This window comes from Azospirillum halopraeferens DSM 3675, assembly GCF_000429625.1.
GTDB lineage: Bacteria > Pseudomonadota > Alphaproteobacteria > Azospirillales > Azospirillaceae > Azospirillum > Azospirillum halopraeferens.
This window is the reverse complement of the sequence record NZ_KE386927.1, coordinates 1-50,706: the sequence shown is the minus strand read 5'-3', so window position 1 is coordinate 50,706 and position 50,706 is coordinate 1. Positions and strand designations below refer to the sequence as shown.

Here is a 50,706-nt window from a genome sequence, read left to right as displayed (position 1 = left end):
CTGGACCCCGGTTTCCCATCGGCTACACTCGGACAGGCCCTGCACCCAATAGGCATTGTGTTGCGGCTGGACCCCGGTTTCCCATCGGCTACACTCCCTGACGGGATAAGGCTCTGAGAAATAAGCCTTATCCCGCCATTTTTTTGCGCGGATTCCGGCGTGGCGGGGTCAGAACAGGACGTATTGCTCCGGATTTTTCCGGGAAGGCTGGCGGATTCGGCCGTCGAAGCACACGATGGTTTCATACTGTTTGTCCGTGATCAGCACGATGTGGACCTTGCCGGTGGCGGGCACCGCCTTTTCGATTCGGCGGCTGAGGGTCTCCGTCTGCTCCCGGCCGACGCAGTGGCGCAGGTAGACGGAGAACTGCGACATCTCGAATCCCTGATCCAGCAGGAACATGCGGAACGCCGTCGCGGCCTTGCGTTCGCGTTTGGTCAGGACGGGGAGGTCGAACAGCACCATCATCCACATGATCCGGTATCCGCTCAGCATGGGCGCCTCCGATCAGGCCGTTTCAGGGCTCCGGGGGTGCCGGCCATTCCAGCGGCATGGGCGCCCACGCCCGGCCGGGGTCGCCGCCGGGCACATCGAGCAGCGCCGTGCCCGATTCGTAGGATTGCGCCAGCGACGTGGCCGCGCGCATCACCACCGTGGAAAGCGGCGTCGTGCCCTCCGCGGTGGGCAGGTCGAGGGACGGCACCAGGGCCAGGAAACGCTTCGTCTGCGGAGTGACCGCCATGTGGCCGGCGTCGGCCAGCCGCGCCACCGCGAGATCCACGAAGGGGCGGAACGGCTCCATCAGGTCGTCCACCAGGCACAGGGGGTTCGACCGGTTGTGGTGGAACACGCCGGGCGTGGCGTGCAGCCCCGCCCCCATGACGCCGCGCGCGACGGTGGAGCGCAGGATGGCGTAGCCGTAGTTCAGCAGCCCGTTCATCCCGCCGGCCTCGGGGTCGCGCCGGAACTCCTCGCCGAACAGCAGCGGCCAATAGCGGCGGGCGGCCTGCGCCTCGACGTTGCCGGGGTCGCCGGAGCGCACCTGGCGCGCCAGCGACTCGAAGGCGCCGGGCGTCACGCCGCGCGCCTCCAGCACCGCGCCTTGCTGGCGGATCTTGGCGCGCACCAGTGTCTGCCACAGCCGCTTTTCCAGCGGTGCCGGCACGTTCAGTTGCGCGCGCATGCGCCGGGCCTGCACGTGGTGGCCGTCCACCGGCCACAGGAAGGCGGCGGGCGAGTGGTTGGGGCCGCACAGCACCACCACGGCTCCCCGCTCGACCAGGGCCAGCAGGACGTTGTTGGTGTAGGTGATACGGCCGGAAAAAGATCCGTTCCATTGGTTTCCGGCCGTGAAACCCGACAGATCAATGCGTTGCATTGATCGATAGGGTCATACCGTCGGCATCATTCAGATGCCGACGGTATGAGGCCGTGGGCGTTCGCCACCACCGCGGCGATGTCGTCCAGCGGCACCCGGCCGATCTCCCGCCCGCCGCTCTCCACCACCAGGAAACCGCGGGACAGGGACAGGTGGCGCCCGTCCCCGTCGATCTCGACGATGCGGCCGGTCACGCCACCGCCTCCCCGTCCGGCCCCGGCTCCACCGCCCACTTGGGGAATCCGGGGTCGCGCACCCGGCCCAGCGGGTCCGCCGTCACCCGCCGCGCCCGGCGCCGGCGCAGCACGTCGAACGATATGATCAGCCAGCGGAACGGGTCGTCGGGATCGGCGTGGCGCTTGTCCAGTTCACCGGCCTCGCTGTGCTCGGCCATGCGCAGGCGGTTGTTGGCGGGCTCCAGACGGGCCACGCGCATGATGCGCTCGCGCCCGTCGTGCTCCAGCTTCATCAGATCCCCCTTGTGCAGGCGCATGACGAAGCGCTCGCCCGGCGCGGGAACACAGGGGGCGGCGCGTCCGTCGGGCAGGGCGGTGCGTCGTGCATCGAACAGCGTCACGGCGCGCCCGGCCCAGCGCCCATCGGGCAGGGCCACGACGTCGATGTGATGCACGTCGCCGGCGATCAGCCCCTTGTAGGGTTCGCCGTCCGGCCCGGCCAGCCAGATGGGCGCCGCCTCCTTGGTCAGCAGGCGGACGTGCCGCACCCCCACCCACGGCTCCGTCGCCGCCAGATCCTCGGCCGCCCGGATCACCGCCTGCTTGACGTCAAGACGCTCGGGGCCGGCCCTGTGAAAGGCGACGCGGTCCTGCATCGCCCGGCGCAGCAGCGGGTCGCGGATGCGCGCCACCTCCCGCTCGCTCAGGCCGTCCAGCGGCTTGCGGAAGACGAGATTGAACCCCTCGGCCCGTTCCGATTCGGTGGTCGGGCCGTAGGCGGTGTCCTCGTGCAGCCGGCCGCCGGTGCCGTGTTCGGGCTTGTGGGAGACGGTGACGGCGCGCACGCGCGCCGCCAGTTCGTCGCGGAAGCCCGGCCAGGGCGGGTCGAGATCGTCCATCAGCCGGTCCAGCCCCTGGTCCTCCGCGCGCTGCGCCGCCTGCGCCACCCGCTGCACCAGGCCCTGGTCGATGCAGCCGATCACCGCGGCGTCCAAAGCATGGTGCAGGTGGTTGTTGCGGTTCTTGATCACCGCGCCGTCCGCCGGCGCCTCGCCGCCGTCCCGGTTGTGGTCGCGCAGGATCGAATCGATGCCCCAGCGCCGGCGCAGCAGCGCCGTCAGCCGTCCCGGCGACACGCGCACCCGGTCGGGGTGGCAGACGTGGCGCAGGTACTCGCGCGCCAGCCGCGCCAGATACTGCGTGTCGGTGATCTGGCGGGCCAGGAAGCCGCCGTCGGCGTCCCACCGCTGCATGGCGTCGGCGGCGAAACGCCAGCGCTTGTTGGGCGGCAGGTCCTCCACGCAGCCGAGAATCACCGCCCAGCGCGCCGGATCGTGGTGGAAGGCATCATAGGGGGTGCGGTTGCGCTTTTCCCGGTTGGCCTCCGTCAGGCACACCACCTTGTTGGCGGCGCTGTCGTCCAGGCTCTGCGAGAAGGGCAGGATGTGGTCGATGTCCACCTTTTCCGACAGCAGCAGCTCCAGCCCGATGGTCCGGCCGGTGTAGGGGCAGCGGCGGGCGACGCCGCTTCCCTGCTCCTCCCACAGGCGCAGCTTCATCAGGTTGCGGCCGTTGACGGAGGCGCCGGCGCGGCGCAGCAGCTCCTTGCGCGCCTCGTTCTTCTTCTGGTTGTCGGCCTGCTCCTTGTCCGCCTTGCGGCGGGCCTCGGCGGTCTGCTTCAGGGGGCGGGCCAGCTCCACCACGATCTCCTGCGGGCGGCCGTAGCGGTCGATCAGGGCGTTGACCACCGTGCGCACCTGGTTCAGCCCGATGTGCACCGTGGGGTTGGCGAGACGGCCCAGGCGCTTTTCCACCGGGTCCTTGGGGTCGCCGGTGCCAAAGGCCACGTGGCGGTCCAGCACCGCGCCGTAATAGGGCAGGGCGTTCAGGCGCCCGCCCGGGCGGCGGTCGGAATGGTGCAGGCCGGGGAAGGCCACCGGCACCGCCTCGTCATAGCGGATCGGCCGCCCGTCGACGGCGTGCGTCTCCATCACCGGCAGCAGGGCGGCCAGCGCCCGCCGGCCGATGCTCATGTGGAAATCGGGCAGCGGCGCATCGGCGACGCGGGCCGCCGCCTCCGGCTCCAGCCCCGGGCGGGCGATCAGCCAGTCGATCAGCGCGCCCTCCTCGGGCTCGGACAGCAGGCGCTCGACGATCTCGTCCTGCTCCGCCGGGGTCAGGCGGGCCCAGCGGGGGCCGAAGCGCCGCTTGTCCGACAGCACCGCCGCCGTCTCGTCGGTCGCCAGCTCCGGCCGGCGCGCCGATTCGTGGGAGAACTCCACCTCCGAGCCGAGCTTCAGCACCTTGCGGATGTCCTTGAAGCTGATGGCCTTCTTCGCGGGCTTGGCGCGCGCGGCGCGCAGGATGGCGTCGCGCTCCTCCATGCTGAGCGGCCGCTCGCTGCGGTCCGGGGCGATGATCCTGAGGTTGGCCAGCTCGCTCAGCAGCCGGAAGCGCTGCGCCGACGGCAGGGCGCGCGGCGCCCGCCGATCCTCGGGGATCAGGGAGCATTTGCCGACCGGCGGCGGCTTCAGCGGTCGCTGGTGGAAGATGCGCCGGCGCAGCGTGGCGCGAGCCTCCTCGGTCAGCAGGCCGGGGTGGTGGGGCGCCTGGGCCGCCCACAGCGCGTCGAACTCCGCCTCCAGCATGGGGCGGGCGGGGTAGAAGGGGAACTCGGCCCGGGCGCCGCGGCCCACCGGGCGGGCGCGCACGCTGTGGCCGTTGGCGCGCAGCCAGGCGAAGAAGGCGCCGAGCGTCGGCGCGCCGGTGTCCGCCATGCGCGCCTCCAGCCGGCCGATGGCGGGACGGATCTTGCCCGCCTCCTCCGGGTCGCCGGTGCCGCGCACCGACTTGAAGCCGCGGCGCCGGTTGATGTGGAACAGCGCCCGGCCGATCTCGTGGGGGTCCAGCCGCTCGTCCACGCCGCGGGCGCGCAGCGCCAGCGGGTCCAGCCGTTCCAGCGCCTTGCGCGCGGCGCGGTCGGCCGGCATCAGGCCGAAGCGGATCAGCGCCGCCATCAGCCGGGTGCGCCGCACCACCGTGCGGTCGCGCCGCCGCCGCATCTGCCGCGCCAGCCGCCGCGCCACCGCCAGGGAGCTTTTGTCCTGCGGGTTGCGCCCGTCGGTGAAGATGCGCACGCCGAGGCGCCGCACCCCCCGGGGCTGTCCGTCATGATCCAGATCGAGAACGCACCAGCCGAGCGAGTTGGTGCCGAGGTCGAGCGACAGGCGGTAGGGCTGCATGGGGTCGGTCCGCTCCACGAGAAAGAGTGCACACGTGTTCGGACGCAAAGCCGGCGCCGAACTCCATCCACGGGGGAGCGTATCACGACGCTTGACCGCGTGAAGAGTTCTGCTAATCTTTCCCCTGCCGGAACCGATACCTGTTTAGCCGATGGGAAACCGGGGTCTGGCCGTTAACAAGCCTGCTTCGGCGGGCACAAGATGCGGGGCAGGCTACGGCCTGCCCCTTTTTGTTGGTGTCCGTCCGGACGCCCCTGAACCGGCCCGCGTGTTGCGCCCGGCCGGCGGCAAAGCAAAAGGCCCGGCTCATCGCTGAGCCGGGCTTTCGTCTGTTTTGGTGGAGCCAAGGAGGATCGAACTCCTGACCTCTACAATGCCATTGTAGCGCTCTCCCAGCTGAGCTATGGCCCCGAAACTCGCCGGCGGCTCTGGGTGCCGCGCGGGACCGGATAAATAGGGCCTTCCGGGCGGCCGTGCAAGCGGAAAAAGCGTGGTGCCGCAGGTTCTTCGGGAGGGGGCGCGGACCGTCCGCGCCGCGGAAAATCAGCCCCATAGTAGCGGGCTGTTACCATCGCCCCGGACGGTGGTGGCACCATGCGGGCCGCGCAACCGAAACCAGGGAGAGACGACCATGGGCGCCAAGAGGATCCTGCTGCTGGCCGGCGACTTCGCCGAGGACTACGAGACCATGGTGCCGTTCCAGACGCTGCTGGCCGTCGGCCACCGCGTCGACGCCGTGTGCCCCGGCAAGCGGGCGGGCGAGCGCATCGCCACCGCCATCCACGATTTCGAAGGGGACCAGACCTATTCCGAAAAGCGCGGGCACAACTTCACCCTCAACGCCGACTTCGAGACCGCGCGGGCCGAGGATTACGACGCCCTGCTCATCCCCGGCGGCCGCGCGCCGGAATACCTGCGCCTGGACGAGCGGGTGATCGCCCTCGTCCGCGCCTTCGACGCCGCCGGCAAGCCCATCGCCGCGGTGTGCCACGGAGCCCAGCTCCTGGCCGCCGCCGGGGTGACCAAGGGGCGGCGCGTGTCCGCCTATCCCGCCTGCCGGCCGGACGTGGAGATGTCCGGCGGCACCTACGCCGACATCCCCATCGACGGCGCCGTCACCGACGGCACCCTGGTCACCGCCCCGGCCTGGCCGGCCCACCCCGCGTGGCTCGGCCAGTTCCTGGCTGTGCTGGGAACGCGGATCGAGCTATAATCCGCACTCCGGACGATCAGCCGCCGACGGCGGGCGCGAGCGGGGAGGGTGGACGCCATGTGCGAAATCTACGTCAAGGCCGATCCGGCCCTCTATGAATGCCGCTCGCGCTCGCTGCGCATCCACGGGGTGGTCACCAGCATCCGCCTGGAAGCCCTGTTCTGGGACGTGCTGGGCGAGATCGCGGCGCGCGACGGCATGACCACCAACCAGCTCATCGCCAAGCTCTATGACGAGATCGTGGAGTACCGCGGCGACGTGCCCAACCTCGCCTCCTTCCTGCGGGTGAGCTGCCTGCGCTACCTGACTCTGGTGGCCGGGCAGGAGGAACGGGCGGACGCCCGCGCGGCGGGGGCACTGGGTCACCCCCGCCGCTCCGCCGCCGTCGTGCCGCACTCGGGCGCCGGACTCGCCGCCGGCCGCTGACGGAACGGCGACGGGCGTTCGGGGCGACCCGCCATGTGGCGTCGCGCCGCCGCCGCCGCAACGGGCGCCGGCCAATGGCCGCCATTGGGAAAACCGATGGGGGCCGGGGCGGGCGCTCAGCCCGCCGCGGCGTCGGTGCGCGGGCTCTCCAGCGAGCGCACGATGTGCTCGGCCAGCAGCTCCGCCGCCTTGGGCAGGGCGCCGGCGGCGCGGTAGAGCGCCACCTCCGTGTCGGCCAGGGCGGGCAGGCCGCGCTCCTCCCCCACGATGTGGAACCCGGCGGCCAGCATCGCCTTGGGCAGGATGGTGATGCCCAGCCCGGCGCGCACCGCCGCCTGAACCCCCGCCAGGCTGGGGCTGGTGTAGACGATGCGCCACGGCAGCCCGCGCGCCTCCAGCGCCTCCAGCGCCCGCTTGCGGTAGATGTCGGGGTAGGGGGCCAGCACCAGCGGCACCGGGCCGTTGCCCGAATCCTCGTCCAGCAGCCGTTCCGTGGCGGCCCACACCAGCGGTTCCCGCCACACGCCGATGCCGCCCGACGCCCCCTGAGGCTCGCGCTTGCACAGCACCAGGTCGTATTCCCCCCGGGAGAAGCCGTCCAGCAGGTTGGCGGTGAAGTCGCAGTTGACCTCCAGGCGCACCTGCGGGTGGGCGCGGGCGAACCGCCACAGCACGTCGGGCAGGTGGACGGTGGCGAAATCCTCCGGCGTGCCCAGCCGCACCACCCCGCCCACGTCGGGCTCCATCAGGCGGGCCATGGCCTCGCCGGCGGTCGCCAGCAGGCGCCGGGCGTAGGCCAGCAGCAGCTCCCCCTCCGGCGTCAGGGCCAGGGTGCGGCCGGTGCGCTCGAACAGGCGCCGCCCCAGCCCGTCCTCCAGCCGTTTGATCTGCAGGCTGATGGTGGACTGGGTGCGCCCCAGCCGCTCGGCGGCCCGGGTGAAGCCGCCGCTGTCGGCGATGGTGACGAAGGTGCGCAGGAGATCGAGGTCGAACGGCGGCAACGGTGTCGGCATGGCCCCTCCCCGGGCCAGCTTACCCGCCCGCCACCGCCCGCGCGAGCATCAGGTACAGCGGCACGCCCAGCAGGATGTTGAAGGGGAAGGTGATGCCCAGCGCCAGCGGCAGCGACACGCCGGGATCGGCACCGGGCAGGGCGTGGCGCAGGGCCGCCGGCACCGCGATGTAGGAGGCGCTGCCGCACAGCGTCGCCAGCAGGGCGGTGTCGCCCACGCCCAGCCCCAGCGCCATGGCGGCGGCCAGCCCGATCAGGCCGCCCAGCAGCGGCATGCCGATGCCGAAGGCCAGCAGCCGGGGACCCAGCGCCAGGGCGCTGCGCAGCCGCGACGCCGCCAGGTAGCCCATCTCCAGCAGGAACAGGCAGAGCACCCCGTCCCACGGCGCCACGAACAGGCCGTGCATCCGCTCCAGCCCCGGCGCGCCGATCACCAGACCCACCAGGATGGCGCCGGCCAGCAGCAGGACCGAGCCGTTCAGCGCCGCCTCGCGCACCGCCTCGCGCACCCGGCCGCCCCCGAAACCGCCGCCGAAGCCACCCCCCGACACGGTGACCGTGCCGCCGCCGGCCCCCGCGCCCAGCGCCGCCGCGCCGCCGGCCGCCCCGGCCAGCACCAGCCCGGTGACGATGGCCGGCGCCTCCATCACCGCCAGCGCCGCCACCATGTGGCCGCCGAAGCCGATCCCCTGGCTTTCCAGCAGCTTGGTGGCGGCGACGAAGGTGACCAGGCTGACCGATCCGTAATGGGCCGCCACCGCCGCCGCGTTCACCCGGTCCAGCCGCACGGCCGAGCGCAGCAGGCCGAACGCCAGAACCGGCATGGTCAGGCTGAGCGCCGCCGCCGTCAGCAGCACCGGCATCACCGACGCCGCGTCGGCCCCGGCCAGCGCCACGCCGCCCTTCAGGCCGATCGCCACCAGCAGATAGGCGGCCAGCGCCTTGCCGAACCCCTCGGGAATGGGAATGTGCGACCCCGCCAGAGCGATGGCAGCCCCCAGCATGAAGAACAGGATGGGGGCGGACAGCAGTGTATCCAGGGTCGCGGCGGGCAGAATGGCGTCCATTCCCGGTCTCTCCAGGGGTGTCTCAGGATGGCCGGGACTATGGAGTGCACTGCGGCATTGTGGAAGCCGATCCTTTCAATGAGTTGCATTGAAATCGTCAATGGGTGTGGCGGTCAGCTCGCCCGCACCCCCGCGACGAAGCGGTCGGACCGGTCGTGCAGGTCGCGGGCCCGTCCGGCCAGCCCGGCGGCCAGATCCTCCAGCAGGCCGGCGGCAGCCCGCGAGCGCTCGACGCCGGTGCGGAAGGTGCGGATGGCGGCAACCACGCCGCCCACCTGGTCGTTGGCCCCGGCGGTGGCGCGGGCGATGTCGGCGGCGGCATCGGCCTGCTGCGCCGTCGCGGTGCCGATCACGCCGGTGACCGCGTCGGCCTCGTCGACGACGCGGCGGAAGTCGGCGACCACCGCGGCGGTGCGCGCGGAGCCTCCCTGGACCGCCGCCACCAGATCGCGGATGTCGCCGGTCATCTGCATGGTCCGGGTGGCCAGCGTCTTGACCTCCCCGGCCACCACGGAGAAGCCGCGCCCGGCCTCGCCGGCGCGGGCCGCCTCGATGGTGGCGTTCAGGGCCAGCACCTGGATCTCGGTCGCCACCTTTTCGATCATGCCGACCACGGCGTCGATGCGGCCGGTGGACTCCTCCAGGTCGCGGCTGATGCCGGCGGCGGCCTCCACCGACACCGCCGCGGTGCGCTGGATGGCCAGCGACCGGTCCACCTGCCGGCGGATCTCGGTGGCGGTGACCGACGTCTCGTGGACGGCGGCGGTGATGGCCGACAGGTTGGCGGTGGCGGTGCCGCTGGCGGCGTCGATGGCGCCCGCCTCCGCCTCGATGGCGGCGGCCAGGGTGCGGATGGCCCCCACCTGGTCGAACAGGGTGCGGACATCGGCCTCCACCGCCGCCACCGCGTCGGCCATGCCGGTGGAAAAGCCGTCGCTGAGGCGCAGCATCGCCTGGCGCCGCTCCACCACCTGGTGGCGGTGTTCGTCGACGGTGGCCGACAGCTCGCCCGACAGGTCGGCCACGGTCAGCCGCAGCCGCTCCACCGACCAGCCGAGCCGGCCGGGAACGGCACCGGGCGGCGGCTCCCCGCCGCCGGCCAGGGCGTCCAGGGCCGCGGTGGCCGCGGCCAGCGGCCGGCCGCGCCGCAGCCGGTACCAGACGGCCAGACCCGCCAGCCCGGCGAGCTGGCACAGGGCCGCCGCCGCCGGGGCGCCGCCGTGCAGGGCGAACGCCAGCGCCGGCACCGCCACGGCGAGGATGCCCGCCGCCACCGTCAGCCGGTCGGCAGCACCGCCGGCACCGGAGGTTGCCGCGGCGGCGTCGGCGGCGTCGCGGGCGGCCATGGCGTCGCGCGCGCCCGGGCCGTACGCCGTCCAGGCGGCCCGCACCTCGGCGAAGGCGGTGCCCTGTTCCGCCACCATCAGGGGCTGCATGGCCTCCAGCCGCGCCATGGCCTCGGCGGCGCGGCCGTGGAAGCGGGCGAACAGGCGCCGGCCGGCGGGGTCGCCGTCCAGCAGATAGTCGCGCAGGTGCGACGACGCGATGCCCACCGGCCCCCGCACGTCGACGATCTGGGCCAGCAGCTCCTTGCGCTCCGGCGTGGCCGGCAGGGTGCGTTCGCGGTCGAGCATGGCGGTGAGCGCACCGGTCAGCCGGTCCGACAGGCGGGCGCACGCCTCGCCGGCGGCCCCGGCGGCGGTGGCGACGCTGCGGCGCGGCGGCTCCGCGGCCAGCAGGGTGGCGACCACGCCGTCCAGCTCCTCCGCCAGGCGGGCGATGGTGTCGGCCACCACCGCCTGGGTGGCGGTCAGCAGCGGCGCGCTGTCGGCGATGCGCCGGCGCGCCGCCGCGGCCTTGCCGTAGGCGGCGTCGAAGGCCCGGCGCAGGGCGGGGTCGCCGGTGGACAGGAAGCCGCGCAGATGGCCCATGGCCAGGCCCAGCGGCGCCCGGAAATCGGCGAAGTCGGCGAGCAGCGCCTTGCGGGCGTCGGTCGCCTCCAGCACGCGCTCCTCGTCGATCAGCGTCGTCGCCAGGGCGCCGAGCTGCACGCCCAGTTGCGTGCAGCGCCGGCGCGGGTCCCCGGCGGCGGCGCTCAAAGGCCCAGCTCGCTCAGGCCGGGATGGTCGGCGGGACGCGGGCCGGGCTCCCACAGGAACAGGCGGTCGGCGGCGGCGATGGGCACGTCGTTGATGCTGGCCTCGCGCCGGCGCATCAAACCGTCGGCGTCGAACTCCCACTGCTCGTTGCCGTGGGCGCGGAACCACTGCCCGGCGGCGTCGTGCCATTCATAGCAGAACCGCACGGCGATGCGGTTGTCCAGGCACGCCCACAGCTCCTTGATCAGGCGGTAGTCGTGCTCCTTTTCCCATTTGCGGGTCAGGAAGGCGACGATGGCGGGGCGGCCGGTGAAGAACTCCGACCGGTTGCGCCAGCGGCTGTCCTCGGTGTAGGCCAGGGCCACCCGCTGCGGATCGCGGGTGTTCCAGGCGTCTTCCGCCATGCGGACCTTCTGCGCGGCGGTCTCCGCCGTGAACGGCGGCAGGGGCGGGCGTTGGGCCATGGGGCCGGACCTTTCTCGGGGAACGGGTCTCGCGGTGGGAAGGCGCGGGGGCGGGACCGGACGGCCCGGCCCCCGGATCGGGCATCAGGGATTGCCGTAGCCGTAGTCGGGCAGGCCGTCCTCGGCGCCGTAGTACTTGTAGGGCAGGAACTTGCCGGTCAGCGTCAGCTTCACCCGGTCGCCCTTGGGGTTGGGCTGGCGCTCCATCTCCATGTCGAAGTCGATGGCGGACATGATGCCGTCGCCGTACTGCTCCTGGATCAGCTCCTTCAGGGTGGTGCCGTAGACCTGGACCACCTCGTACAGGCGGTAGATCAGCGGGTCGGTGGGCGGCAGCGTCGGCAGCGAGCCGCGGTAGGGCACCTCGTTCAGCAGCTTCGTCTCCGCCTCGGTCAGGCCGAACAGGGCGGCCGCCTTCTGCGCCTGCGGCATCGGCAGCTTCATCTGGCCCATCAGCGCGGCGGTGATGAAGATCGGGGAATAGCCGCCGATGGTCTCGGCGATGGCGGCCCAGGTCAGGCCCTTCTCCCGCTTCATGTCGAGGATCTTCTCGGTCAGGTCTTCGCGCTTCATGGATGTCTCCGGTTGGCAAACTGGGCGAGGGGGAGGGTGTCGCCGGTCTCGGGCACCGGCACCGGCTGCGGTGCGGCGCCGGGGCGGACGACGGGCGGGTGGCGCCGGTCGTAGCCGGGCGGGGGGGAGTCGCGGAAGGTGCGGCTGCGCGTCACCAGGAAGTCCAGCAGGTGGTTGCGCAGGGTGTAGTAGTGGGGGTGGCGGTGCAGGTCGGTGCGGTCGCGCTCGCGCGGCAGCGGGTTCTCGACGATCTCGGCGATGCAGGCGCCGGGGCCGTTGGTCATCAGCACGATGCGGTCGGCCAGGTACATGGCCTCGTCCACGTCGTGGGTGATCATGAAGGTGGTCTGGCCGGTGTCCAGGCAGATGCGCCGCACCTCGTCCTGCAGGGTGCCGCGGGTCAGCGCGTCCAGGGCCGAGAACGGCTCGTCCATCAGCAGGATCTTGGGCTCGATGGACAGGGCGCGGGCGATGCCGACGCGCTGCTTCATACCGCCCGACAGCTCCGCCGGGCGCTTGCGCTCGGCCCCGGCCAGGCCGACCAGGGCGATGAAGCGGCGGGCCTGCGCCTCCACCCACTCGCGCGGCTTGTCCGGCCAGCGCGAGCGCACGGCGAAGGTGACGTTGCCCAGCACGCTGCGCCACGGCAGCAGGGCGTGGCCCTGGAAGATGACGGCGCGGTCCAGGCTGGGCCCGGAGATGGCCTGCCCGTCGACGATCACCGTGCCCTCGCTGGGGCTGTCGAGGCCGGCGAGGATGTTCAGCACCGTGGTCTTGCCGCAGCCGGAATGGCCGATGACGCAGACGAACTCACCGCGCTGCACCGGCAGCCAGAGGTCCTCGAAGATGGTGGTCCGGCCGCCGCCCGGCGCCGGGTAGCGCCGCGCGATGCCTTCCATGGAGATGAAGCGTGGTGTGGTCATCGGGTCACTCCGGGAAGGTCACGAGGCGGGCAAGGCGCGCCAGCATCTGGTCGAGGATCATCCCGATCACGCCGATCACCAGGATCGCGGTGATCACGTTGGTGATGGACAGGTTGTTCCACTCGTTCCACACGAAGTAGCCGATGCCGGTGCCGCCCACGAGCATCTCGGCGGCGACGATCACCAGCCATGCGATGCCGATGGAAATGCGCATGCCCGTGAGGATGGTGGGGGCCGCGGCCGGCAGGATCACCAGGAAGGCGCGGCGCAGCGGCCCGACCTCCAGCGTGCGGGCTACGTTCAGCCACTCCTTGCGCACGCTCGCCACGCCGAAGGCGGTGTTCACCAGCATCGGCCACAGGGAGCAGATGAAGATGACGAAGATGGCCGACAGCCCGCTGTCCTTGATGGTGTAGAGGGCGAGCGGCATCCAGGCGAGCGGCGAGATGGGCTTCATCACCTGGATGAAGGGGTCCAGTGCCCGCGACATCAGCGGCGACATGCCGATGAGGAAGCCGACGGGCACCGCCACCGCCACCGCCAGCAGATAGCCGATGCCGACCCGGGCGATCGAGTAGGCGATCTGGATGCCCACCCCCATGTCGTTGGTGCCGTTGACGTAGAAGGGGTCGCGCAGGTGCCGCCACAGGGTGGCGCCGACCTCCAGCGGGCCCGGCATGGCCGAGACGCCCTGGGTGGCGGTGGCGCCCATCAGCGCGGCGTATTCCGGGTCCATCTCGACGGCGACCCCGGCGCCGCGGGTCGCCAGGTGCCAGACCACCAGGAAGGCGGTCAGCAGGATGCACGAGAGAAGCCCGGCGCGCAGGGTGAGGGAACCGGTCATGATCACTCCCTCCCGTCAGGTGCGCTTGATGGCGAAGGAGGCGATGTAGCCCTCCGGGTCGGCCGGGTCGAACGGCTTGCCCATGACGGAGAAGCTCTTGCTCGTGGCCTGCGGCGGGGTCAGCCCGGCCTCCTGCATCAGGCGGGCGGCGTCGGTGGCGAGGAAGACCTTGCGCGCCACCCCGGCGTAGTCCACGTCGCCCTTGATCTGGCCCCAGCGCTTCATCTGCGTGAGGATCCACACCGCGAAGGACTCCCACGGGAACGGGTCGAAGTCGATGCGGTCGGGCACCCGCTTCACGTTGCCCAGCCCGTCGGCGAAGGTGCCGGTCAGCACCTGCTCCACCACCGTCACCGGCTGGTTCAGGTAGTTGGCGGGGGCGATGGCGGCGGCGATCTCCTTGCGGTTCTCCGGCCGGGTGGCGTAGGCGGTGGATTCCATGATCGCCCGCAGCAGGGCGGCGTAGGTGTTGGGCATCTCCGTCACGAACTTTTCCGACGCCGCGAAGGCGCAGCAGGGGTGACGGTCCCAGATTTCCTTGGACAGGGTGTGGATGAAGCCGACGCCGTCGTACACCGCGCGCTGGTTCACCGGGTCGGGCGCCAGGAAGCCGTCGAGGTTGTCGGCGCGCAGATTGGCGACCATCTCGGGCGGCGGCACGGCGCGGATCTGGACATCGGTGTCGGGGTCGAGCCCGGCTTCCGCCAGATAATAGCGCAGCAGGTAGTTGTGCATGGAGTAGTCGAACGGGACGGCGAACTTGAAGCCCTTCCAGTCCTTGGGATCGCGCCGGTCCTTGTGCTTCATGGCCAGGGTGATGGCCTGGCCGTTGACGTTCTCCACCGCCGGCATGGTGTAGGGGATGGGATTGGAGCCGGCCCCCAGGGTGATCGCCAGCGGCATCGGCGACAGCATGTGGGCGGCGTCGTATTCGGCGTTCAGCGTCTTGTCGCGGATCACCGCCCAGCCCGCCGTCTTCACCACCTCCACGTTCAGCTTCTGCTTGGCGTAGAAGCCCATGGGGTGGGCCATGATGATCGGCGTGGCGCAGGTGATGGGGATGAAGCCCACCTTCAGGTCGGTCTTCTCCAGCGGCCCGGTGGCGGCGAAGGCTTCCGTCACCAGGCCCAGCGGCAGCACCGAGGCGACCGCCGCGGCGGCCGTCGAGGTGCCGACCGCGCGCAGGAAGGCGCGCCGCGTCGCGTCGTTGGGGAAGAGGGCGCGCATGACCGCCCCTTCCACCACGCGGGTCAGCCGCGCCTCCTCGCCGGCCGCCGCCGCGTCGTGGTCCGCCTGTGACGCGTGACGGCCGCAGGAGCAGCCGCGGCGGGTCAGCGTGCGCGAGGAATCGAACGGATCGTCAAACGTGGCCATGCTGTCTGTCCCCTCTCCACTGGCGACGCGGGCGCTCGCGTCCGGCATACCTCGGTAGGAGCAAGAGGCATGCCAGCGCCGCGGTGGCGGATTTCCGGGCGTCCCGGCCGATCTTCCATTGACGAAAAATCGTCAATGACGAAAGATCGTCAGTGGATTGACGAAAACTCGTGAGTGTGGGTCATGGAGGGGAGCGCGGCGGTGGCCGACTACGGTCCGGCGTTCGAGCGCAACGCCGACGCCTGCCTGGTGGTGGAGCTGGCGAGCGGGCGCATCCGCGACGCCAACCCGGCGGCCTGCCGGCTGCTGGGCTATGACCGCGACCATCTGCGCCGCACCACGGTGACCGAGCTGCACCGCGGGCAGGAGCCGGCGCTGCTGGTCTTCACCGAGGCGGTGCTGACCAAGGGCACCTACTGGACCCGCCGCCTGACCCCCGCCCACGCGGGCGGGCGGACCCTGCGGCTGGAGTACGCGGGCACGCTGCTGCCCGGCGACCGGCTGATGCTGCTGGCGCTGGGCGATCTGGACGCCCGCCGCCGCCGCGACATCGAGGAGGAGGGGGAGCTGTACCTGCGCGACGGCATCGCCGAGTGGCGGCGGGTCGAGCGGGTCTTCCAGGACATCGAGCGGGAGAACCAGCTCATCCTCCAGGCCGCCGGCGAGGGGATCTACGGCGTCAACGCCGAGGGCCGGGCCACCTTCGTCAACCCCGCGGCCGAGCGCATCCTCGGCTGGCCGGCCGAGGAGCTGCTGGGGCGCGAGATCCACGCGGTGATGCACCACCACCGCCACGACGGCTCCGTCTACCCCGCCCACGAGTGCCCCATCTACGCCGCCTTCCGCGACGGCCAGGTGCACCGGGTGTCGGACGAGGTGTTCTGGCGCCGCGACGGCACGCCGATCTGGGTGGAGTACACCTCCACGCCCATCCGTGTCGGCGACACGGTGGCGGGGGCGGTGGTCATCTTCCGCGACGTCTCGCAGCGCCGCGAGGCGGACGACCGGCTGCGCGCCGCCCTGGCCGAGGTGGGCCGCCTGCGCGAGCGGCTGGAGCTGGAGAACGCCTATCTGCAGGAGGAGGTGCGCATCTCGCGCAACCACCGCGGCATCATCGGCGACAGCGCGGCGGTGCGCATGATCCTCCAGCAGGTGGAGCTGGTGGCGCCGACCGACGCCTCGGTCCTCATCACCGGCGAGTCCGGTACGGGCAAGGAGCTGATCGCCCGCGCCATCCACGAGGCGAGCCAGCGCAGCGAACGGCCGCTGATCCGCGTCAACTGCGCCGCCATCCCGCGCGAGCTGTTCGAGAGCGAGTTCTTCGGCCACACCCGCGGCGCCTTCTCCGGCGCCCTGCGCGACCGGGTCGGCCGCTTCGAGCTGGCCGACGGCGGCACCCTGTTCCTGGACGAGGTGGGCGAGATCCCCGCCGATCTGCAAAGCAAGCTGCTGCGCGTGCTTCAGGACGGCCAGTTCGAGCGGGTGGGGGAGGAGCGCACGCGCAAGGTGGACGTGCGCATCGTCGCCGCCACCAACCGCGACCTGCGCGCCGAGGTGGAGCGCGGTCGCTTCCGCCGCGACCTTTATTTTCGCCTGAACGTCTTCCCCATCGAATCCCCGGCCCTGCGCGACCGGCCGGAAGACATCCCGCTGCTGGCCGCCCATTTCCTGCGCGACGCGGCGCGCAAGCTGAACACCGGCGACCTCACCCTGACGGAGGGCGACGTGCGGGCGCTGACCGCCTACCGCTGGCCGGGCAACGTGCGCGAATTGCAGAACGTCATCGAGCGCGCCGCCATCCTCGCCCGCCAGGGCCGCATCCGCCTGGACCTGCCCACCCCGGAGCCGGAGACGCCCGGGGCGCCCGCCGTGTCCGACCCCGCCGCCGCCGCCCCGGCCGCGGCCTTCGAGACCGAACGGGACCGCCGCGCCCGCGAACGCGCCAACCTGCTGGCCGCCCTGGAAGCGGCCGGCGGCAAGGTGTCCGGCGCCGGCGGCGCCGCCGCCCTGCTGGGCCTGCCCCCGACCACCGTCACCTCCCGCGCCAAAACGCTGGGCATCGACCTGCGCTCCGTCCGGGAACGGGCGCGGGGGGGTGCGTAGAGCGGACCGGCAGCGCAGGGCCCGAAGCGACCACTCTCCCGCCCGCCGCCTCAGAAGCGCCAGCGCAGCCCCGCCGTGACCCAGTTGGAGCCGCCGCCGTCGCCCAGCAGGTCGAAGCCGGTGGAGCGGTGGTGCAGGCGGGCCAGGACGCTCCAGTCTTGGTCGGCCGGACCGACCTCCAGTTCCGCCATCCAATAGACCAGCAGCCGTTCCGTGGTGCCGCTGCGGGCCAGTTCGGCGGCGGGCTTCTGCGTAGCGTAGGACGGGCCGATGCCCCAGGCGACGCTGGTGTGCAGGGTGTCGCTCCACGGGAAACGGTGCCAGCGGCCGGTGACCAGGGCGTTGAACTCCCAATGGGTCTGGTCGCCGAAATGGCGTACCACCTGCGCCTCCGCCTCCAGGCGGGCGCCGCCGATGTCGTACAGGCGGTGCGAGCCGGCAATGCCCACCAGGGTGGCGTCGATCCAGCCGATGTTCCGGCCGGTCAGCACCTCGTCGAAGGTGTTGTCGGTCATGCGCGCGCCGAACAGGGTCAGGGCGTTGGGCGGCAGGGCGGCGTCGCGCGCGGCCGCCGGGCCGGCGGCGCAGACCAGCAGCAGCGCAAGCAGCGCGGCGCGGGCGTCGATCATGGCGGTCGGTCCTTCCGTCCGGTTGGGGGCTCCGTCACAGGTCGGGGCGTGGAGCCGCCCTGCCAACCGGACGGAGGGCCTATGCCCCGCGGTCCGCTTGGCCCTTGCACCCGCCGCCGCGGCGTGGCAGAGATCCGCCCAAAGACGTAACGATATAACATTACGAACGAGGGTGAGATGCGGTTCCTGATGGCCTTGTGCCTGTTGCTCCTTGCCGCCGCACCGGCCGGTGCGGCGGACGGCGGCCGCCCGGTGCGGGTGGTGGCGCCGTGGGAGATCACCGGCGTCGATCCGGCCCGCGCCGGCTACATCTTCGGCCGCATGGGGGTGGCCGAGACCCTGGTGACGGTGGACACGGCCGGGCACCTCGTCCCGGCGCTGGCGCAACGGTGGTCGCAATCGGACGACCGGCTGACGTGGCGCTTCGCCCTGCGGCCGGAGGCGCGCTTCCACGATGGCACCGCGGTGACGGCCGGAGCCGTGGCGGCAGCGCTGGAGCGGTCGCGGGCGGCCGGCGTGCTGGGCCGAGCACCGCTGGAATCGATCGCCGCGGACGGCGATGACGTGGTGATCCGCACCCGCACGCCCTTCGCGCCGTTGCCGGCCTTCCTGGCCAACCACACGGCCATGGTGCTGGCCCCCGCCGCCTACGACGCGGAGGGTCGGGTGAACGCGGTGATCGGCACCGGGCCGTTCCGGGTGTCCTCGCTGACCCCGCCCCTGCGCCTGGAGGTGGAGCGCTTCGACGGCTGGTGGGGGCCGGCCCCGGCGGTCGCCCGCGCCTCGTACCTGGCGGTGCCGCAGGGTGAAACGCGGGCGCTGATGGCCGAGAGCGGCGAGGCCGACCTGGCGTTCGGCCTGCTGCCCGTCACCGTCGACCGGCTGCGCCGCAACCCGCGGGTCGCGGTGCACGCGGTGCCGGTGCCGCGCACCCGTCTGCTGAAGGTGAACGCCGGCGCGCCGTTCTTCGACGACGTGCGGGAACGGCGCGCGCTCAGCCTCGCCATCGACCGCGCCGGCATCGCCGCGGCCATCCTGCGCAGCCCCGGCAGCGCCGCCGGCCAACTCATGTCGCCGGGGCAGGCGGCCTGGCACGTCGCCGACCTGACGCCGCTGCGCCACGACCCGGAGGAGGCGAAACGCCTGCTGGCCGAGGCGGGCTGGCGGCCGGGCGCCGACGGCATCCTGGAACAGGACGGCCGGCCCTTCCGGGTGCAGGTGCGCACCTACAGCAACTGGCCGGAACTGCCGGCCATCGCCACCGTGCTGCAGGCCCAGTTCCGCGCCGTCGGGATCGACCTGACGGTGTCGGTCGCCAACAGCTCCGACATTCCCGCCGGGCACCGGGACGGCTCGCTGCACCTGGGGCTGGTCGCCCGCAACTTCTCCCTGGTGCCCGACCCTCTGGGCACGCTGATGGAGGACTACGGGCCCGAGGGCGGCGACTGGGGCGCCATGAACTGGTCGAGCCCGGAGCTGACGGACATCCTCGCCACCCTGGGTGCCGGCGTCGACGACGCAGAGGCGGCGGCCCTGCGCCGGCGCGCCATGACCATCCTGCAGGACGCGCTGCCGGTGATCCCCGTGGCCTGGTTCGACCTGATGGTCGCGGCGAACGAGCGCCTGGGCCCCGTCACCGTCGACCCGTTCGAGATCAGCTACGGGCTGGCCACCCTGAAGCCGGTGCGCTGACCATGGCGGGGATCCTGCGCCCCCTGGCCGGCCGCGCCGTCCAGGCGCTGACCGTCGCCCTGCTGGTGGGGCTGGTCAGCTTCGCCCTGATGCACGCCCTGCCGGGAGACCCGGCGATGCGCATCGCCGCCTCGCGCTACGGCCCCGACCTGATGACCGCCGAGGCGGCGGAGCGGGTGCGGGCCGAGCTGGGGCTCGACCGGCCGATGCCGGTGCAACTGGCGGAGTGGGTGGGGCGGCTCGCCACGTTCGACCTCGGCCGCTCCCTGGTCACCGGCGCGCCGGTGGCGGAGGAGCTGGAGATCCAGCTCGGCGCCTCCCTCTGGCTGGCCGGCGCGGCCCTGGCCCTGTCCATGGCGCTGGGGCTGCCGGCCGGGCTCCTGGCGGGGATGCGGGCCGGACGGCTGCCCGATCACCTGGCGCTGGCCGCGGCGGTGCTGCTGCGCGCCCTGCCGGTCTTCGTCACCGGGCTGGTGCTGATCATCGTCTTCGCCGTCTGGCTCGGCTGGCTGCCGGCGGCGGGGTTCGGCGGCTGGCGCGACCTGCTGCTGCCGGGGCTGACGCTGGCCTTCGGCCTCGCCGCCCTGTCCAGCCGGGTGACCCGCGACGCCACGGCGGCGGTCCTGGCCGCCCCCTACGTCGCCTTCGCCCGCACCAAGGGGCTGCCGGAGCGGCTGGTGGTGCTGCGCCACGGGGTGCGCAACGCCGCCATCCCCGTGGTGGCGGTGCTGGGCCTGCAACTCGTCTATCTGGTGGAGGGGATGGTGGTGGTGGAGAGCCTGTTCGCCTATCCCGGCATCGGCCACGCGCTGGTCCACGCGATCATCGCGCGCGACGTGCCGATGGTCCAGGGCACGGCGCTGGCCATGGGGCTGACCTTCGTGCTGGTGAACGCGGTGGTGGACCTGCTGTGCGCCGCCCTCGACCCGCGGCAGGTGGCGCGATGACGGCCGTGACCCTTGCCGCCGCCCCGCCGCCCCGCGCCCGTTTCGGGCGCCGCGGCGCCGGCGCCGTGATCGTCGCCGCCCTGATCGCCTTCGGGACGCTGGGGCCGCTGCTCATCACCGCCGACCCGGCGCGGCAGGACCTGGGCAACGCCCTTGCCCCCATGTTCGGGGATTACTGGCTGGGCACCGATCATTACGGGCGCAGCCTGCTGGCCCGCCTGGCCCACGCCACCGGCCTGTCGCTGGCCCTGGCGGCGCTGACCGTGGCCGGGGCGGCGGTGCCGGGGGTGGCGCTGGGCCTGCTGGCCGCCTGGCGCGGCGGCTGGACCGACCGGGCGGCCGGCGCCCTGGCCGACATGGTGCTGGCCCTGCCGGGGCTGCTGCTGGTGCTGCTGTTCGCCGCCTTCGCGCCGGGGGAGTTCCTGCCGCTGTACCTCGGCCTCGCCCTGGCCCAGTGGGTGGAGTATTTCCGGGTGACCCGGGCCACCGCCCGCAGCGTGCTGGCGCGCTCCCACGTGGAGGCCGCCCGGCTGCTGGGCTTCGGGCCGCCGTACATCGCCCGCCACCTGCTGCTGCCCGAGCTGGCGCCGGTGCTGGGCACGCTGATGGCGTTCGGCATGGGGACGGCGGTGCTGGCCATCTCCACCCTCAGCTTCATCAGCATCGGCCTGCACCCGCCCACCGCGGAATGGGGCAGCATGGTGACGGAGCTGCTGCCCTATTACGCCGAGGCGCCGGCGCACGTGCTGTCGCCGGCGGTGATGATCCTGCTGACCGTCCTCGGATTCCACCTTCTGGCCGGAGCGGAGCGTCCATGAGCGCGCATCTCGAGGTCGACCGGCTGCGCGTCGCATCGCGCGACGGCGTGCTGGTCCACGACGTGTCCTTCGCCGTCCGCCCCGGCGTGCCCCTGACGCTGCTGGGCGAGAGCGGATCGGGCAAGTCCCTGGTGGTGCAGGCGATCATGGGCACCCTGCCGGCGGAGCTGGCGGCGTCCGGCCGTATCGCGCTGGACGGGCGCGACCTGCCGGGCCTGCCGGAGGCGGAGCGCCGGACCCTGTGGGGCCGCCGCATCGCCCTGCTGCCGCAGGAGCCGTGGCTGGCGCTCGACCCCACCATGCGGGTGCTGGGGCAGGTGGCGGAGGTCTACCGCCACGTCCGCGGCCGTCCCGCCGGGGATTCCCGGGCCGAGGGGCGGGCGCGGCTGGCCGGGCTGGGGCTGGCGGACGCGGTGCACCGCTATCCCTTCCAGTTGTCCGGCGGCATGTGCCAGCGGGTGGCGCTGGCCATCGCGCGCGCCGCGGACGCCGACCTGCTGCTGGCCGACGAGCCAACCAAGGGCCTGGACGCCGCCCTGCGCGACGGCGTGGCGGCCGGCCTGCGCGGCGAGGCCGACCGCGGCCGCAGCCTGATCACCATCACCCACGACGTGACGGTGGCCCGCGTGCTGGGCGGCGAGGTCGGTGTGATGCTGGACGGGCGGCTGGTGGAATACGGGCCGGCCGCCGAGGTGCTGGCGCGGCCGCGCCACGACTACACCCGCCGCCTGCTGGCCGCCGAACCCGTCGCGTGGCCGGGCCGCGACCGTCCGGTGCCGGGCGACCCCGTCATCCGCGGCGCCGGCATCGCCAAGACCTTCGGCGGCCGCACGGTGCTGGACGGGGTGGACGTGGAGGTGCGGGCCGGTGAAGTGGTGGCGGTGCTGGGGCCCAGCGGCTCCGGCAAGTCCACCCTGGGCAACATCCTGCTGGGCCTGGTGCCGGCGGACGCCGGGGAGGTGCGCCGCGGCCCCGGGCTGGCGCCGCTGCGCTTCCAGAAGGTCTACCAGGACCCGCCCGGCGCCTTCGCGCCGCAGCGGACGCTGCGCCGGGCGCTGGCCGACGTGGGCCGGCGGCACGGGGTGGCGTGGGAGGTGTTCGAGGGGCTGATGCGGCGTTTCCGGCTCGGCCCCGGCCTGCTCGACCGGCGGCCCGGCCAGCTTTCGGGGGGCGAGCTGCAGCGCTTCGCCCTGGCCCGCGTGCTGGCGCTGAACCCCGCCTTCCTGTTCGCCGACGAGCCGACCTCCCGCCTCGACCCCATCACCCAGCGGGAGGTGGCGGACCTGCTGCACGAGCTGGCGGGCGAGCGGCGCCTCGGCGTCCTGCTGGTCACCCACGAGGCGGCCATGGCCGCCAACCTGGCCCACCGGGTGCTGGCGCTGGAGCCCGCCGCCGCGGGGTAGCGGCGGACAGCGTCAGAAGGCCAGGCCGGCGATCGGGTTGTCGAAGGCGGCCAGGGGGCAGCGGCATGTGGGGCAGGTGATCTGCGCCAGCACCTCCGCCCGCTGCTCCCGCGTCAGCGACACGCCCATCGTCTTCAGGGACTCGTCGATCAGCCGGGCGTGGTAGGCGCTGACGCCGCAGGCGTCGTCCAGCAGGCCGGTGGCGTCGTCCGTCGGGATCTCGCGGAACGCGGCGGCGGGACCGGCGACGGCGACCAGCGCCGCGGCGGGGGCCAGGGCGGCGATCAGGCGCAGGACGGTGCGGCGCGGGATGACGGGGGCCATGGCGACTCCGGAACGTGCGGTGGTTCTGCCGATGGCCCCCAATCTCGGCACCCCGGGGGGCGGCGTCAAGGGGCGGCGTCAGGGGGTCGGGCGCGCGGGCGTCACGACCCCGGCCGCAGGGCCTGCGCGAACTGCTGCGTGTTGTGGCGCATCATGTCGATGTAGGTGGGGGCGGGGCCGTCGGGGCCGGACAGGGCGTCGGAGTAGACCCGGCCGCCGACGCGGGCGCCGGTTTCGCGGGCGATCTGCTCCATCAGGCGGGGATCGGCGATGGATTCCACGAACACCGCCTTCACCCCGTCCGCCCGGATCTGGCGGATCAGCGCGGCCAGGTCGCCGGCGGACGCTTCGGCCTCGGTGGAGATGCCGACCGGGGACAGGAAGGTCACGCCGTACGCCCGGGCGTAATAGCCGAAGGCGTCGTGGGCGGTGACGATGCGCCGGCCTTCCGGCGGGACCGGGGCGAGGGCGGCGGTGATCTCCGCCTCCAGCGCGTCGAGCCGGCCGCGGTAGGCGGCGTGGCGCGCCCGCAGGGCCTCCGCCCGCGCCGGCGCGGCGGCGATCAGCCCGTCGAGGATGGCGTCGGTGTACAGCCCGGCGTTGGCCACGGACTGCCAGGCGTGCGGGTCGATGCCGCCGTGATCGTGTCCGTGGTCGTGCCCGTGCCCGTGCCCGTGAGCGTGCCCATGCCCATGCGCGTGCGCATGATCATGGTCGTCGTCGTCCCCGGCCTCGATGGGGCGGACGTCGCGGGTGGCGACGACCACGGATACCTTGAAGGCCGCGGCCCGGAGCAGCCGCTCCATCCACCCCTCGAAGCCCAGCCCGTTGACCACCACCACGTCGGCCCCGGCCACGGCGCGGGCGTCGGCGGGGGTGGGTTCGTAGACGTGGGCGTCGCCGTCGGGACCGACCAGGGTGGTGACGGCCACGGCGTCGCCGCCGACCTCCCGCACCAGATCGGCCAGGATGGTGAAGCTGGCGACCACCTTCAGCGGCCGCTCCGCCGCCGGCTGGGCCAGGGCGGCCGTGGCGACGAGGGTGAACGCCGCTCCCAGCAATGCGGTGAGGAAGCGTTTCATGGGCTGTCCTTCTGTGTCATGGAGGTGGCTTTTTCATGGAGGTGGCGCGGGTCACGCCCGCAGATGCCGGCCGGGAAACAGGCGGGTGCGCAGGCTGCCGACCGGCCCGGCGGCCATGGACGCCAGGTAGGCCGCACCCGCGACCAGCACGATCGCCGGCCCCGACGGCAGGTTGAAATGGTAGGAGAGCAGGAGCCCGCCCCAGCCCGACGCGGCGGCGAGGACGACGGCCACCAGGGCCAGCGTCCACACCTGTTCCGCCCAGAAGCGGGCGGCGGCGGCCGGCAGCATCATCAGCCCGACGGCCATCAGCGTGCCCAGCGCCTGGAAGCCGCCGACCAGGTTGAGCACCACCAGGGTGAGGAAGACCCCGTGCACCGGGGCCCCGCCGCCGCCCACGGCGCGCAGGAAGCCGGGGTCGAAGCATTCCGCCACCAGGGGGCGGTAGAGCAGGGCCAGGGTCAGCAGCGTCACCGTGGCGATGGAGGCCACCAGGATCAGGCCGCCGTCGTCCACCGCCAGGATGGTGCCGAACAGCACGTGCAGCAGATCGACGGTGCTGCCGCCGGAGGACACGATCAGCACCCCCGACGCCAGGGCGATCAGGTAGAGGGCGGCGAAGCTGGCGTCCTCGCGCTGGGCGGTGGCGCGCGACACCAGGCCGGCGGTCAGCGCCACCGCCAGGCCGGCCAGCAGGCCGCCGGCGCTCATCGCCCACAGGGACAGGCCGGCCACCAGGAAGCCGATCGCGGCGCCGGGCAGCACCGCGTGGGACAGGGCGTCGCCCATCAGGCTCATGCGCCGCAGCACCAGCAGCACCCCCACCGGCCCGCATCCCAGGGCCAGCGCCAGGCAGGCGACCAGGGCGCGGCGCATGAAGGCGAACTCCACGAATGGGGCGGCGAGCAGGTCGTAGGCGGTCATGCCGCACCCGCGGCGCCGCGGTCGCACACCGGCGCCCCGTCGTCCCAGTGCTCGGCCATGGCGCGGGCGCGCCGCAGGTTGGCCGGGGCCAGCGCCTCGGCGGTGGGGCCCCAGGCGATGGGCTCGCGGGCCAGCAGCAGGGTGCGGGGGAAGTGGGCGCGCACCTGCTCCAGGTCGTGCAGCACGGCGATCACCGTGCGCCGCTCGGCGTGCCAGCGCCGCACCAGCGCCAGCAGATCGGCGGTGGTGCGCGCGTCGATGGCGGTGAAGGGTTCGTCCAGCAGGATCAGGCGGGCGTCCTGCAACAGCATGCGGGCGAACAGCACCCGCTGGAACTGGCCGGCCGACAGGGCGCCGACCGGCCGCCGCTCGAACCCCGCCAGCCCGACCGCGGCGAGGGCCGCGCGCGCGTCGTCGCGCATCGCCGCGGTGATGGCCCCGAAGGCGCCGACGCGCCGCCAGTGGCCGAGCATGACGGTGTCCAGCACGTCGATGGGGAAGCTGCGGTCGATCTCCGCCTGCTGGGGCAGGTAGGCGATGTCCCGCCGGTCGACGCCCTCCAGGGTGACCCGCCCCTGCAACGGCCGCAACGCGCCGGTCACGGCCTTCAGCAGCGTGCTCTTGCCGGCACCGTTGGGGCCGACCACCGCGGTCAGCGACCCGTCGGCGAACCCGCCGGAGATGTGGTGGACCGCGGGATGGCGCCGGTAGCCCAGCGTCAGGTCGTGCAGGCGGATGACGTCGCCCATGGGCTCACCCGATCCAATCCAGGGCCGCGGCGACGGCCAGCCACAGGCCGGCCGAGACGGCCAGCGCCAGGGCGACGCGCCGGGTGGCCGCCGCGGCGAGGGGCCCCGGCCGGCGGGCCGGCGGACGCGGATCACGCGGGTCCATGGGGTGCGGCACGGGTCAGTCCCGCTCGTGGTCGAGGCAGAGCAGCAGGCGCGGTCCCCGCCGCGGGTCGGCCGGCGGCGAGCGGTGGACGATGCCGCGGCCGCGGTTGCCCGGCCACGCCTCTCCCTTCAGCAGGGCCACGTGGCCGGGAGCCAGCGCCCGGATGCGTCCGGGGTTGCGGACGATGGCGTCGTTGTCGCCGCTGCCCGGGGCGGCGCGGTTCACCGCGTCGTCCGGCAGCCACAGGGTTCCGGCACCGCGGTAGGTGCACAGCAGGCGGATGCCCACATGGTCGGCGTGGAAGTAGCGGCAGCCGTTGCCGGTTACCGCCTCCAGCCGCACCGTTACCCGCGCGGCGCCGGTGATCCCGGCGAAGCAGCGCACCAGCAGCGCCACATCGCGCAGCAGCGGCGCCAGGGCAGCCCGGTCCGCGGCGTCCGCCGCCGTCACGGCCCCGGGCAGGTCCGCCCGCACCCGCGCCGCGGTGGTCTCGAACCCCGCCCCGACAGCGGACAACGCCCGCACGGCGGCGATGCCGGACGCAACGGCGGCGGGCAGCGCGCGCTCCCGGATGGCCAGGGTGACGCCGGGCCCGGCAATGGCCCGCAGATGCCCGGCCGCCCGGCAGCGCACCACATGCCCGCCCCCGGCCGGGTGCTCGGCACCGCCGGCCGGGGGCCGCTCCATCAGGTCGATCCGCTCCACCCTCGTCCATCCCGTTCGGTGCCATTCTTCGTAACGTTATAACATTACATATGGAAGGGCGGTCAAGGCTTGCGGCGGGATGCGGGGACGAGCCGAACAGCAAAAAGGCCCGCGCGGTGCCGCGCGAGCCTTTCCGGTTTTGGTGGAGCCAAGGAGGATCGAACTCCTGACCTCTACAATGCCATTGTAGCGCTCTCCCAGCTGAGCTATGGCCCCGAAACTCTGGGATGCCGCCGTGTCCGGCGGCCTCGGTGGAGCGGGATATTGGTCAGGTCGGGCCTGCCGTGCAAGCGAAAAATTCGACCCCGCTCCACATTTTTGCCGGCCCGCTTCGGCCCCCCGGGCCGGCCCCGACCGGCCCCCGATCAGCGCTCGTCGTCGTCCTCGCCCTCGACGTCGACCACCTCGTCCACGTCGTCCTCGCCCAGCTCCGAGGTGTCCTCGATCAGCACGTCGTCCTCGTCCTCGGGCGTGTCGTCGGCGCCCTCCTCGAGGTCTTCCACCGTGACGTCGTCATCGGTGTCGTCGAGGTCCTTGTCGGTGTCCTCGCGTTCCGTCTCCAGGTCCTCGTCCTCCACGACCGGCTTCGCCTTGACCTCCTCGACCGGCGCCGGCCGGGCCCGGCGGGACTTCAGAAGCGCCTCCGGGTCGAAGGTCGTTCCGCAGGCCGGGCACACGGGCGGGTCCTTGCGCAGGTCATAATAGCGCGCGCCACAGTTCGGGCAGATGCGCTTGACGCCCCATTCCGGTTTGGCCACGCGAACTCCTCCGTCATTCCCGTACATCTCGATCAAGGCCGGCCCTTTGCCACGCCTGACGCCGCTTGTCAAAAAGAATTGGTCCCCGGCCGATGGCAGCGCATACGCTGGTGCGGCACCAACAGGGGAGGACGCTTCGCCATGACCATCGCCGCACCACCCGACCGCCGCCGCACCGGGTGGCTATACGCCCTCGCCCTGGCCGTTCTGCTGGCCCCGGCGGCGCCGCTCCCGGCCGGTGCCGCCGGCGACGTCGCCCCGGAAGGGGCGACCGGCCGTACCCAGCGCGCGCCGGACCGGGCGACGCGCCACATGGCCGCCGCCGCCAACCCGCTGGCGGCGTCGGCGGGGCGCGAGATCCTGCGCGCCGGCGGCAGCGCGGTGGACGCCGCCATCGCCATGCAGATGGTGCTGGGGCTGGTGGAGCCGCAAAGCTCCGGCATCGCCGGCGGCGCCTTCCTGCTGCACTGGGACGCCGCGGCGCGCACCCTGACCACCCTGGACGGCCGCGAGACGGCGCCCATGGCGGCGACGCCGGAGCGATTCCTGAAGCCGGACGGCACCCCCATGGCGTTCTTCGACGCGGTGGTCGGCGGCCGCTCCGTCGGCGTGCCCGGTGTGCCGCGCCTGCTGGAGCTGGCGCACCGCCGCCACGGCCGGCTGCCCTGGCGCGACCTGTTCGCCCCGGCGATTCGGCTGGCCGAGGCGGGGTTCGCCGTGTCGCCGCGCCTGCACGGGCTGCTGGCGCAGGACAAGCACCTGCGCGACGACCCGGCGGCGCGGGCACTCTATTACGGCCCCGACGGGGCGGCGCTGCCCATCGGCGCCACCCTGCGCAATCCCGAATACGCCGCCGTCCTGCGCGCCGTCGCCGAGGGCGGAGCCGACGCCTTCCACACCGGCCCGATCGCCGCCGCCATCGCCGCCGCGGTGGCCGGCCACCCCGCCAACCCCGGCGACCTCACCCCGGCCGACCTCGCCGCCTACCGCGCCAGGGAACGGCCGCCGGTGTGCGGCCCCTACCGGGGCTACACCGTGTGCGGCATGGGGCCGCCCAGCTCCGGCGGGATCGCGGTGCTGCAGATCCTGGGCGTGCTGGAGGCGCAGGACGCCGCGGCCTCCGATCCGATCGATGCGGCCCATCGGTTCGCCGAGGCCGGGCGCCTGGCCTTCGCCGACCGCGCCCGCTACCTGGCCGACCCCGACTATGTGCCCGTGCCGGTCCGCGGGCTGATCGATCCCGGCTACATCGCCGGGCGCGCCGCCCTGGTGGACCCGCAGCGCTCCATGGGCCGGGCCGAGGCCGGCACGCCGCCGTGGCGGCAGGGGGCGCTGTACGGCGCGTCGGAGGGGGTGGAGCACGGCACCTCCCACATCGCCGTGGTGGACGGGCAGGGCAACGCCGTGTCCATGACCACCTCCATCGAAAGCGCCTTCGGGGCGCGGCTGATGGTGCGGGGCATGCTGCTGAACAACCAGCTCACCGACTTCGCGTTCGAGCCCGTGGCCGACGGCCTGCCGGTCGCCAACCGGGTGGAGCCCGGCAAGCGGCCGCGCAGCTCCATGGCCCCCACCATCGTGTTCGACGGCGACGGCAACCTGCGCGCCGTCGTCGGCTCGCCCGGCGGCAGCCAGATCATCGGCTACGTGGCCAAGACGCTGGTCGGGCTGCTGGAGCGCGGCCTCGACCCGCAGGTGGCGGTGGACCTGCCCAATTTCGGCAGCCGCAACGGCCCGACCGAGCTGGAGAAGGGCACCGAGGCGGAGACCTGGAAGGCGGCCCTGGAGGCGCGCGGCCACACCGTGTCGGTGATCGAGATGACGTCGGGCACCCAGGCCATCGTGGTGACGCCGGACGGGCTGGTCGGCGGCGCCGACACCCGGCGCGAGGGCGCGGCGGCGGGCGATTGAGGGCGCCCCGCCCCCCTCGCATCGCCGGGGCGGCTGTGCTAGGAAACCCGCCGCCACCGTTGCGCCACCATTGCTGAAGAGGGTCCCACGTCATGCCGCAGGCGAAGCCGCTGCGCTCCTCCGCCGCCGGAGCCCTGACCGGCACCGCCCGCGTTCCGGGCGACAAGTCGATCTCCCACCGCTCCCTGATGCTGGGCGCCGTCGCTGTCGGCGAGACGGTCGTCCACGGCCTGCTGGAGGGGGAGGACGTGCTCCACACCGCCGCGGCCATGCGGGCGCTGGGCGCGCGGGCGGATCGGGACGACGACGGCGTGTGGCGCATCCACGGCGTCGGCGTCGGCGGGCTGGGGGAGCCGGCGCAGGTGCTCGACATGGGCAACAGCGGCACCGCCGCGCGCCTGCTGATCGGCCTGGTGGCCGCCCACCCCGTCACCACCTTCTTCACCGGCGACGCCTCGCTGAACAAGCGGCCGATGGCCCGCATCATCGGCCCGCTGGAGCGCATGGGCGCCAGCTTCGTCAGCCGCGCCGGCGGCCGCCTGCCCCTGGCGGTGGTGGGCAGCGCGCAGCCGGTGCCCATCGAATACCGCCTGCCCGTGGCCTCGGCCCAGGTGAAGTCGGCCGTGCTGCTGGCCGGCCTCAACACGCCGGGCGTCACCACGGTGATCGAGGCGGAGCCGACCCGCGACCACACGGAGCTGATGCTGCGCCATTTCGGCGCCGACGTGCGCACGGAGCGGCTGGAGGACGGCGCCCTGGCGGTATCGGTCACCGGCCAGCCCGAACTGACCGGGCGCACCATCCATGTGCCGGCCGATCCGTCGTCCGCCGCCTTCCCGGCGGTGGCGGCGCTGCTGCGCCCCGGATCGGAGCTGCTGCTGACCGACGTCGGCATGAACCCGCGCCGCACCGGCCTGTACGACACGCTGGTGGAGATGGGCGCCGACATCGTGTTCGAGAACCGCCGCGACCAGGCGGGCGAGCCGGTGGCCGACCTGCGGGTGCGCGGCGGCGCGCTCAAGGGCGTGGTGGTGCCGCCCGACCGGGCGCCGTCGATGATCGACGAGTACCCCATCCTCGCCGTCGCCGCCGCCTTCGCCGAGGGCACCACCACCATGCTGGGCCTGAAGGAGCTGCGGGTGAAGGAGAGCGACCGGCTGGCCATGATCGCCGACGGCCTGACCCGCTGCGGCGTGCGGGTCGAGGTGGGGGCGGACGACAGCCTGACCGTCCACGGCACCGGCCTCGCCGGCCGCCCGCGCGGCGGCGCCACCGTGGCCACCGCCATGGACCACCGCATCGCCATGAGCTTCCTGGTCTTCGGCATGGCCTCGGCCGAGCCGGTGCAGGTCGACGACGGCGCCTTCATCGACACCAGCTTCCCCGGCTTCGTCACCCTGATGAACCGGCTGGGGGCGCGGATTTCGGAAGCCTGAGCCCATGACCCGCCCCATCGTCATCGCCATCGACGGCCCCGCCGCGTCGGGCAAGGGCACGCTGGCCCGCCGCATCGCGGCGCGGTTCGGCTGCGCCCACCTCGACACCGGGCAGCTCTACCGGGCGGTCGGCATGGCCGTGCTGCGCGCCGACAAGGACCCGGCGGACGCCGCGTTCGCCGCGCTGGCGGCGCGCGCACTGAAGCCCGACGACGCCATCCTCGCCGATCCGGAGCTGCGCTCCGACGGGGCGGCGCAGGCGGCGTCCAAGGTGGCGGCGGTGCCCGAGGTGCGCCGGGCGCTGCTGGACTTCCAGCGCTCCTTCGCCGCCCGCCCGCCGGGCGGGGCCGCCGGGGCGGTACTGGACGGGCGGGACATCGGCACCGTGGTGTGCCCGGACGCCGACGCCAAGCTGTACGTTACCGCTTCCGTGGAGGTGCGGGCGCAGCGGCGACTCAAGGAGTTGCGGGAACGCGGGATCCCCGCTATACCTGACGCCGTCCTGGAGGACATGAAGGCCCGTGATGCGCGCGACAGCCAGAGAGCGGTGGCCCCGCTCAAGCCGGCTGGCGACGCATTTGTGCTTGATACGTCCGCGATGACCGCCGATGAGGCGTTCGAAGCGGCGGTCGCCTTCATCGCTTCGGCCACCGGTTCGGCGGCCGCGCGGTAGGGCGGTCGGGGCACGAAGGGGCGGAACGGGTCCGGTCGCTCCGGGAAACAGTCAACCCAAGTCGCCGGGCGCGAGGCTCGGCGCGGCGGTCCGGTCGAATCCACCACCATGATGCCGTGGGGGTGGAGGCGCCGGGTCGCTTTTTTCGCAACCTTAGGAGTTTCGATGGCACAAGCTATGGCCAAGACCGGCGAAGGCGCCAGGGAGAGCTTCGCCGCTCTCCTGGAAGAGTCGCTGGGCACCAGCGAGAGCCTGGAAGGCACCGTCGTCAAGGGCCGCGTCGTTGCAGTCGAAAACGACATGGTCACCATCGACGTCGGCCTGAAGTCCGAGGGCCGGGTCGCGCTGAAGGAGTTTGCCCAGCCCGGTCAGCCGGCTGAGCTGAAGGCCGGGGACACCGTCGAGGTGTACCTGGAGCGCATGGAGGACAAGAACGGCGAGGCCGTGCTGTCCCGCGAGAAGGCGAAGCGCGAAGAGGCGTGGACGCAGCTCGAGAAGGCGTTCAACGACCAGCAGCGCGTCACCGGCGTCATCTTCGGGCGCGTCAAGGGCGGCTTCACGGTCGACCTGAACGGCGCCGTGGCGTTCCTGCCGGGCTCGCAGGTGGACATCCGTCCCGTGCGCGACATCTCCCCGCTGCTGGGCACGCCGCAGCCGTTCCAGATCCTGAAGATGGACCGCTCGCGCGGGAACATCGTGGTGTCGCGCCGCGCCGTGCTCGAGGAGAGCCGTGCGGAGGCCCGTTCGGAGCTGGTGGCCAACCTCAAGGAAGGCCAGGTGCTCCAGGGTGTGGTCAAGAACATCACCGACTACGGTGCGTTCGTCGACCTGGGCGGCGTGGACGGCCTGCTGCACGTCACCGACATCGCGTGGCGCCGCATCAACCATCCCTCCGAGGCGCTGCAGATCGGCCAGACCGTCACGGTCCAGGTCATCCGCTTCAACCCGGAGACCCAGCGCATCAGCCTCGGCATGAAGCAGCTCGAGGCCGATCCGTGGGAAGGCGTGGAAGCCAAGTACCCGGTCAGCGCCCGCTTCAAGGGCCGCGTCACCAACATCACCGACTACGGCGCCTTCGTGGAGCTGGAGCCGGGGATCGAGGGCCTGGTGCACGTCTCCGAGATGTCGTGGACCAAGAAGAACGTCCACCCCGGCAAGATCGTGTCGACCTCCCAGGAGGTCGAGGTCATGGTCCTGGACGTGGATCCGCAGAAGCGCCGCATCAGCCTCGGCCTGAAGCAGTGCCTCGACAACCCGTGGGAGACCTTCCTCGACAAGTACGGCCCCGGCACGGAGCTGGAAGGCGAGGTCAAGAACATCACCGAATTCGGTCTGTTCGTCGGTCTGCCGGGCGACATCGACGGCATGGTCCACATGTCCGACCTCGACTGGAACAAGTCGGGCGAGGAGGCCATCGCCGAGTACAAGAAGGGTGACCGCGTCAAGGTCAAGGTCCTCGACGTGGACATCGAGAAGGAGCGCATCTCGCTCGGCATCAAGCAGCTCGCCTCCGATCCCTTCGAGTCGGCCACCGCCGGCATGAAGAAGGGCGACGTGGTGACCTGCACGGTGACCCAGGTCACCGACGGCGGCATCGAGGTGGCGGTGGGCGAAGGCTTCACCGGCTTCATCCGCAAGTCCGACCTGTCGCGCGAGCGGTCCGAGCAGCGTCCGGAGCGGTTCGCCGTCGGCGAGAAGGTCGACGCCAAGGTGACCCAGATCGACCGCGGCTCCCGCCGCATCTCGCTGTCCATCAAGGTCCGCGAGATGGAGGAGGAGAAGCAGGCGATGGCCGAGTACGGTTCGTCCGACTCCGGCGCCTCGCTGGGCGACATCCTGGGCGCGGCCCTGAAGCGCCGCCAGCAGGGCGAGGAGTAATCCTCCTCCCCTCCGGGGTTATGAAAAGGCCGCCGCGGGCAACCGCGGCGGCTTTTTTTCTGGGCGAAATCCGCGTTCATTCCCAAAGAAGTGGCCATACAAAAGTATAGATTCCCCGGACGCCCGATTCTTGCGCTGTAGATTTTAGCAAGAAGCGGAATGACGGCCGGACCTCCATTTGGGCATCGTCCTCATGCAACGCCGCTTGAGCGCGGCAGATGCAGGACATCGATGATGAACAGCCACTCCATTGGAGGTCCGCGGTGAACGTTCTTTCCGGTAAGGTCGCCATCGTGACGGGAGCCAGCTCCGGGATCGGGCGCGCGACCGCGATTCTGTTTGCCCGGCAAGGGGCCAGGGTCGTCGTCGCGGCGCGGCGGCAGCATGAACTCGACATCCTCGTCTCGGAGATCGCCGCGACGGGGGGCGAAGCGGTCGCCCTGGCGGGCGACGTTCGCGACGAGGACCATGCCAGGGCCCTGGTCGAGCAGGCCGTGAACCGTTTCGGCGGGTTGGATGTGGCGTTCAACAACGCCGGCGCGGCGGGCACAATGGCGCCGGTCACCGACCTGTCGCTCGCCGACTGGCAGGACGTCATCGCGACGAACCTGACGAGCGCGTTCCTCGGTGCCAGGCACCAGATCCCCGCGATGGCCGCGCGCGGTGGCGGCTCGTTGATCTTCACCTCGTCCTTCGTCGGCTACACCGCGGGATTGCCGGCGATGGCGGCCTACGCCGCGGCAAAGGCCGGGCTGGTCGGCCTGACGCAGGTGCTGGCGGCCGAACTCGGGCCGAAGGGCATCCGGGCCAACGCCGTCCTGCCCGGTGGCACCGACACCCCGGCCAACCCCGTCAACGCGCCGGGGGCGACCCCGGAGGTTCGCACCTTCGTCGAGGGACTCCACGCCCTGAAGCGGATCGCTACGCCGGAGGAGATCGCGCAGACGGTGCTCCACCTCGCGTCCGATGCGTCGAGCTTCATGACCGGCACGGCGCTGCTGGTCGACGGCGGCGCCTCGATCAACCGGACCTGAGTCGGGCGAGGATGCCGCGCCGCCGCGCCGGCATCCTCATGCCGACGGCATGCCGTCGGTGTCACACCGCCGCCCCCATCGGGCTGTCGTCGTCGCGGAAGCGGCGCAGGTCGTCGGTGCGTTCGTAGGGCAGGACGGTGGTCAGGCCCTCGGCCGGCTCGCCGGCCAGCAGGGCCAGGGTGTGGTGGGCCAGGGTGGCGCCGACGCGGCGCTGCGGCTGGTAATAGTAGACGACGCGCTGGTCGGACAGCATGCGGAAGGGCATGCCGCCGAAGCCCACCACCGTCACGCCGTCGCGCACCGTGTCGATGCCGCAGGCGATCAGCCCCTCCAGCACGCCGACCACCGACATCTGGTTGGCGCAGATGATGGCGGTGACGGAGCGGTCGGCGCTCAGCAGCCGGCGCGCCGCCTCGCGGGTGGCGCGCACCGACAGGTCGGCGGTGAGGCTGAGCGCCGGGTCGCGCGGCAGGTCCGATTCGGCCAGCCCCCGCTGGTAGCCGCGCAGGCGGTAGCCGAGATACGTCAGCGTGCCCGCCGGGTTGATCAGGGCGATGCGGCGGTGCCCGTCGGCCGCCAGGCGGGCCACCGCATCGACCACCGCGCCCTCGTCGTCGTGGTCGACGAAGGCGTGGGGCGTCAGCAGCTCGGTGCGCCCGAAGCTGACGAAGGGGAAGTCCCGCTCCAGGCAATAGCGCGCCCGCTCGTCCAGCGGGGTGGTGCGCGAGAAGACGACGGCGTCAGCCAGCTGTTGCTCTGCCACCTTGCGCACCGCGTCCAGCGGCGTCTGGCCGCCGGTCTGCGCCAGCATGAGCAGGTTGTAGCGCGACGGCTCCAGCCCGGCCGACAGACTCTCCACCTGGGCGAGGAAGCCGGGGTCGCCGTAGTCGCCGACCTCCGGCGCGTAGAGGATGGAGCACACCTTCATGGTGCGGCCGGTGCGCAGGTGGATGCCGCCGACGTTGGGCACGTAGCCCAGCTCCGCCGCCGCCTCCTTCACCCGCGCGATGGTTTCCGGCCGCACCTCCGGCCCGTCCTTCAGCGCCCGCGACACGGTGGTGACCGACAGGCCCAGGTGGTCGGCCAGTGTGCGCAGATTGGCCTGCCGCCGTCCCGTCACCCGTGATCCCCCGATGGCCGCCCCGTCCGTCCTCGCCATAGCCGAAATCACGCCTCCGGCAAAGCGTTCCCGGCGATCACCGCGCGCAGGAAGTCGAAGGATGCCTTGGGCGTGCGCGCCTGCGTGGCGTAATCGACGTGCACCAGCCCGAACCGCTTGCCGTACCCGTGCGCCCATTCGAAGTTGTCGAGCAGCGACCACGGCATGAAGCCGCGCACGTCCGCCCCCTCGGCGACCGCCCGCAGCAGGTTGGCGAGATAGTCGTGGTAATAGGCGATGCGGTCGCGGTCGTCGACCCGGCCGTCCGGCCCGACCACGTCGAGGAAGGCGCCGCCGTTCTCCGTGACGTAGACGGGCGGGTTGCCGTAGCGCTCCTTCAGGATCATCAGCGCCTCGTAGAAGGCGTGGCCGTCCACCGCCCAGTTCATCTCGGTCCGGCGGAAGAAGCGGGGCGGCTCGGCATGGCGGAACGGCCAGGCGCCGCCCTCCGCGGCGGTGACGTAGCTGGGGAAATAGTGGTTCACCCCGAGGAAATCGATCGGCCGGTTGATCTCCGCCAGGTCTCCGTCCTTGACGTGCGGGGCGAACCGGTCCGCCAGGGAGTCGGGGTAGCGGCCGAGGTAGACCGGGTCGAGGAAGACGCCGTTCCACTTGTCCTCGAACAGCGCCGCCAGGTGGGCGTCACGCCCGGCGACCTGCGGCAGGGGCCGCGCCTTGTGCATGGGCAGGACGAAGCTGACGCCGGCGCGCGGCGTGAGGTCCCGCAGCACCGCGACGGCACGGCCGTGCGCCAGGTTCAGGTGGTGGGCGGCGCGCACGGCGGCGCGCGGGTCGGTCAGGCCGGGGGCGTGCCGTCCCTCCTCGTGGCCCACCCAGGCGCTGACGCTGGGCTCGTTGAAGGTGACCCAGTTCTCCACCCGGTCGCCCAGCCGGCGGGCCACCACCGCGGCGTAATCGGCGAACCAGCCGGCGCTGTCGCGGTTGACCCAGCCGCCCTTGTCCTGCAACGCCTGCGGCAGTTCCCAATGATAGAGGCAGGGCCAGGCGCGCAGGCCCCGCTCCAGCAGGCCGTCGACGATGCGGTCGTAGAAGTCCAGGCCGGCCTCGTTCACCCGCCCGGCGCCCTCGGGCATCACCCGCGACCACATGGTCGAGAACCGGTAGACCGAGGCCCCCAGCGTGCGCATGAGGTCGAGATCCCCGGGATAGCGGTGATAGTGGTCGCAGGCGACCGCGCCCGTGTCGCCGTTCGCCACCTTGCCGGGCGTGGCGCAGAACGTGTCCCAGATGCAGGGGCCGCGGCCGTCGTCGGGCGCCCCTCCCTCGATCTGATAGGCGGACGTCGAGACGCCCCATACGAAACCTTCGGGGAACCGCAGCATCCCGGAAACCCTCTTCCCGTCGGGCGAGCCCCCATGGCGCGCCTCATTCGTAACGTTACGATCTGGACTGTATCGTTACGGGTCGCCCTGGACAAGCCGTTTGTGCTACAAATTACCGTGTTGACAATCGGCGCGCCCCATTCATACTGACGGAAAATCGCAACGTTACGATTTGCGGTGACCGATCGAACCGGGGAGGTGGCGATGCACAGGACCTTGCGGCGTGCGGGATTGGTGTCGGCGGTGGCGATGGCCGCCATGGGAATGGCGGCGGGGCTCGGCGGTCCGGCCGCGGCGGCGGCTCCAACGGCGGAGGTGCTGAACTGCTGGACGTCGGGCGGCGAATCCGCCGCCCTGGCGGAGGTGCGGGCGGCGTTCACGGCGCGCGGCGGCGTCTGGAAGGACACGCCGGTGGCCGGCTGTTCCAACGCCCGCGCCGCCGCGGTCAACCGCATGATCGGCGGCGATGCCCCGCCGATCTTCCAGTTCTCCATCGGCGAACAGCTCAAGGAGCTGGCGGAGCAGGGGCTGCTGGGCGACATCGACGGCCCGGCGAAGGCGGCCAACTGGGACGCCCTGCTGCCGCCGATGATCGCGCAGGTCGCCAAGCATGACGGGCGCTACATCGCCGCCCCGGTCAACATCCACGGCGAGAACTGGATGTTCTACAACGCGGCCGTGCTGGAGCGGGCCGGCGTCGCCGTCCCCGGAAGCTGGCCGGAGTTCCTGGAGGCGGCCGGGACCCTCAAAGGCAAGGGGGTGACGCCCATCGCCCTGGGCGGCCAGCCCTGGCAGGAGCGCATCCTCTTCAACACCGTGCTGCTGGGGGTCGGCGGGCGCGACCACTACGCCCGCATCTACGGCGACCTGGACCGCGCCGCCATGGAGTCGGAAACGACCCTGGAGGCGTTCCGCACCTTCGCGGCCCTGCGCGGCTTTGTCGACGAGGGCAGCCCCGGCCGGCGCTGGAACGAGGCGACGGCCATGCTGATCCGCGGCGACGCGGCGTTCCAGTTCCAGGGCGACTGGGTGAAGGGGGAGATGGTGGCGGCGGGGATCGAGCCGGGTACGGCCGTCGGCTGCGCGCTCGCTCCCGCCCGCGACACCGCCTACATCATGGCCGTCGACGCCTTCGCCTTCTCGCGCAGCAGGGACGCGCAGGCGCAGGCCGCGCAGACGCTGATGGCGGAGGTGCTGCTGGACCCCGCCGTGCAGGTGGCCTTCAACCGGCGCAAGGGGTCGATCCCCATCCGCAACGACGTCGACGGCACCGGCTTCGACGCCTGCGCCCGGCTGGCCATGGAGACGCTGAAGGACACGAAGACCCATCTGGTCAGCACCGGGCTGTTCGGTGTCTCCAGCTCGGTGTCGGGTGCCATCGACGACGCGATCTCCCAGTTCTGGAACAACCCGTCCATGACGCCGGAGAACGGCCGCGCCCTCTTCATCCGGTCCATCGCCGACGCGCGCTGACCGTCCGCACCGGACGCACACCCGCCACGGGGAGTTCCCGATGTCCCATGCCGAGCCGAGCCCGGCGCTGCTGACCGCCGCCGACCGCGAGGCGCCGCGCCCCCGCCGGCGCCTGTCGCCCGCGACCGCGGCGCGGATCGCCCTGATCCCCGCGACGGTGATCACGGTGGTCTGCTTCTACGCCTTCATCGCCTGGACCTTCGTCATCTCGCTGACCCGGTCGCGGCTGCTGCCGGTCTACGACTTCGTCGGGTTCGACCAGTACCGCCGGCTGTTCGCCAACGCGCGCTGGTGGACGGCGATGGAGAACCTGGCCATCCACGGCACCCTGTTCATCGTCGGCTGCACCCTGGCGGGGTACGCGCTGGCCATCCTGATCGACCGCGGGGTGCGGGCGGAATCGGTCTTCCGCACCATCTTCATGCTGCCGCTGTCCATGTCCTTCATCGTCACGGGCGTGATCTGGCAGTGGCTGCTCAACCCCACCTTCGGCATCCAGGACGCGGTGCGCGATCTCGGCTGGACCGACTTCGTCTTCAACTGGATCGTGCGCCAGGACCGGGCGATCTACACCCTGGCCATCGCCGGCGTGTGGCAGCAGGTGGGGCTGTGCATGGCGCTGTTCCTGGCGGGGCTGCGCGGCATCGACCCCAACATCTGGAAGGCGACGCGGGTCGACGGCATTCCCACCTGGCGGGTCTACCTGCACATCATCACGCCGATGCTGCGCCCGGTCTTCTTCACGGTGGTGGTGCTGCTGGCGGCGCTGGTGATGAAGGCGTTCGACCTGGTGGTGGCGCTGACCGGCGGCGGGCCGGGCTTCGCGTCCGACCTGCCGGCGCGCTTCGTGGTGGACCACATCCTGAACCGCCAGGAGCTGGGCCTGGGGGCCGCCGGCGCCTTCATGATGCTGTGCACCATCGCCGCGGTGATCGCCCCCTACCTGTACGTCGAACTCCGCAAGTCACGGGGAGGCCGGTGATGCCCTACCAGCGGGTCGTTCTCTATCTCCTGCTCGTCACGGCGGCGCTGGCCGTGCTGGCACCCATCCTGATCATGGCCTCCACCTCGCTGAAGCCGATGGCGGAGATCCGTGACGGCAACCTGTTCGCCCTGCCGCAGGCGCCGACGCTGGAGGCGTGGAGCACCGCGTGGCACGGCCGCGGCGGCAGCGGCGGGCTGGCGGACAAGTTCCTCAACTCCTTCTTCATCGTCATCCCGGCGCTGGTGCTGTCGGTGGGGCTGGGGGCGATCACCGGCTACGCCCTGTCGCTGTGGCGGCTGCGCCATGCCAACCTGCTGTTCGCGGCCCTGCTGATCGGGCTGTTCATCCCGCCGCAGGTCACGCTCTACCCCATGATCCTGCTGGTGCGCGAACTGGGGCTGTTCGGCACGGTGCCGGGGCTGGTGCTGGTCCATGTGGTGTGGGGGCTGGCCTTCGTGACGCTGCTGTTCCGCAACTTCTTCCAGTCCGTGCCGGCCGATCTGGTCAAGGCCGCGCGCATCGACGGCGCCGGGTTCCTGGCGACCTTCTGGTACGTCATGCTGCCGCTGTCGCTGCCGGTCTTCGCGGTCGCGGTGATCCTGCAGTTCACCTACACCTGGAACGACTTCCTGCTGGGCCTGACCTTCAGCAGCCGCGACAGCCAGCCGGTGACGGTGGCGCTGAACAACCTGGTCGCGTCGCAGTTCGGCGAGCAGGAGTACAACGTGAACATGGCGGCCACCATGCTGGTCGCCCTACCGACCGTCCTGGTCTACCTGTTTTCCGGGCGCCTGTTCGTGCGCGGCATCGCCGCCGGCGCCGTCAAGGGATGAGGAGCGTGGTCATGCAAGGCGTCTCGCTGGAAGCGGTCCGCAAGGTCTACGGCGGCACGGCCGTCATCGACGACCTGGACCTGGAGGTGGAGCATGGCGAGTTCCTCGTCCTGCTGGGGCCGTCGGGGTGCGGCAAGTCCACTCTGCTCAACATGATCGCCGGGCTGGAGCCCCTGTCGGGCGGCCGCATCCGCATCGGCGGCCGCGACGTCAGCGACCTCGACCCCGACGCCCGCGACATCGCCATGGTGTTCCAGTCCTACGCCCTCTACCCCACCATGACGGTGCGCCGGAACATCGGCTTCGGCCTGAAGATGCGCGGCACGCCGCGCGCCGAGGTGGAGCGGAAGGTGGCCGAGGTGGCGGATCTGCTGCGCATCGGCCATCTGCTCGACCGCCGGCCGTCGGAGCTGTCGGGCGGCCAGCAGCAGCGCGTCGCCATCGGCCGCGCCCTGGTGCGCCAGCCCCGCGTCTTCCTGTTCGACGAGCCGCTGTCGAACCTGGATGCCAAGCTGCGCGCGGACATGCGGGTCGAGCTGAAGCGCCTGCACGAGCGGCTGGGGCGCACCATGATCTACGTGACCCACGACCAGATCGAGGCGATGACCATGGCGACGCGCATCGTCGTCATGGACCGCGGCCGCATCCAGCAGTGCGATCGTCCGGAAGCCGTCTACGACCGCCCGGCCAACCGCTTCGTCGCCTCCTTCGTGGGGGCGCCGACCATGAACTTCCTCGACGGCCGCCTCGTGCCGGCCGATGGCGGGGTCGGGCTGGCCTGCGGCGGCATGGTCATCCCGCTGCCCGGCCTGGAGCCGCCGGCCGACGGGTCGCAGGGGCGCCCGGTCACCCTGGGCTTCCGGCCGGAGCACGTGCGTGTGGCCGAGGACGGCGGCCCCGGCGCCTTCGCCGCCAGGGCGGTGATGGCGGAGCCGACGGGCCCCGACCTCTACGTTCTCCTCGCCACCGAGGCGGGAGAGGTCACCGCCCGCATGGCACCGGACCGGCGCATCCGCCGCGACGCGCCGCTGCCGGTCCGGCTGGACGGCGGCCGGGTTTCGCTGTTCGATCCCGCCGACGGGCGGCGGCTGGCCTGACGGGATGAGGGTAAGGGGGGAACGATGGAACCGGTCCGCTGGGGCATCCTGAGCACCGCGAAGATCGCCGTGGAGAAGGTGATCCCGGCCCTGCAACGCACCGACACGGCGGTGGTGACGGCCATCGCGTCGCGCGACGGCGACCGTGCCGCGGCCGCTGCCGCCCGGCTGGGCATCCCGCGCGCCCATGGCAGCTACGAGGCGCTGCTGGAGGACCCGGCGGTGGACGCGGTCTACATCCCCCTGCCCAACGACCGGCATGTGCCGTGGGCGATCCGCGCCGCCGAGGCCGGCAAGCATGTGCTGTGCGAAAAGCCGGTGGCCCTCACCGCCGCCGAGGCGGAGCGGCTGATCGCGGTGCGCGACCGCACCGGCCGGCAGATCGTCGAAGCCTTCATGGTCCGCCACCACCCGCAATGGCTGCGGGTGCGCGCGCTGATCCGCGAGGGGCGGATCGGCGACCCGATGGCGATCACCTGCACCTTCAGCTTCCACAACGACGACCCCGCCAACATCCGCAATCGGGTGGAGCAGGGCGGCGGCGCCCTCTACGACATCGGCTGCTATCCGGTGATGCTGGCGCGCTGGCTGTTCGGGGCCGAGCCGGCCCGGGTGACCGCCCTGGTCGAGCGCGACCCCGCCTGCGGCGTCGACGTGCTGACCTCCGCACTCCTGGCCTTTCCCGGCGGTCGCCACGCGGGCTTCACCGTATCGACGCGCATGGTGCCGCACCAGCGGGTCGAGTGCACGGGCAGCCGCGGCCGGATCGAGGTGCTGATCCCCTTCAACGCGCCCCCCGACGCGCCCTGCCGCATCCTGCTGGACGACGGCAGCCGCCGCGGCGGCGCCTCCGCCCTGGCCGAGGACCTGCCGGCGGCCGACCAGTACGCGCTTCAGGCCGACGCCTTCGCGCGGTCGCTGCGCCTCGGCACGCCGCCGGACTACCCGCTGGAGGACGCCGTGGCGACCCTGCGCGTCATCGACGCCCTGTTCCGCAGCGGCGAGACCGGAGCATGGGAGCCGGTGGCGCCGGAGCGCTGAGCGCCGACGCCACCACGGCTATGCTCCGGCCGCCCTGCCTTCCGGCTCCCGGGGCCGGCTGATCGGTCGAGCCCGCTCGATCCGCTCCATACGCTTCGGGTCGTGCAGTGCCGCCCACAGATCATTTCGCAGTTGCAGGTTGGCCCAGAACTCCACGCTGGTGTCGAACACCCGGCTGAGCATCAGCGCGGTGTCCGCCGTGATCGCCCGGCGGTTGTTGCACAACTCGTTGACGTGCTTGCGCGGCACGCCCAGCGCTTCGGCCAGTTGGCCCTGCGTGATGCCAAGTGGTTCGAGGAACTCTTCGACGAGGATCTGCCCAACGCTGTCCGGTGAGCGTGCGGTGATGATCATCTCTCATATCCTGTAGGTGTGAGGGTCGAGGTAGACGCCGGTCGCCCTGCCGGTCGTGCCGTCGAACTCGAACACCAGGCGCCACTGCCGGGACACCCGGATGGAACACCTGCCATCCAGGGGTGGGGACAGCCGTTCAAAATGATTACCGGGCGGTGATCGCAGATCACGGTCGCAGGTGGCGTCATCCAGCATCTGCAGGCGGCGGAACACCCTGTCCCTTTCGGCCGCGGGAATCTGCTTTCCCACCACATTGTGCCTGAAGAAATCTTCAAGCCACGCGTCTCGAAAGGAGGCGATCATGCCCCGCCCGTTCACTCCGTCTCGATGATCTATTGTACCGCACAACGGGACACATCATCAACCCTCGCCCGTCGGTCTCGTTGCACCGCCGGCCGGGGTGTTCTACGCCCCCTCGCACCAGGGGCGGCGCTGTTCGCCGGCGTAGGGGCGGGCGAGGCCGGCGTCGATCAGGGCGCTGGCGACGTCGGTGCCGGCGGCGGTGACGACGCGGGCGCGCACGCGGCCGCCGAACTTGTCGTTCCGGATTTGCAGGAGCTGCACCGGGCGCCCGTCGACCAGTTGGCCCAGCAGGGTGCGGGCCGATTGCGCCAGCCGCTTCTCTTCGGCGCAGCGGCCGCGCAGCTCCGGCGTGTCGATGCCATCGATGCGCACGCGCGTTTCCACCCGCTGGCCCAGCCAGATGGTGGCGCGCACCGCCAGCGTGTCGCCGTCCACCACCTCCAGAACGTCGGCCGCGATCGGGCCGGGCAGGGGCGGTTCGCGGCCGGCGGCCGGTGCGGCCGCCAGCAGGGCGAGCAGGAGCGGAACGGTCAGGACAGCGCGCACGGGCGATTCCCCGCAGTGGCGGCCATGGGCCGGGGTCACGCCTGTGATCCTAAGCCTGTCTCAGGAACGGAGCAAGGGCAGAATAGGCATATGGTCCTTTTCCACCGGCGCGCGCACGACACACCTATGTGTTCCTGATTTTGATCCTACTGATGGCGATTCGGCTACCCGGTGTCCGCGGGGGTTCCGGGGATGTCGGCGGAACGGCTTGAAATCCCTCGATTATCAGAGGGGAGACGGACGCCGGGCGGCGGTGCCGGAGAAAATCGAACGCCTCGGGGAACCCTGCCGCGGCCGGCACCGTTGATGGTCCGACGCTATATCTTGTGGGCAACTCGGTGCAAAACACCAAATCCGGTTGATCGCCCGAGAACCTGTGGGTAGGGTGCGGCCAGCATACAGGATGTGGCGTCGGGCGGCCAGCCGAAGCGCGGCTGTGGGGCCCCCACCTCCAACGGGCAGAATTACGGGAACAGGAGCGCGAGACACATGCGGATCCAGCGACGCTTCACCACAGAGGGCAAGGACGCCTACGCGGGTTTCGGCTTCCGCCGCACCGCCAGCGAGATCCGCAATCCCGACGGTTCCGTGGTGTTCTCGCAGTCCGGCATCGAGGTGCCGGACGGCTGGAGCCAGGTCGCCTGCGACATCCTGGCCCAGAAGTATTTCCGCAAGGCCGGGGTCCCCGCCGTGCTGAAGGCGGTGGAGGAGGAGACCGTCCCCTCCTGGCTGTGGCGCAAGACCGCCGACGAGGCGGCGCTGGCCAAGCTGCCCAAGGAGGACCGCTATGTCGGCGAGCAGTCCGCCCGCCAGGTGTTCGACCGCCTGGCCGGCACCTGGACCTATTGGGGCTGGAAGGGCGGCTATTTCGACGGGGAGGGCGATGCCCGCGCCTTCTTCGACGAGATGCGCTTCATGCTGGCCGCCCAGATGGCCGCGCCCAACAGCCCGCAGTGGTTCAACACCGGCCTGCACTGGGCCTACGGCATCGACGGCCCCAGCCAGGGCCATTTCTATGTCGACTTCAGGACGGGCCTGCTGACCTCGTCGGCGTCGGCGTACGAGCACCCGCAGCCGCACGCCTGCTTCATCCAGTCCGTCGGTGACGACCTCGTGAACGAGGGCGGCATCATGGACCTGTGGGTGCGCGAGGCGCGCCTGTTCAAGTACGGCTCGGGCACCGGCTCCAACTTCTCCAGGCTGCGCGGCGAGGGCGAGCGCCTGTCGGGCGGCGGCAAGTCGTCGGGCCTGATGAGCTTCCTGAAGATCGGCGACCGCGCCGCCGGGGCCATCAAGTCGGGCGGCACGACCCGGCGCGCTGCCAAGATGGTGACGGTCGACCTGGACCATCCGGACATCGAAGCCTACATCGACTGGAAGGTGACCGAGGAGCAGAAGGTGGCGGCCCTGGTCGCCGGCTCCAAGGTCTGCCGGGACCACCTGAACCGGGTGATGGCCGCCTGCGCCAAGGGGCATGACCCCAAGGAGAACCGCGACCTGAAGCTGGCCATCAAGGCCGCCCGCAACGCCGGCGTGCCGGAGAACTACGTCCAGCGCGTGATGCAGTTCGCCGGCCAGGGCTACACCCGCATCGACTTCCGCACCTACGACACCGACTGGGATTCGGAAGCCTACCTGACGGTGTCGGGCCAGAACTCCAACAACTCCGTGCGCGTCTCCAACGCCTTCATCGAGGCGGTGCTGGAGGACGGCGCCTGGGACCTGATCCGCCGCACCGACGGCAAGGTGGCCAAAACGCTGCGGGCGCGCGAGCTGTGGGACAAGATCGGCCACGCCGCGTGGAGCTGCGCCGACCCCGGCGTGCAGTTCGACAGCACCATCAACGAATGGCACACCTGCCCGGCCTCGGGGCGCATCAACGCCTCGAACCCGTGCTCGGAGTACATGTTCCTCGACGACACCGCCTGCAACCTGGCGTCGCTGAACCTGCTGACCTTCCGGCGCGACGACGGCACCTTCGACGTCGAGGCGTTCGAGCACGCCTGCCGTCTGTGGACGGTGGTGCTGGAGATCTCCGTGCTGATGGCGCAGTTCCCCAGCCGCGAGATCGCCGAGCTGTCCTACAGGTTCCGCACCCTGGGCCTCGGCTACGCCAACCTCGGCGGTCTGCTGATGGCGTCGGGCCTGCCCTATGACAGCGACGAGGGCCGCGCCATCTGCGCTGCCATCTCCGCCGTCATGACCGGCGTGGCCTACGCCACCTCCGCCGAGATGGCGGAGGAGCTGGGGCCGTTCCCCGGCTACGCCGAGAACCGCGAGCACATGCTGCGCGTCATCCGCAACCACCGCCGCGCCGCCCACGGCGAGACGCAGGGGTACGAGGGCCTGGCGGTGACGCCGGTTCCCTTCGACGCCGCCCGCTGCCCGGAGATGGAGCTGGCCGCCGCCGCCCGCACCGCCTGGGACCGCGCCCTGGAGCTGGGCGAGCGCCACGGCTTCCGCAACGCCCAGTCCACCGTCGTCGCCCCCACCGGCACCATCGGCCTGGTGATGGACTGCGACACCACCGGCATCGAGCCCGACTTCGCCCTGGTGAAGTTCAAGAAGCTGGCCGGCGGCGGCTACTTCAAGATCGTCAACCGGCTGGTGCCGGTGGCGCTGGCCACCCTGGGCTACGAGGCCGACGAGATCGAGGCGATCGAGCGCTATGCGGTCGGCCACGGCACGCTGCGCGGCGCGCCCGGCGTCAACCACGAGTCGCTGAAGGCGAAGGGCTTCGACGACGCCACTCTGGCGAAGCTGGAGAAGGCGGTGGAGAACGCCTTCGACATCAAGTTCGCCTTCAACAAGTGGACGCTGGGGGCCGACTTCATCACGTCGAAGCTGGGCATCCCCGCGGCCGAGCTGGACCAGCCGGGCTTCGACCTGCTGACGCGCCTGGGCTTCACCCGCGCCCAGATCGACGCCGCCAACACCCACTGCGCCGGCGCCATGACCCTGGAGGGTGCGCCGCACCTGAAGGAGGAGCACCTGGCGGTGTTCGACTGCGCCAGCCCGTGCGGGCGCATCGGCAAGCGCGCCCTGTCGTGGAAGAGCCACATCACCATGATGGCGGCCTCGCAGCCCTTCATCTCCGGCGCCATCTCCAAGACCATCAACATGCCGAACTCGGCGACGGTGGAGGAGTGCAAGGACGCCTACCTGATGTCCTGGCGTCTGGCGCTGAAGGCCAACGCCCTTTACCGCGACGGCTCCAAGCTCAGCCAGCCGCTGTCGGCCTCGCTGCTGGACGGCGTGGAGGAGGATGACGAGGATCTGGTCGAGCGCATCGTCGAGGCGCCCAATGCCGCCCGCGTCCCGCTGGTGACCGAGCGGGTGGTGGAGAAGGTTGTCGAGAAGATCGTCGAGCGCAAGCTTGCCGACCGCCAGAAGCTGCCGCACCGCCGCAAGGGCTACACGCAGAAGGCCATGGTCGGCGGCCACAAGGTCTATCTGCGCACCGGCGAGTACGAGGACGGGCGGCTGGGTGAGATCTTCATCGACATGCACAAGGAAGGGGCCGCCTTCCGCTCGCTGATGAACAACTTCGCCATCGCGGTGTCGATCGGTCTGCAGTACGGCGTGCCGCTGGAAGAGTTCGTGGAGGCGTTCACCTTCACCCGCTTCGAGCCGTCGGGCCCGGTGCAGGGCAACGACGCCATCAAGATGGCGACGTCGGTGATCGACTACCTGTTCCGCGAGCTGGCGATCTCCTACCTCGCCCGCACCGACCTGGCGCACGCCACGCCGGACGACCTGCTGCCCTTCACGGTCGGCACCGGCGACGCCCAGGGCGACCTGCCCGAGGAGGAGCCGATCCGTCAGGCCGACATCATGCGCAAGGTGGCGTCCACCGGCTACGTCCGCTCCAACCTGCGGGTGCTCGACGGCGGCCAGGCCCAGCGCGCGGTGCAGGCGATGGTGCTGGCCACCGGCACCGACGGCGCGGTGTCCGCCCCGACGGCCCGGGCCGCCGAGGTCAGCGTCGCCACCAGCGTGGTGGTCGGCACGTCCTACGGCGGTGCGGTTGACAGCCGCATGGAGCGGGTGCGCGAAGCCCGCGCCCGCGGCTACGAGGGCGACCCCTGCGGCGAGTGCGGGAACATGACCCTGGTGCGCAACGGCACCTGCCTGAAGTGCGACACCTGCGGCGCCACCACCGGCTGCTCGTGAGGAAACAAGCCTGAAATGACGAAGGGCCGCCCCTCGGGGCGGCCCTTCCATTGCCTGCCGCGCCGCCGCGAAGACCTGGCGCCGCCTGAACGGCGAAAACCTGTTGCCCAAGGTGATCCGCGGCGTCACCTTCCGTGATGGTGTCGAGGTCTCCGACGCCGCATCACAGGACGCCGCCTGATCGCGCCGTCACCCAATTTCCTGCATAGCTCCCCGAGCCACGACCTACGGCGGTTGGGGACTCGACCGGGACCCGCCTTCATAAGGGGCAACGATTCGGCTCCGCGGCTGGGAAGGCTCGCCGTTCGAGGAACTCCAGTGCGAGACGTGCGATGGCCGGTCCCTCCTCCTCAAGCGCAAAATGTCCGGTGTCGAACAGGTGAACGGACGTCCCCGGGATGTCACGCGCGTAGGCCCGGGCGCCGGCGACGGTAAAGAAGGGGTCGTTCTTGCCCCACACCACAAGCGTCGGAGGCTGGTGGGCGCGAAAATATGCCTGCCATTCCGGGTACTTGCGCAGATTGCTCCCATAATCGTGCAGGAGCGCGAGCTGAATTTCGTCGTTGCCGGGACGATCAATAAGGGCTTGGGCGTGTGTCCAGGCGTCGGGGCTGATGCGGCTCGGGTCCTTCGCCCCTTGGATGAACTGGTAGCGCGTCGTCTCTGCCGTCAGGAAAGCGCGCATTGGAGCTTCAGTCTCCGGTGTGCGCGCCTCCCAGAATGGACGTGCCGCGTCCAGCGACGGTGCCAGTCCCTCCTCGTGAGCGACGGCGTTCTGGATGATCAGGCCCGCGATCCGCTCAGGATGCTTAGCGGCCAAGCGGAAACCAACCGGCCCGCCGAAATCCTGCGCGTACAACACATACCGTTTCGCTCCTACCGCCCGGACAAAGCCATCCATAATCTCGGCGAGATGATCGAAGGTATAGGCAAAGGACACCGGTGGAGGCGCGGCGCTGAATCCATAGCCTGGGTAGTCGGGAGCGATCACCCGATAGCACCGCGCCAGTTGAGGAATAAGATCACGGTACATGTGCGAAGAGGTCGGAAAGCCGTGCAGGAGCAGAACGACTGGAGCATCAGGCGGACCAGCTTCCCGGTAAAACACGGCGACTCCATAAACTTCCCGGGTTTTGTAGTGCACCGGCGGCAACCCATCCGCCAGAGCCGAGCCGGTCAGCATAGCGGCTGCCACCATGCCGGACAGCGCGCCTTTGAATACCTCGTTCATCGATACACCCCCATTCAGGGCTGGCGTTGTCACCGTCAAAAACGGCTTTAGACGGTTACCCTACCTCAAGGTAACTTGTCAACGGGCCTTTTACCGGTTATGCATGAACGATGCAGTTCACGTTCCTCGGCAACGCCGCTTGGCTGGATTTTCTCAATACCGCGCCCCGGGACGAGGGAAGGACGGTCGATCTCCTATCCTCACCGGAGTCATTACGGCGGTGGGGGCAAGAGGCCGGGCTTCTTGGATCCGAGATCCGGGACGGCGTGGACGAGACGTGGCTGATCCGCGCCAAGCGGCTCCGCGGCGAGTTCCGCCAAGGCGCGGATTCCCTGCTCGCCGGACAGGAACCGCCGACCGGCGTGATCAAGGCGGTAAACGATCAACTCATCGCCAACCCGCTAAGGCTCACTCTGCACAATCAGGCCGGCCACTGGCATCTGGCGCAAATGCCGCTGCGGCCCCATGCGGATGTGCTGCTGACCCGTCTGGCCATAGACTTTGCGGAGTGCCTCGTCAGTGGGCGTGTCAAGGACCTGCGTCGATGTGCGCGGTCGAACTGTGTCATGCTGTTCCTCGACACGAGCAAGAACCATAGCCGGCGCTGGTGCAGCATGGAGCTGTGCGGCAACCGCGAGAAGGCGGCGGGCCGCCGCGCGCGCGGGGCCGCCGGCTCAGCGTAACCGCGCTGCCATCGCCGTGGGCTTGGCGACAGCGTTGTGCGGCTTGCTGCATGGTGGACGCCGGTGTCGTAAACGGAGGCTGTCTCCCGCCTCGCTGGTCTGACGCAATGTGTGAATCAGCGCAGTCCCATGACCCTCCGCCGGCAAAGGGTTATTCGTTGCAAGCTATTGATCTGTTTAACTTCGGGTGAGCAGTTCCGGGGGCAATCAGACGCTGACAGGGGTCCTGAACCGGCGCTGATTCACACCCCGGCATGCTCGAACACCATCCGTACCGCACGCTCGCGGACTTCAGGGCGAATTTGGATGATGCCTGTTTCGTCATTATGACCCCATCTTCTCAGGAAACGGGGCCTCCTGTCTAAGACGGTTCAGGTATTTTGAGAGTGGCAGATGGCATTCCGCGGGCCTCCAGGGACAACAGAGCCCGTTTCCCGGACTGGAAGCCATCTGCTCATCGATTGTCATCCTGAACAGTTGATTGGGGCTGCTTGGCAGACCCCGCAGGACAGGGGCAGGAACATGATGCAGGAACTCTTCATTGGTGTGGACGTCGCCAAAGATTGGCTGGACATCTACCATCCCGGTTTCGGCGCTCGTCGGATCGACAACACGCCCGGCGCAGCGCGTAGCTTCGCCAAAGCGTGCGTCAAGGAAGGCGCCTGGGTGATCTTCGAGGCGAGCGGGGGCTACGACCGTGTCCTACGTGAGGCGTTGGAAACGGCGAGTGTTCGATTCAGCCGCGTAAACCCACGACAGGCCCGTGACTTCGCCCGTGCCATGGGCATCATCGGAAAAACCGACCGGGTGGATGCCCGGATGCTTTCGGAGCTTGGCGCTCGTCTCCGTCCGGCGGCAACGGAGCCGCTGGCGGCGGCGCGGCGCGCCCTCCAAGCGCAGGCGACGCGCCGCCGCCAGCTCGTGGCGATGCGCAAGCAGGAGATGACCCGCCTCCAGCAGACGGCGGACGCCGAAGCGCGTGCCGACATCCGCAGCTTGCTCGTCGTCCTCGATCGCCGAATCGCCAAGATCGAAGAGCGCATGACGGCTCTCGTTGCCGCGGATCCGGAAATGGCCGCCATCGACCGGCGGCTGCGCACCATTCCGGGTGTCGGGGCCGTCGTCGCGGCGACATTGATCGCGGAGTTGCCGGAACTGGGCCAGCTCGACCGCCGTCGCATCGCGTCACTCGTCGGCTTGGCCCCCGTCGCCCGCGATAGCGGCAAGCGATCCGCTCCTCGGGCAATCGCCGGCGGCAGACCCATCGTCCGGACGGTGCTCTACATCGCCGCCCTGCATGCCTCTCGATGGTGCCCCGCATTCAAGGACTTTCGCCAGCGCCTTCAGACCGCCGGAAAACCCGTTAAAGCCGCTCTCGTCGCGACGGCTCGGAAGCTCCTCGTCACCCTCAACGCGATGCTCGCGACGGGCACCGATTACCAACCGCCACATGCAGCTTGAATACAGTTGCCGGGAAACCCGG

The 50,706-nt window shown here is 71.4% G+C and carries 46 protein-coding genes and 2 tRNA genes; 20 read left to right on the top strand and 28 right to left on the bottom strand.

Annotation, left to right across the window (positions count from 1 at the left end; all coding sequences use genetic code 11):
* Window positions 1-168: 168 nt before the first annotated feature.
* From cas2 to G472_RS0124835, 5 genes are all read right to left on the bottom strand, one after another.
* Window positions 169-468, bottom strand: coding sequence for a CRISPR-associated endonuclease Cas2 (gene cas2, locus G472_RS0124850; protein ID WP_245593576.1), 300 nt, complete (start codon window positions 466-468; stop codon window positions 169-171).
* Between the two features lie 49 nt (window positions 469-517).
* Window positions 518-1,378: a type II CRISPR-associated endonuclease Cas1 gene (gene cas1, locus G472_RS35500; protein WP_051341236.1), complete on the bottom strand. Its 861-nt coding sequence runs from the start codon at window positions 1,376-1,378 to the stop codon at window positions 518-520.
* Window positions 1,379-1,404: 26 nt separating this feature from the next.
* On the bottom strand, window positions 1,405-1,572 hold the full coding sequence (locus tag G472_RS39140; protein ID WP_211100253.1) for a hypothetical protein: 168 nt from the start codon (window positions 1,570-1,572) through the stop codon (window positions 1,405-1,407).
* Window positions 1,569-4,796 (bottom strand): type II CRISPR RNA-guided endonuclease Cas9, encoded by a 3,228-nt coding sequence (cas9, locus tag G472_RS35495; RefSeq protein WP_051341235.1) that lies wholly within the window; start codon window positions 4,794-4,796, stop codon window positions 1,569-1,571. Before cas9 ends, G472_RS39140 begins: the two co-directional genes overlap by 4 nt.
* A gap of 335 nt (window positions 4,797-5,131) precedes the next feature.
* Window positions 5,132-5,207: transfer RNA gene (locus tag G472_RS0124835), tRNA-Ala, on the bottom strand.
* Between the two features lie 220 nt (window positions 5,208-5,427).
* Between G472_RS0124835 and G472_RS0124830 the strand changes: the two genes are divergently transcribed.
* Window positions 5,428-6,009: a DJ-1/PfpI family protein gene (locus tag G472_RS0124830; RefSeq protein ID WP_029010534.1), complete on the top strand. Its 582-nt coding sequence runs from the start codon at window positions 5,428-5,430 to the stop codon at window positions 6,007-6,009.
* Between the two features lie 57 nt (window positions 6,010-6,066).
* On the top strand, window positions 6,067-6,435 hold the full coding sequence (locus G472_RS35490; RefSeq protein WP_051341232.1) for a ribbon-helix-helix domain-containing protein: 369 nt from the start codon (window positions 6,067-6,069) through the stop codon (window positions 6,433-6,435).
* Window positions 6,436-6,551: 116 nt separating this feature from the next.
* Here the strand turns inward: G472_RS35490 and G472_RS0124820 are convergent, their stop codons facing one another.
* The 8 genes from G472_RS0124820 to G472_RS0124785 all read right to left on the bottom strand — a co-directional run bounded on the left by G472_RS0124820 (window position 6,552) and on the right by G472_RS0124785 (window position 14,791).
* A complete protein-coding gene (locus G472_RS0124820) occupies window positions 6,552-7,448 on the bottom strand; it encodes a LysR substrate-binding domain-containing protein (protein ID WP_029010533.1) in 897 nt (298 codons plus the stop codon).
* A 19-nt stretch (window positions 7,449-7,467) separates the two neighbouring features.
* Entirely contained in the window at window positions 7,468-8,514 is a 1,047-nt protein-coding gene (locus tag G472_RS0124815; protein ID WP_029010532.1) for a sodium-dependent bicarbonate transport family permease, read from the bottom strand.
* A gap of 113 nt (window positions 8,515-8,627) precedes the next feature.
* The gene (locus tag G472_RS0124810; RefSeq protein WP_029010531.1) at window positions 8,628-10,613 is read right to left on the bottom strand and encodes a methyl-accepting chemotaxis protein; all 1,986 of its coding nucleotides are present in this window, start codon (window positions 10,611-10,613) and stop codon (window positions 8,628-8,630) included.
* Entirely contained in the window at window positions 10,610-11,077 is a 468-nt protein-coding gene (locus G472_RS0124805; protein ID WP_029010530.1) for a nuclear transport factor 2 family protein, read from the bottom strand. The genes G472_RS0124810 and G472_RS0124805 overlap by 4 nt, the downstream gene beginning before the upstream one ends.
* Window positions 11,078-11,161: 84 nt before the next feature.
* Entirely contained in the window at window positions 11,162-11,650 is a 489-nt protein-coding gene (cynS, locus tag G472_RS35485; RefSeq protein WP_051341231.1) for a cyanase, read from the bottom strand.
* A complete protein-coding gene (locus G472_RS35480; RefSeq protein WP_035693696.1) occupies window positions 11,647-12,573 on the bottom strand; it encodes an ABC transporter ATP-binding protein in 927 nt (308 codons plus the stop codon). The genes cynS and G472_RS35480 overlap by 4 nt, the downstream gene beginning before the upstream one ends.
* 4 nt (window positions 12,574-12,577) lie before the next feature.
* Complete coding sequence (gene ntrB, locus G472_RS0124790) at window positions 12,578-13,417, bottom strand: nitrate ABC transporter permease (RefSeq protein WP_029010529.1); 840 nt, start codon at window positions 13,415-13,417, stop codon at window positions 12,578-12,580.
* 15 nt (window positions 13,418-13,432) lie between these two features.
* Window positions 13,433-14,791, bottom strand: coding sequence for a CmpA/NrtA family ABC transporter substrate-binding protein (locus G472_RS0124785; protein ID WP_029010528.1), 1,359 nt, complete (start codon window positions 14,789-14,791; stop codon window positions 13,433-13,435).
* Window positions 14,792-14,974: 183 nt separating this feature from the next.
* On the opposite strand from G472_RS0124785, the gene G472_RS0124780 reads away from it, so the two are divergent.
* Window positions 14,975-16,894, top strand: coding sequence for a sigma 54-interacting transcriptional regulator (locus tag G472_RS0124780; protein WP_029010527.1), 1,920 nt, complete (start codon window positions 14,975-14,977; stop codon window positions 16,892-16,894).
* A 50-nt stretch (window positions 16,895-16,944) separates the two neighbouring features.
* Here the strand turns inward: G472_RS0124780 and G472_RS0124775 are convergent, their stop codons facing one another.
* Window positions 16,945-17,523: a hypothetical protein gene (locus G472_RS0124775; protein ID WP_029010526.1), complete on the bottom strand. Its 579-nt coding sequence runs from the start codon at window positions 17,521-17,523 to the stop codon at window positions 16,945-16,947.
* A gap of 177 nt (window positions 17,524-17,700) precedes the next feature.
* On the opposite strand from G472_RS0124775, the gene G472_RS0124770 reads away from it, so the two are divergent.
* The 4 genes from G472_RS0124770 to G472_RS0124755 are packed head-to-tail and all read left to right on the top strand — an operon-like array spanning window position 17,701 to window position 22,383.
* Window positions 17,701-19,215 carry an ABC transporter substrate-binding protein gene (locus G472_RS0124770; protein WP_029010525.1) on the top strand — a complete coding sequence of 505 codons (1,515 nt, stop codon included), beginning with the start codon at window positions 17,701-17,703 and terminating at the stop codon, window positions 19,213-19,215.
* A 2-nt stretch (window positions 19,216-19,217) separates the two neighbouring features.
* Window positions 19,218-20,162, top strand: coding sequence for an ABC transporter permease (locus tag G472_RS0124765; protein WP_029010524.1), 945 nt, complete (start codon window positions 19,218-19,220; stop codon window positions 20,160-20,162).
* Window positions 20,159-20,980 (top strand): ABC transporter permease, encoded by an 822-nt coding sequence (locus G472_RS0124760; protein WP_029010523.1) that lies wholly within the window; start codon window positions 20,159-20,161, stop codon window positions 20,978-20,980. The genes G472_RS0124765 and G472_RS0124760 overlap by 4 nt, the downstream gene beginning before the upstream one ends.
* Window positions 20,977-22,383: an ABC transporter ATP-binding protein gene (locus G472_RS0124755; protein WP_029010522.1), complete on the top strand. Its 1,407-nt coding sequence runs from the start codon at window positions 20,977-20,979 to the stop codon at window positions 22,381-22,383. The genes G472_RS0124760 and G472_RS0124755 overlap by 4 nt, the downstream gene beginning before the upstream one ends.
* A 12-nt stretch (window positions 22,384-22,395) precedes the next feature.
* Here G472_RS0124755 and G472_RS35475 read toward each other — a convergent pair whose 3' ends face one another.
* The 8 genes from G472_RS35475 to G472_RS0124715 form a co-directional block, all read right to left on the bottom strand.
* Entirely contained in the window at window positions 22,396-22,707 is a 312-nt protein-coding gene (locus tag G472_RS35475; RefSeq protein ID WP_035693695.1) for a hypothetical protein, read from the bottom strand.
* Window positions 22,708-22,808: 101 nt separating this feature from the next.
* Window positions 22,809-23,789, bottom strand: a complete 981-nt coding sequence (locus G472_RS0124745) for a metal ABC transporter solute-binding protein, Zn/Mn family (protein WP_029010521.1) — start codon at window positions 23,787-23,789, stop codon at window positions 22,809-22,811.
* Window positions 23,790-23,840: 51 nt separating this feature from the next.
* Window positions 23,841-24,713 carry a metal ABC transporter permease gene (locus tag G472_RS0124740; protein WP_029010520.1) on the bottom strand — a complete coding sequence of 291 codons (873 nt, stop codon included), beginning with the start codon at window positions 24,711-24,713 and terminating at the stop codon, window positions 23,841-23,843.
* On the bottom strand, window positions 24,710-25,462 hold the full coding sequence (locus G472_RS0124735; RefSeq protein ID WP_029010519.1) for a metal ABC transporter ATP-binding protein: 753 nt from the start codon (window positions 25,460-25,462) through the stop codon (window positions 24,710-24,712). The genes G472_RS0124740 and G472_RS0124735 overlap by 4 nt, the downstream gene beginning before the upstream one ends.
* Window positions 25,463-25,466: 4 nt before the next feature.
* Window positions 25,467-25,619, bottom strand: coding sequence for a hypothetical protein (locus tag G472_RS39135; RefSeq protein WP_156927251.1), 153 nt, complete (start codon window positions 25,617-25,619; stop codon window positions 25,467-25,469).
* Window positions 25,620-25,622: 3 nt separating this feature from the next.
* Window positions 25,623-26,312: a DUF1826 domain-containing protein gene (locus tag G472_RS37590; RefSeq protein WP_051341229.1), complete on the bottom strand. Its 690-nt coding sequence runs from the start codon at window positions 26,310-26,312 to the stop codon at window positions 25,623-25,625.
* A gap of 140 nt (window positions 26,313-26,452) precedes the next feature.
* A tRNA-Ala gene (locus G472_RS0124720) sits at window positions 26,453-26,528 on the bottom strand.
* A gap of 149 nt (window positions 26,529-26,677) precedes the next feature.
* Window positions 26,678-27,070 carry a TIGR02300 family protein gene (locus tag G472_RS0124715; RefSeq protein WP_029010518.1) on the bottom strand — a complete coding sequence of 131 codons (393 nt, stop codon included), beginning with the start codon at window positions 27,068-27,070 and terminating at the stop codon, window positions 26,678-26,680.
* A gap of 141 nt (window positions 27,071-27,211) precedes the next feature.
* On the opposite strand from G472_RS0124715, the gene ggt reads away from it, so the two are divergent.
* The 5 genes from ggt to G472_RS0124690 all read left to right on the top strand — a co-directional run bounded on the left by ggt (window position 27,212) and on the right by G472_RS0124690 (window position 34,002).
* Window positions 27,212-28,981: a gamma-glutamyltransferase gene (gene ggt, locus G472_RS0124710; RefSeq protein ID WP_029010517.1), complete on the top strand. Its 1,770-nt coding sequence runs from the start codon at window positions 27,212-27,214 to the stop codon at window positions 28,979-28,981.
* 92 nt (window positions 28,982-29,073) lie between these two features.
* A complete protein-coding gene (aroA, locus tag G472_RS0124705) occupies window positions 29,074-30,417 on the top strand; it encodes a 3-phosphoshikimate 1-carboxyvinyltransferase (protein ID WP_029010516.1) in 1,344 nt (447 codons plus the stop codon).
* Window positions 30,418-30,433: 16 nt separating this feature from the next.
* Window positions 30,434-31,090, top strand: coding sequence for a (d)CMP kinase (gene cmk, locus G472_RS0124700; protein ID WP_029010515.1), 657 nt, complete (start codon window positions 30,434-30,436; stop codon window positions 31,088-31,090).
* Window positions 31,091-31,255: 165 nt separating this feature from the next.
* Entirely contained in the window at window positions 31,256-32,968 is a 1,713-nt protein-coding gene (gene rpsA, locus G472_RS0124695; protein WP_029010514.1) for a 30S ribosomal protein S1, read from the top strand.
* Between the two features lie 218 nt (window positions 32,969-33,186).
* Entirely contained in the window at window positions 33,187-34,002 is an 816-nt protein-coding gene (locus G472_RS0124690) for an SDR family oxidoreductase (RefSeq protein WP_051341227.1), read from the top strand.
* A gap of 61 nt (window positions 34,003-34,063) precedes the next feature.
* Here the strand turns inward: G472_RS0124690 and G472_RS0124685 are convergent, their stop codons facing one another.
* Together G472_RS0124685 and G472_RS0124680 are read right to left on the bottom strand one after the other, a co-directional pair.
* Window positions 34,064-35,161: a LacI family DNA-binding transcriptional regulator gene (locus G472_RS0124685; RefSeq protein ID WP_051341225.1), complete on the bottom strand. Its 1,098-nt coding sequence runs from the start codon at window positions 35,159-35,161 to the stop codon at window positions 34,064-34,066.
* Between the two features lie 8 nt (window positions 35,162-35,169).
* Complete coding sequence (locus G472_RS0124680; RefSeq protein WP_211100252.1) at window positions 35,170-36,504, bottom strand: GH1 family beta-glucosidase; 1,335 nt, start codon at window positions 36,502-36,504, stop codon at window positions 35,170-35,172.
* A gap of 204 nt (window positions 36,505-36,708) precedes the next feature.
* On the opposite strand from G472_RS0124680, the gene G472_RS0124675 reads away from it, so the two are divergent.
* The 5 genes from G472_RS0124675 to G472_RS0124655 are packed head-to-tail and all read left to right on the top strand — an operon-like array spanning window position 36,709 to window position 41,933.
* A complete protein-coding gene (locus tag G472_RS0124675) occupies window positions 36,709-37,977 on the top strand; it encodes an ABC transporter substrate-binding protein (RefSeq protein ID WP_035693690.1) in 1,269 nt (422 codons plus the stop codon).
* A gap of 40 nt (window positions 37,978-38,017) precedes the next feature.
* Complete coding sequence (locus G472_RS0124670) at window positions 38,018-38,959, top strand: carbohydrate ABC transporter permease (RefSeq protein ID WP_084536899.1); 942 nt, start codon at window positions 38,018-38,020, stop codon at window positions 38,957-38,959.
* On the top strand, window positions 38,959-39,795 hold the full coding sequence (locus G472_RS0124665) for a carbohydrate ABC transporter permease (RefSeq protein ID WP_029010508.1): 837 nt from the start codon (window positions 38,959-38,961) through the stop codon (window positions 39,793-39,795). The genes G472_RS0124670 and G472_RS0124665 overlap by 1 nt, the downstream gene beginning before the upstream one ends.
* Before the next feature lie 11 nt (window positions 39,796-39,806).
* The gene (locus G472_RS0124660; RefSeq protein ID WP_029010507.1) at window positions 39,807-40,892 is read left to right on the top strand and encodes an ABC transporter ATP-binding protein; all 1,086 of its coding nucleotides are present in this window, start codon (window positions 39,807-39,809) and stop codon (window positions 40,890-40,892) included.
* Between the two features lie 24 nt (window positions 40,893-40,916).
* Window positions 40,917-41,933, top strand: a complete 1,017-nt coding sequence (locus G472_RS0124655) for a Gfo/Idh/MocA family protein (protein WP_029010506.1) — start codon at window positions 40,917-40,919, stop codon at window positions 41,931-41,933.
* 18 nt (window positions 41,934-41,951) lie between these two features.
* On the opposite strand, the gene G472_RS35465 is transcribed toward G472_RS0124655, so the two are convergent.
* The 3 genes from G472_RS35465 to G472_RS0124640 form a co-directional block, all read right to left on the bottom strand.
* Window positions 41,952-42,287, bottom strand: a complete 336-nt coding sequence (locus tag G472_RS35465; RefSeq protein WP_035693689.1) for a HigA family addiction module antitoxin — start codon at window positions 42,285-42,287, stop codon at window positions 41,952-41,954.
* 3 nt (window positions 42,288-42,290) lie between these two features.
* Complete coding sequence (locus G472_RS0124645) at window positions 42,291-42,590, bottom strand: type II toxin-antitoxin system RelE/ParE family toxin (RefSeq protein ID WP_029010505.1); 300 nt, start codon at window positions 42,588-42,590, stop codon at window positions 42,291-42,293.
* Between the two features lie 102 nt (window positions 42,591-42,692).
* Entirely contained in the window at window positions 42,693-43,136 is a 444-nt protein-coding gene (locus tag G472_RS0124640) for a thermonuclease family protein (RefSeq protein WP_029010504.1), read from the bottom strand.
* Between the two features lie 489 nt (window positions 43,137-43,625).
* On the opposite strand from G472_RS0124640, the gene G472_RS0124635 reads away from it, so the two are divergent.
* Window positions 43,626-47,309 carry a vitamin B12-dependent ribonucleotide reductase gene (locus tag G472_RS0124635; protein WP_029010503.1) on the top strand — a complete coding sequence of 1,228 codons (3,684 nt, stop codon included), beginning with the start codon at window positions 43,626-43,628 and terminating at the stop codon, window positions 47,307-47,309.
* A 259-nt stretch (window positions 47,310-47,568) separates the two neighbouring features.
* On the opposite strand, the gene G472_RS0124630 is transcribed toward G472_RS0124635, so the two are convergent.
* Window positions 47,569-48,540, bottom strand: a complete 972-nt coding sequence (locus G472_RS0124630; protein ID WP_029010502.1) for an alpha/beta fold hydrolase — start codon at window positions 48,538-48,540, stop codon at window positions 47,569-47,571.
* Between the two features lie 110 nt (window positions 48,541-48,650).
* Between G472_RS0124630 and G472_RS37585 the strand changes: the two genes are divergently transcribed.
* Together G472_RS37585 and G472_RS0124620 are read left to right on the top strand one after the other, a co-directional pair.
* Window positions 48,651-49,223 carry a CGNR zinc finger domain-containing protein gene (locus G472_RS37585; protein ID WP_029010501.1) on the top strand — a complete coding sequence of 191 codons (573 nt, stop codon included), beginning with the start codon at window positions 48,651-48,653 and terminating at the stop codon, window positions 49,221-49,223.
* A 522-nt stretch (window positions 49,224-49,745) separates the two neighbouring features.
* Window positions 49,746-50,684, top strand: a complete 939-nt coding sequence (locus tag G472_RS0124620) for an IS110 family RNA-guided transposase (protein ID WP_029010500.1) — start codon at window positions 49,746-49,748, stop codon at window positions 50,682-50,684.
* The last annotated feature ends 22 nt before the right edge of the window (window positions 50,685-50,706 follow it).

Bases quoted from the DNA above. Each gene is read 5' to 3' on its own strand.
- cas2 (WP_245593576.1), bottom strand. From the start codon at position 468: ATGATGGTGCTGTTCGACCTCCCCGTCCTGACCAAACGCGAACGCAAG.
- cas1 (WP_051341236.1), bottom strand. From the start codon at position 1,378: ATGCAACGCATTGATCTGTCGGGTTTCACGGCCGGAAACCAATGGAAC.
- cas9 (WP_051341235.1), bottom strand. From the start codon at position 4,796: ATGCAGCCCTACCGCCTGTCGCTCGACCTCGGCACCAACTCGCTCGGC.
- G472_RS0124830 (WP_029010534.1), top strand. From the start codon at position 5,428: ATGGGCGCCAAGAGGATCCTGCTGCTGGCCGGCGACTTCGCCGAGGAC.
- G472_RS35490 (WP_051341232.1), top strand. From the start codon at position 6,067: ATGTGCGAAATCTACGTCAAGGCCGATCCGGCCCTCTATGAATGCCGC.
- G472_RS0124820 (WP_029010533.1), bottom strand. From the start codon at position 7,448: ATGCCGACACCGTTGCCGCCGTTCGACCTCGATCTCCTGCGCACCTTC.
- G472_RS0124815 (WP_029010532.1), bottom strand. From the start codon at position 8,514: ATGGACGCCATTCTGCCCGCCGCGACCCTGGATACACTGCTGTCCGCC.
- G472_RS0124805 (WP_029010530.1), bottom strand. From the start codon at position 11,077: ATGGCCCAACGCCCGCCCCTGCCGCCGTTCACGGCGGAGACCGCCGCG.
- cynS (WP_051341231.1), bottom strand. From the start codon at position 11,650: ATGAAGCGCGAAGACCTGACCGAGAAGATCCTCGACATGAAGCGGGAG.
- G472_RS35480 (WP_035693696.1), bottom strand. From the start codon at position 12,573: ATGACCACACCACGCTTCATCTCCATGGAAGGCATCGCGCGGCGCTAC.
- ntrB (WP_029010529.1), bottom strand. From the start codon at position 13,417: ATGACCGGTTCCCTCACCCTGCGCGCCGGGCTTCTCTCGTGCATCCTG.
- G472_RS0124785 (WP_029010528.1), bottom strand. From the start codon at position 14,791: ATGGCCACGTTTGACGATCCGTTCGATTCCTCGCGCACGCTGACCCGC.
- G472_RS0124780 (WP_029010527.1), top strand. From the start codon at position 14,975: ATGGAGGGGAGCGCGGCGGTGGCCGACTACGGTCCGGCGTTCGAGCGC.
- G472_RS0124775 (WP_029010526.1), bottom strand. From the start codon at position 17,523: ATGATCGACGCCCGCGCCGCGCTGCTTGCGCTGCTGCTGGTCTGCGCC.
- G472_RS0124770 (WP_029010525.1), top strand. From the start codon at position 17,701: ATGCGGTTCCTGATGGCCTTGTGCCTGTTGCTCCTTGCCGCCGCACCG.
- G472_RS0124765 (WP_029010524.1), top strand. From the start codon at position 19,218: ATGGCGGGGATCCTGCGCCCCCTGGCCGGCCGCGCCGTCCAGGCGCTG.
- G472_RS0124760 (WP_029010523.1), top strand. From the start codon at position 20,159: ATGACGGCCGTGACCCTTGCCGCCGCCCCGCCGCCCCGCGCCCGTTTC.
- G472_RS0124755 (WP_029010522.1), top strand. From the start codon at position 20,977: ATGAGCGCGCATCTCGAGGTCGACCGGCTGCGCGTCGCATCGCGCGAC.
- G472_RS35475 (WP_035693695.1), bottom strand. From the start codon at position 22,707: ATGGCCCCCGTCATCCCGCGCCGCACCGTCCTGCGCCTGATCGCCGCC.
- G472_RS0124745 (WP_029010521.1), bottom strand. From the start codon at position 23,789: ATGAAACGCTTCCTCACCGCATTGCTGGGAGCGGCGTTCACCCTCGTC.
- G472_RS0124740 (WP_029010520.1), bottom strand. From the start codon at position 24,713: ATGACCGCCTACGACCTGCTCGCCGCCCCATTCGTGGAGTTCGCCTTC.
- G472_RS0124735 (WP_029010519.1), bottom strand. From the start codon at position 25,462: ATGGGCGACGTCATCCGCCTGCACGACCTGACGCTGGGCTACCGGCGC.
- ggt (WP_029010517.1), top strand. From the start codon at position 27,212: ATGACCATCGCCGCACCACCCGACCGCCGCCGCACCGGGTGGCTATAC.
- aroA (WP_029010516.1), top strand. From the start codon at position 29,074: ATGCCGCAGGCGAAGCCGCTGCGCTCCTCCGCCGCCGGAGCCCTGACC.
- rpsA (WP_029010514.1), top strand. From the start codon at position 31,256: ATGGCACAAGCTATGGCCAAGACCGGCGAAGGCGCCAGGGAGAGCTTC.
- G472_RS0124690 (WP_051341227.1), top strand. From the start codon at position 33,187: ATGCAGGACATCGATGATGAACAGCCACTCCATTGGAGGTCCGCGGTG.
- G472_RS0124685 (WP_051341225.1), bottom strand. From the start codon at position 35,161: ATGGCGAGGACGGACGGGGCGGCCATCGGGGGATCACGGGTGACGGGA.
- G472_RS0124680 (WP_211100252.1), bottom strand. From the start codon at position 36,504: ATGCTGCGGTTCCCCGAAGGTTTCGTATGGGGCGTCTCGACGTCCGCC.
- G472_RS0124675 (WP_035693690.1), top strand. From the start codon at position 36,709: ATGCACAGGACCTTGCGGCGTGCGGGATTGGTGTCGGCGGTGGCGATG.
- G472_RS0124670 (WP_084536899.1), top strand. From the start codon at position 38,018: ATGTCCCATGCCGAGCCGAGCCCGGCGCTGCTGACCGCCGCCGACCGC.
- G472_RS0124665 (WP_029010508.1), top strand. From the start codon at position 38,959: ATGCCCTACCAGCGGGTCGTTCTCTATCTCCTGCTCGTCACGGCGGCG.
- G472_RS0124660 (WP_029010507.1), top strand. From the start codon at position 39,807: ATGCAAGGCGTCTCGCTGGAAGCGGTCCGCAAGGTCTACGGCGGCACG.
- G472_RS0124655 (WP_029010506.1), top strand. From the start codon at position 40,917: ATGGAACCGGTCCGCTGGGGCATCCTGAGCACCGCGAAGATCGCCGTG.
- G472_RS35465 (WP_035693689.1), bottom strand. From the start codon at position 42,287: ATGATCATCACCGCACGCTCACCGGACAGCGTTGGGCAGATCCTCGTC.
- G472_RS0124645 (WP_029010505.1), bottom strand. From the start codon at position 42,590: ATGATCGCCTCCTTTCGAGACGCGTGGCTTGAAGATTTCTTCAGGCAC.
- G472_RS0124635 (WP_029010503.1), top strand. From the start codon at position 43,626: ATGCGGATCCAGCGACGCTTCACCACAGAGGGCAAGGACGCCTACGCG.
- G472_RS0124630 (WP_029010502.1), bottom strand. From the start codon at position 48,540: ATGAACGAGGTATTCAAAGGCGCGCTGTCCGGCATGGTGGCAGCCGCT.
- G472_RS37585 (WP_029010501.1), top strand. From the start codon at position 48,651: ATGCAGTTCACGTTCCTCGGCAACGCCGCTTGGCTGGATTTTCTCAAT.
- G472_RS0124620 (WP_029010500.1), top strand. From the start codon at position 49,746: ATGATGCAGGAACTCTTCATTGGTGTGGACGTCGCCAAAGATTGGCTG.